Genomic DNA, 57049 nt, shown 5'->3' with positions numbered 1-57049 from the left:
GAAAGAGGAACATCATAGTGAAAATCATAATAGCTGAGATAGATTGTTGTAGCGTCAGAAACGAGTTTCCCAACTAAGCGTTCCCACATTTGAATCTCCATATCATCTCTAAGATCCACAAAGGTAAAGCCATACTGCTGAAAATCGTCCAAATGATTGCAGCTTTCCACCTCCGAAACGCTGTTTTCCTGTGTTTTTGTATCGGGAGCAGTCTCAATAGGCAGCACATCGCTTGTCCCGTTTGTCTCTGAGTCAGAATAATCAGGGCTATTCTCGCTGCCGCAGGCAGTCAGGGACAGCATCAAGGCTGCAAGCATAAATAGTGACAGTAATCTTTTCATCAGTTATGTACCCTCCGTTCTGCTTTCCGGTGTGTTTCACCTCATAGACGCCCACTTTCAAAAACCGGTTTAATGATTTTCAGATTTTTTAAGAAGAAATTTTAGCCCCCATAAATCCTGCTGCTTGGAATGTTACATTTTCCATCCTCTGTTGTATTCCAGCTGGTTTCTCTATCCAGTTTACCTGCTTTTCCAATTAAAATCCGAGCGGGTGATTGAAAGAATATCCAGAATCATGCGGAATCGACTTGAAGATAGTCGATCCTTCATGGTAAAATATAGCTTAAGCAGGTACCCCCGACGGAGAATGTAACCTTCGTTCTCTTTCCGGTTGTGTTTCAACATCTACGGATAAGGGGGCTGTTTAAATTATGGCAGCAACAGAACCAATTCGGAATAAGGAACAATTACGGCAGCTTGCGGAGTATTTTCTGGGCCGCAAGCAATACCGAAACCATGCGATGCTGGTTGTTGGCACCTATACGGCGCTGCGCATCAGTGATTTGCTGCGCCTGACATGGCCGGAAGTCTACGATCCGGTGCGGGAGAAGTTTCATTCTCATGTCAATGTGACGGAGCATAAGACGGGAAAAGGCAAGATCATCGCGTTGAACCAACAGGCCATTGATGCGCTGCGCCTGTACTATCCATACCGGCGCGGGCGCTATATCTTTTGCAACAACCGGGACGGTAAGCCGATCAGCCGGATGCAGGCGTGGCGGATCATCCATGGGGCGGCGGAGGCCGTTGGGATTTCCGGGCGCATTGCCTGCCACAGTCTGCGAAAGACCTGGGGGTATCATGCGTGGACAAGCGGCGAGGTCTCTCCCGTAGTCATTATGGAAATCTATAACCACAGCAACTACAATGTGACACGGCGCTACCTCGGCGTCGCCCAGGACGATCTGGATCAGGCGTATCTGGAAGCGTCCCTGTTCTAATATCCACCTGACAGAGAAAGAGTATCGTTGTCTCGCACGAGGGCAATGGTACTCTTTTTATTCTTCGGAGGGCTGCTCTGCGAGATTAATGATTCGTTTTCCTTTTCCTTGTGCATACTGCATTGTCTGATAAGCTCCGCCTGAATTGTGCTCCACATAGAAAACCACCAGATCACTTCGATCCACCATCTGCCGGTTGCGGATTTGATAGGCTCTCTTAGGGTGGCTGTTCTGCGCGGCATCGCAGATCTCGATTTCGTCATAATAGGCAGAGAAACTTTCCTCATAGTTTCGCAGCTCCGCTGTGGGATATGGCAATATCCATACCAGAGAGCTGTTATCTGCTCTTATGCGGCGCTGGAACCGCTTTACAGCGGAGGATACGATCTGGTCAAAATCCCCGCCGCGCCCGACCAAGAATTCTACATAGGCGCATATACAATACAAGTGCAACAGTGTAAGAAAGAAGTGGACTCATAGGGGATAAGCCCTTACAATGGTGTTTGCGGACAACCAAATGAAGGGGGGCAACCCTATGAGTCACTACAAACATCTTAGCATAGAAGAGCGGGAAAAGCTATACCTGATGCACGGGCAGGGGAAAAGTTTCCGGGAAATTGCCCGGGCGCTGCACCGGTCGGCGTCTACCGTGACACGGGAATACAAACGGGTGCGCGACAAGAAGCATTCTTATTTGCCATCGAGAGCACAGCATCGGTATGAGAAGCGGCGGAAGAACTGCGGAAGGAAGCGAATCTTATCTAATCCGGTATACAGAGAGCAAATACGCCGCTATGTGGAAGATCTGCACTGGTCTCCGGAGCAAATCTCTAACCGCTTGAAGCTGGAGGGAAACCCGCTGCAAATCAGCTGGATCAGCATCTACCGTGGGATTTGGGCCGGGGTTTTGGATGCCTCACAGGCACGGTCTGGCTATCGGCGGAAAGGGGATCGTTTCGTCAGCAAGCTCCGCCGGAAAGGGAAACGGCGCAAAAAGGCTGGAGAAGAGAACAAGCAGGGGAAATACACCATTTTATCCACAGTAGAAGACCGACCGGAGGCGTGTCAGACGCGGGCAGAGTGCGGACATTATGAGGGAGACACGGTTGCTGGTAAAAAGGGCGGGGCCTTTATTGTCACTCTTGTAGACCGAAAATCCCGCATCTGTCTGCTGAAAAAGGTGGCCTCCAGCAACTCCGGCCTGACCGCTGACGCCATGAAGGACATGCTCCGCAGGATGCCGAAATCCCTGGTGAAAAGCGTTACACCGGACCGGGGGCATGAATTTGCCGCCTACCGGGATGTCATGGACGCAATCCCGGGCGTGACGTTCTATTTCCCTCCGCCGTATGCTCCATGGCAGCGCGGAACAAACGAAAATACCAACGGCCTGCTTCGTGAATTTATCCCAAAAGGTTCTGATATTGCTGCCCTCTCCCATGAACAAATACAGCTTTTTGAAGATGCTCTCAATCTTCGTCCCCGTAAATGCCTGGGCTGGCTCTCACCCTTTGAAGTCCATTTTCAGAAAGTGTTGCACTTGACTTGACAATGTGCCATATTCTTTTTGTAAAATTAGCTCGCGGATAAGTGCTTCCGCTTTTGCCTCTGCTCGATTAAAATCCTCAATGATGCGATGCCCAAAGAAGCTCACAGTGTATAGTCTCAACATTTTGCTCTCCGCCCGACAGGATAAACTCCGCAGTAAAGTAAATAACCCTTTTCTTATTATAGATGTTTATTGACTTAAAGTAAATGAATATCTAATCTGTTTCAATTATAATTTATCTGCTTTGTTGATAGCATAATACCCGGGAGGTGGTATTGTGCAAACGGAGTTTCCAGAGCGTTATATCACTTTGGGTCTCAAAATCGCGTATTACAGGAAAAAGGCCGGTCTGACGCAGGAAGTCCTCGCCGAGCGCATCGGTAAGAGTGTCAATTTTATCGGGCAGGTTGAGGGGACAGGGACGATCCGGGGCGTCTCCCTCGAAACCCTGTTTAAGATCGCCCAGGTGTTGAGGATTTCGCCATCCAAGTTATTGGAGGATGACTGATAATTTCATAAGAGGCTTAGAAAACGACAAAGCAGGAACATTTCCACAGATGAACCCAGTGGTGATGTTCCTGCTTTTGACTAGTTATCGTATTAATGTATCGTTCCCCGATAGATATGCGATACGCACTTCTCTATGCGAAAATCTATTAGAGAGGCACGTCTCCATCATCAATTGAAGTATCCCGTATACACCGTACGTAGTACCCGTAGTGCTTGTAGTCGTAGTGGGTACCCAAGCTACTACCATTGTAGCTCAGGCGGTACTGATCGTTGCTACTGCTCGCAGTAGAGGACCACCAGTAGCCGTTGCTAGTAGTGAAGAGCGAGCCATCGACGTAGAACCCGCCAGTAACAGGCGAAAAAGCGGATATGTAGCTAGTACCACTAATGCCATCAAATTCAGTCTTAGTTGGCAATCTCCAGCCTTTAGGGCAGATATCGTAGGATGCGTCTTGTTGGGTTCGTGAACATACAGTTCCTGCCGAAGCCGCACAGTAGTTATACCAGTAACCTGTGGTAGTATTGCCAGAGTTATGGATTCTACCGTCGGTATAGGAGTTGCCACTAGTTAAGTCAGTAGTAGGAATAGTATAGCTAGAAGATACGTTAGAGTAGGTGCTAGTAAGGGTAGTTCCACCAGCAAGCCTTAAGTTTTGTGTCATCCAGCAGCTACCGTTAATTTTGGCTATAGTATAACTATTGTTATCTCTTCTGTCTTTTAGGGTAGCTGTAGCGCCGTCATAACTGTCGGAACATTGAGTGGCAGTTAAGTCTTGCATATAAGTAACATCATCAAGGTAATTTTGCCCCCATTTCGCATAAACCGTGCCAGACTCCATAGAAGGATTAACCGTAAACTCATTACCTGCTGTACCGGCTGAGTCTGTATACCAGCCCATGAATACATAGCCTGGACGAGTAGGAGTAGATACTTCGCCACTTGGGGTAATTGCAAGTTCTTCTTGAACAATAGCGTAATAACCGTAGTAGTTAGAACTAGAGCTATCACTTCTAAAGTAAAACTGAGCTGTATCTCCAGGGATAATAAAGACTTGGTTTTCTACTTTAGTTGTACCACCTAATTTTCCGGTAATAGAATCTGCGTAGTTAGATTGTGATGGAGTAACTGAGCCATCATAAATAGCTAACCAGTCAAAGCTAGTGGATTCTGTCTGGTAAGTAACGGTTACTCTAAGTGATGAAGCTCCGGGGATGGTAACGGTTTGGGTATCCGAAACATTATCTCCATAGCCGCCACTTTGTGTACCATCATCAGAAATGTTAGAGGTTTTGGCAATCTTGGTTTCTGTACTGCCTTCTGCAATTTGGTAGGTAATTAATTCTGTAGTTTTGGAAGGGTCGTTATCGAAATAGCCACCGTTGGCATCGTAGGTGATCTGCACGCCTGTGCTATCCATCACACAGCGGACAGCGAGACCGCGGTACCTGTCTCGCTCGTTGGGGTCACCTGGGGTGACGTTGGAGCTGTTGAAGTACAGGCTCCTCGCGCTGGTGGAATTGTAGACAGTAGAAGACCAGTAGTAGCCGTAGGAACCTTGATTGACGAAGCTAGTGGACCAGTGGCCGGAGAAGACGCCGGACCAAGTACCTGCAAATAGCCAACCTGCTAGGTAGTTAGATGTAGATCCAGAAGTTAGAGAGCCTGCGTTCATAGAAGCGTTAAGGACAGCAAAGTCTGCAGCGGTGTAGCTAGTGCCATTACCCGTAGCGGTAGAGCCATCACTCATAGCACTTGGCAATCTCCAACCAGTGGGGCAGATAGAACCTGAGACATTGGTGCCATAGAAGTAAGTGTCATAGGTGCCAGTTCCGGCTGTAGCGGCATACCAGTTGTAGAGGTAGCCACATTTGGTGTAGGAGCTTTGGATTGAATCGCCGTAGCAGTAGGAGGCAGACATTGGGTTATTGTAGAAGGCTTTGTCGAAGTTTTCGGCGCTCTCAGTGCTTGTGCCGTCTACGGTGTTCCATCTGTTAGGCTCATTGTTGTAGACAAGACCATAGGTACCGTCTACGTTAGCAAGATCTGTATTAGCTTCACCAGCATATTTGAGGTTATCTACCATCCAACATTTGTTATCTTGCATTTTCTTTATTCTGTAAGTCTGACCATTTCTTTCGTCGGTTAGAGAGACAATGTCGCCAACGGATAGGCTACCACAATCTACACCAGTGAAACTGCTCATATTAGTATTGGTTATTTGGGTATTGGAAACAGAGGCAGTTTCAGTTCTGTTTGGGTTAAAGTATCTAATAGTGAAGTTATGGGTATCTAGTGAAGTATTGCTAGCAGTTACGGAGATACTGTAACCATTATCTGTGCCTGAAGTAGTATCTGTTTCTGCTTTGCTAGGCAAAGTGCAGGTGAGTTCGTCTGCGCTCTTTACATCTATGCTAGTGCAGTCTGTACCGCCAATAGTAACGCTTTGGACATTAACAAAGCCACCATTGCTGTATATGGTGATAGTGTCCCCTGCCCAGCCAGTAGTGGGGTAGACATCTAGGATGGGCTGAGGGACATAGTTAGTCACGGCAGAGATTACAATAGCATTGGTATATGAACCTGCTGGTAGAGTAGTGTCTACATTTACGCCAAAACTAATGGTGGTGGTTTCGCCAGAACCAGAAGTTGGGGAACTGGTTTTCTTAAGTTCATAAGGATCCGAGTTGCTCGGCAGAGCAGAAAAGAGATTTCCTGTATTGTTTGCTAAGGAATCTGGATACCAACCCCAGGTATTTACTGAGAGGGTCGCTGGGCTATTTATGTCGGCAATAGAGGACTGGATTTTACCTCCACTTGCAGGATCATTAAGAGAGGTTTCAGCTCCGGCAAGAGCGAGGGTAAGAGTATAGCCTGTAGTGTTATCTGTACTTACTTGGATAGCCAGCTCATCACTGGCAAGAGTGCCACCCGGTGTTGGCGTAACAGCTAGGTTCATGGCTTCTGGTGTGAGGGCAGCGGATAAGCTAGCATCATTAGCCAGCGTAGAAACATCCTCCGCGCTGGATTCACCGGGGATCATCAAGACAGAGCCGAGCAAGAAAGCAACTAAGAAGGAGCCAATGCCTACAAAAACATTAAAAGCGGCAAGCCTGACCCGTGGGTGGCTTCCCGCTACATAAATTCTCTGTGTTTTTAGCCTGACTGGGGAGAACAATCTTACCCAGAATGGTTGCTTTCTTTTCATCTTGCCCTTTCTCTCTATTACCAGCGCCACACCTATACAAAACGCACAAATGAGCGCATATACATTTATATTATAGCAACAAAAAAACAAAAGCAAGATAGATTTTTGGACAAATTCGAGCGCCTTTCAAAAACTAAATAGGATCAGAGAGGCAGATGTCCATGCGGTCGTCTGCCTCTCTTTTTTGCGCATAAATATGGCGCTGTATAGTTACTGGATTACGGTGGCCTGCATCGGATAGTTATTTACATTGATAGAGCGATTGATGTTCGTACCTTCATAGAACATGACTGTGACGCCGGAATCGTTGACCACATAGTTGGTCAGGTTCCCCTGCTGGTCATACTCATAGATCAGCCGCCTTTCTTCGCCGCCAGACATTCTGGTCGTCACTTCCGTTCCCACCCGGATGCCGTTGGCTGCGGTACCCTCATTGATAAGCACTGAACCCTCGTTGGGGTTATAAGACACATGGCGGAAGGGGCCGTTTTCACTGCCTTGCTCGCCGGCGAAATGACTGATTGAAATGCTGGCCTGGTTGTACCTGGCACTTTGGTATGTGCCATCTCCAAAGGTGCAAAAGCAAGATTCACTTCCTGATCCAGCCGAGGAGGACAGGGAATATAACAGCTGATCCTTGTCATAAATGCCGCCCCACATGCTGTTGTTGTTCTCCGGGAATACCTTCAAATATTTCTCCGTATAGAGGCCAAGGTATGTATCGCTGGACATCAGGGCCATAGCTTCCTCGTAGTCAAAAGCGTCTGTGGCTGCCGCCAGCGCCAAAAGCAGCTCCTGTTGCTCCGGCGAGAGTGCGTCCCACTGCAGCGCACCTGGTTCAGACACTACGGGTTCTCCAGCCTCATCGTCCGATGCGTCTTCACTGGGGTTGGTACTTTCCTCCATATAGGGAGCATCGCTGCTTACCGGAGGCGCATCAGAAGACTGGTGGGAGACCAGCCAAGCCCCGCCGCCGATCACGCTCGCCGCCAGGACTCCGGCCAGAATCTTTACGCCCAGAGAGAGCCCAGCCTTCGTTGTAGCCCCTGTTGCCGCGCTTGCCGCCGTCTCCGCTGCAGTTCCGGCTGCAGGCGATACGCTGTCGCCCCCGGTGGCTGCGGCGCTTTGTGCCGCGCTTGTCGCCTCCTGTGCGATGGTGGAGCTGATGCGCTCCAGGATGCTGCCAGCGGTAGAGGATGGCAGCGAGAAGGCCTCGGCCTGACGGGTAAAGATCTCGGAGAGTCCCAGCATGGGAATCCCTGCAATGCCGTAAAACTTCTGACCGCTCTTGCGCTCCTGTTCCTCAATCTCCGTGCGGATGGTCTTCCGGGCCAGAAACAGGCGGGATTTGACGGTTCCGGTGCTGCACTCCATGACCTGCGCGATCTCCTCCACGCTGAGCTGGTCGAAATAAAACAGCATAACTGTCTGGCGTTGCACATCGCTGAGGGAGTCAATGATCTTTCCCAGACGGCGGCTCAAATCCTCCTGCTCGGCATAGACCTCCGGAAGGAGCAGCTCCGTATCCTCAATGTCTACCGGGGTGTCATCCTTTTCCGCATCCAGCAGCAGCACAAAGTTTTTCTTGCGCAAGTGGCTGGTAGACAGATTCCGGGCAATAACCTGGATCCATGTGTTGAACGCGGCGGGATCGGAGAGCTGGTCAAGGTTTCGCCAAGCGTTCAGGAAGGTGAGCTGCAAAATGTCCTCCGCATCCGCGCTGTTTCTTACAATCGTGCGGATGAAGGCAAAGACCTTTTGGTAGTACAGGTTATACAGTTCGGCAAAACTTGCGCTGTCCCCTCCCTGGGCGGAGCGAACCAGTGTAATAATGTATTCTTTTTCGGCCATGGGTGTCTGACCTCCTGTTCTTTTGAGGTTTTTTAAGTGCCAGCTTCAACGGCAACATCGGCATAGGCCGTCTTGGTCACAAAACCGCCGTTCATCTGGATTATATTGCGCAGGATACGGTTATGCGGGGTATAAAGAGGTTCCACATCAGCAGAGAAATAAACCCACGCATTGGCCCCCGGCCCAAAGTGTCCGATGTTAATCCCTGAATTAGATAAAATATTATCACTCACCACAATTCCTTCCAGATGGTTTCCAGTATAAACTGTGGTGCTGCCCTCCAGATAGGTAAGGCCGGGCGGCAGGATATCCCGAAGTAGTACATTTTTCATTTCCATTTTCCCTGTGTTCTTGAACTGGATACGGAAATGCACTGTGTCGCCGGACTTTGCAAGAATAGCCCTCGCCCACTTCGCGTCTTCTCTGTTTCTCGCCTCGATCTCCACGATGCCCCAACTGCGTTTCATCAGATGTGCATGGTCTTCTTCCCGAATATTTGACTGAGCACAAACTGCAGATTTTACGATTTGATGCATGGAAAAATGAATAAACCCGTCAGATCTGCGGACATGGCGCATCAACCAGGTATGCAATGCCAGCTTTCGAAGTGCGAAAAGGCACTCTTCATCGTCCAGATGTGCGTCCTCGGAAAACCAGTCTATACAAGTTTCCGCATCCAATGGAACCGTGGAAAACATGGTAAACGCTTCGAGGATGCTCCGTTCAGAACGGCTCTTGACTTTACTCAAATTATACAGCTTATTTAGCTCCGTTTGCAGTTCCTCGTCTGAAATGCCGTATCCTCCGTCAGCACTTCTGCGAATACTAAAATTTCTCTTTTTCAGTTCCGTTGCCAGCTTGTCAACTGTCCAGCAATGCTCCCGCGTTATGGCTCCCAAGCGGCTGACTACCAGCGTGTTCCAGCCGCAGCGATTTTCGATGATATTCTTCAACTGCAACCGGTCGTCCTCGGACAGTAGCGGTCGCTCCTCCGCGTCAAAATCCAGATAGTGCTGATCTTGGAAGACCTGAATGCATTCGTCGGTGGAAAGCGGAGCAATTTTTCTGCTAATATAGCCTGGAATGGGAGCGCGGGACGCAAAGAGAATGGAGACATGCAATGTCTGGAGTTTGGAGAAAGACGAATCCATGTCTACCGGCATTTCATTCTCGGCCTGTTGGGGACGGATATCGTCAATCAAAAGCAGTACCTTATATTTTGAGGCGATCTGACGCAGATAGCTCCAGACATCAATAATATTTTCCATGATGGAGAGTGAGCACTGCTGCGTCATGTCCATATCAATGTCGCCGCTGTAATGAATTAAGCCAACTAGGTCGTAGCAATGTTCTTCTGGATGATCTAACAGCCACGCATAGAGCTTGTTCAGTACTTCTGTTTTCCCGATGCCGCCCATGCCAGTCAGCTGAATACGGCACTTCTGCTCCTGCATGGCCTGGACGACTTCTGTAAGCAGATTGTCTCTTCCGAGGATGAGCGAGTTGTCCCAGCAGAACGCTCCTGGCGTAAGGATAGAAACTGTACGCAGGTTCTCCATTACTGCTGGTACTAAACTCAGGTAATCGTCAATATCTTCTACGTAGCTGTCAATATCCGAGATGACGGAGAGCATATTAGACAGCTTCACAATCAGCCTGTCCTCCTCCTTACGGAGCCGATCATAGGCCGCTTTCAGTGCGGCTATTTTTGCGCCCAGATCGTCCTCAGCTGCCTGATAGGCAATCATTTCATCCTTCGTCAGCCGCTTATGTTCCAATACATAGCGCCGTCTGCGATCCCCGATATCTTTCATGGTGGCATCATCGTAGCCCCTCAGCAACCGAAAGGCCATCAACAAAAGCTCCCTGTCATCTTGATTGTGGATCGCGTGATGTATGGCTTTTATCAGCAAAGCCTCTACCTGCTCCGGGGATCGAAAGCCATCGTAGCCTAAGAGATAGAGCAAAGGAGGTGTGTTGCTAGGATCCTCCCGATACCCTTGCCGACGAATTTCAGTCAGCTTCTTCCCGATATTTTCCGCAGCTTCGTTCATATACCGCTTTTCAGCCATATCCACACACCCCTTTCCTGATACATTACTGCTGGTTGCCTATCTGCCGCTGGTCGTTTTGGCCAGCGGCTTATTTTTTTGCAAAAAGTGTTCCAATGGGTTCCGTTGCGTTCCAACGCCATTCAAGAGCCGATTGTCTTCCGATACAATGGTATTGACTCAAAGAGGATAGGTCGGACAAGAAAAAGCGTTGGAAAGGAGCTGTTTTATGCAAGACATTCGCAACAGTGACGGACGCAAGGTCTGTCAGGTGGACAAGCGTCGCGCCACGGTGGAGATCCGGCGCAAAGACTGCATTACCCAGATCCGGTTCCTGCCGGACGGAAAGGCGGTGATCAAAAACAGCAAAGTGATAGCCTGATCTGCCACACACACGCAATCACCCATGTACCAACCGAATACGGAATCCGCGAGATCGCCGGGACGACAGTGCGGTGCCTTACTGAAGGCATCCTGCTGCCGTCCCGCTTTTTTGCGGATTTTTGTTCCATGGACGGCTCTCGCGGTTTCCCCGAAACCAAAGGAGCCGGTCATGACAAATGATGCAGTACAAAAGCAATACTATCTGGACATTGAAGGAGAACAGGTCGCGGTGAGCAAAGAGGTCTACCTCGCCTATATGCAGCCTGTCTGGCGGGAGCAAAAGCGAGTAGAGCGGCAGAAACGCTGCATAGATGAAAACGGCAGGCGCTGTATGAAAGACTGCAGTCAATGCCCCAAGACCCCCTCTGGGGGAGTTTTGTCTCTGGAAAAGTTCATGACGGACGGGTTGGACTTTTCATCTTCAGACAATGTTGAAGAAGAATGCGTCCGGCGGGATCTGCGGCAGGCAATCCGTTTCGCCCTTGGAGCTTTATCCAACAGCGACAGAGAGATCTTCCTGCGGGCTGTCGCGGGCTATAAGGAGCGGGAAATTGCTAACTTTTTGCACATGTCCCAGACGAATGTAAATAAACGGAAGCGCTACGTTTTCGAATATCTGCGCAAACAGCTCGAGGCATACCGCTAAGGTCTATACGCTGTTTCTCTTTCTGCCTGATAGACGCCGGTTTTTGCGATCCGGTTTAATGCTTGCCCCGTGTTTTTCAATTATTCTCACTTTTATTATACGGGGCATTAGAGCAAGCCGCAAATTTTTTCTCGGAAATTTTCAAATTTTGGTTTTCAAACAGAAGAGAAATGTCCTGTGAGAAGTGAAGGGGCAATCAAGCTTGGAGCATCCGGAGCTTCAGGTAAGCGAAGTGACAATCAAATACAGCTTCGCTTTTTGATTCTGCCCCCGAGGCAAGGCTCCCAGATTACCCCTTCCAACATGAACGACAAGGAGGTGAAAATCAGATGAAGCGCAGACAGCATATGTGTCTGCCCGCCGGCCACTTTGATGGGGGCCGACAGGGCGAAGTCCCTCCCGGCACGTTCCACTGAGTTTTCATGCCCGGAAAGCCCGCATTTCAGTGCGGGCTTTCCTTCAAAATCTCATACAGGGAGGTGAACTGACATGCCCGAGCGCTGGTTAACTTACCGCAGCAGCGATGGTTCGCTGTATGTGGATTTCTACTTTGCGGAGTACGAGGACGGCAGTGGTTGGCGGATCTATATCATCAGCCCGATCAACTACCGTGGGCATCCGGATGGTCTGAGCATTACCCACCGGATCCAGGAGGACGGAGAGAGCTATCCCTATATCTGCTGGAGCCAGCGGATTGCCACCTATGAGAACGCGCTGGCTGTGGCCGCGCTCTGGGCAGATGTCACCGCGCTCTACGTACAAGGCAAAGGAACTTTTGATGAGATTGCACGCAAGCTGTGCAGATAGGAGGTACACATGCATCCAGAGCTTCATATGACCCGGCAGGTCTACGATCAGATCTGCAACACCATCGGCAGACGCCCGCCGGAAAGCGGCGGCATACTGGGCTCCAGCGACGGCGGCAAAACCATCGACCGCTTCTATTTTGACGCCACCGCTAAGGTCACCGGCGGCACCTATTCTCCGGACACCGAGGTGATTAACCGCGTCCTGGCCCATTGGGACGCACAGGACATTCTGCTGGTCGGCTTTGTCCATTCCCACCCACAAGGTTACGCCAAGCCCTCGGAGGGAGATTACCGCTATGTCAAAGCGATCATGTCGGCCCTTAACATCACCGACGATTTCTTTATGCCCATTGTGATCGTGAACGACCCTCCGGACGGAAAGATCAATCTCTACGCCTATACCTTTCGTACAGATATCTTGCTGGAGGCGCAGCCGCTGGGACTTTTGGAGGACTATGCGGCAGATCCGATCTTACCAAGCTTGCGGACGCATCCTAAATGCGGCGCGGACATCTTCGCCCGTGTGCAGAGCTGCTGCCCTCAAAGTGCACTCCGCAAGAAGACGGTGGTCGTGATCGGCTGCGGAGGCTCCAGGCAGTTTGTCGAGGAACTGGCCCGCTGCGGAGTCGGAAGATTCGTACTGGTCGACGGCGACGTGGTGACGCTTTCCAATCTCGCAACCCAGCAGGCATATCTTTGCGAAGTGGGATGCAGCAAGGTCGAGGTGCTGCGGGATCGGCTGCTGGATATCAGCCCGGTGGCGGAGGTCATAGCTGTGCCGCGCTTTTTGGACGACAGCTTCCGCGACGAACTGTTCGAGCGTGTGGTGGGGTCGGTCTTACAGGAACGTCCCACCGACGTTCTGATCTGCGGCTGCGCCGACAGCTTTTCTGCCCAGGCACGGGCGGCTGCGCTGGCCATGCAGTACGGCAGCTGTTATCTGGCCGCACAGCTCTATCAGCACGGCGCGGCAGCGGAGATCTATTTCAGCTATCCGGGCGTCACCCGTGGTGGATGCGCCCGCTGCGCCATGGAGAGCAGGTACCGCGCCTATGGGGAGGGCTATCAAAACGATGTAGGTTCGGAGGGGGCGGCCATCTTCGCCACCTCCCGCGTCAACGCCCTCAAAGGGCAGATCGCATTGATGCTGCTGCTCTACCGCGAAAGCGAGAGCAGTCCCTACCATGGCCTGCTGGATCAGGTGGCCGACCGGAACTTCGTCATGATCCGGATGCGTCCGGACGCGGGCAACACCTTACATCTTGGGATCTTTGACGAGGTCTTCTCAGGCAAGGAACTCTGCTTTTTTGATGAGACGGTCTGGATCCCCCAGACGCCCAACGAGGACTGCCCGCTGTGCGGCGGCGCGCCTGATTTAACCGCCTTGAAGGGAACGCTGCGGGATACCCGTGTGCATTGGAGGTGTCGGCATGGAACTGAGTAATTTTCCCCTGGCGTCTGACGCGGACTGCCAGTGGCTGAAGCAGGAGCTGTCTGGTCTGCCGTACCACTGCCCCTACATTTTTGACAACTGCCGCCTGCCAGATGGCTGCCAGCCCGATCAGGCTGGTGTGCTCCTGCGCCGGGAGGTCGGGCGCTACAGCATGGAACTGGACAGGCCAGTGCAGTACCGGGGACGCAACCGCGCCATGAAGGTGCTTGCCCGTGGCACGCCGGTTTTCTTTCAGGATTTTTCGGAGATGGTTCGCTTCTTCCGGGCGCTGCCGGAGAAGCGGTTGGGAACGGGACCTCCGGCAGGTGCTGAGGAGCCGGTGGTGGCAATGGAGGAACTGACGCTGCCGCAGTCGGAAGCGCCGCAGCTGCTTCGGGCATCGGAGCTGGAGCAGGAGCTGTCCCGGCGGGTCATGGGACAGGATCATGCCATTGCCGTTATGGCACAGCTTTCTGCAATGCATGTGAACAAGCAAAATCCACAAAAGCCGCTGAGTATTTTTGCTTATGGCCCATCCGGAACAGGAAAATCTGAGGCGGCAAAAGCACTGGCCGCCGCCCTTTCCACCCTTGGCCCTCACCAATACAGTGTGGCCTGGACGGACACGAATACCTTCAGTGAGCCACACAGTGTATCCCGTCTCTTGGGCTCTCCAGCAGGCTATGTCGGCTATGACGACAAACCTTTCTTTGATGCGGTCGTGCAGAATCCCTACACGGTGTTCATCTTTGACGAGATCGAGAAGGCGGCTCCCCAAGTGTTGAAGGTGCTGATGGCCGTTCTGGATGAAGGCCGCTGCGCTGCTGTACGGGAGCTGCCCGACCACAGCCGTGAATACAAATTCCATAAATCCATCTTCATATTCACGTCGAATATGCTGCTACACGATTCAGAAGAACGGAGGCAAAAGATCGGGTTTGCTGTGCCGAAGGCAGAGGAAATCCGGGAGCATGAGGATGGAATTGAGGTCATCTACAAATCGCCTGCGCCGGAGCGGCAGAAAGGCTCCCTGACAGGCCGCATCTATCACGACAATGAGGTGGCCCGCAAGTCCTTTATTGCTCAGGGTAATCTGGCGGAGATCGCCAGCCGCTTCCAGTGCTTCTTGGAGTTTCATGAGCTGGACGACGGGGCGAAGATTCGGATCCTGGTCAAGCAGGTGCTGGAGTCCGCAGCGGAGTACGGTATCAAAATCCATCATATCGACACCGGCATCATGCAGGAGCTGATCCATATCTGCAGCGCAGAGCAGTCCCTGACCGTGCGCTCCTTCCGGCCAGTGATTGAGAGCTGTCTGGCCCCCGCCTTTTCCGAAGCCTCCACCGATCCCCAGGGGGAGTCCGTGCGGCTCTCCGGGACACTGGACGAGCCCCAGCTCCTGTGGGCCTAGCTGCGGCCAGAGGCGCAGTTTGGCCAGCTCCGGAGCGCAGGGATGCCCCAAGCACTCCGACGGGCGCACACGGGGCCTGTGGCCGTCTGTGGCGGGGAGAAGAACCGCGCAGCATTTGCCGGATAAAAGGTATATCAGAACATATTGCAAGCCTTAAAACAACGATTACAACATCGTTTTATCGGTACCAATCATCGCCCTTCTACCTCTGTTATCGGTCGTTACTTCGCTTCAAAAGTTGAAATGAAATTGACTGTTTTTCAACTATCTTTTGTGTTTTAATGCGCGGCATAGGGTGCGAACATTAAAAATCCAACAGCCAGGTCACGGAGACGGCAAGCAGCCGATGCTGCTACTCACCTCGAAAAACTCACACAGCACATTACTAGAACTGTCAACGGTAAACGCAGAAAGGAGGATCCACCAACCACATGAACAAACAAGAACAAGACACCGTCCAGCTGCTTCAGGAGCTCGGGACATTTGAAAAGTATCGCTGTATCTACGCCGATCCGCCCTGGAGCAAGAACCAGAAGGGAAAGCTGGGCGCAATCAGCCACTATGACCTGATGACGCTGGAGCAAATCCAGCGCATGCCGATCCGGGCGCTCAGCCACGAGGATGCCATGGCATGGCTGTGGGTACCCCAGGGGCTGATCCCGGAGGGGCTGGAGGTGCTGAAAAGCTGGGGCTACCGCTACATCGACGAGATGATTTGGGACAAGTACTATCTTGGCTTGGGCAGATACCTGCGTCATACGCACGAGACAATGCTGCTTGGGATTCGCGGCAAACCGGAACTGAAATTCCGGGCGCAGCCGTCCCTGGTCCGTGCGCCCCGGCAGGATCATTCCCATAAGCCGGAGGAGTTTTTCCCCATCATTGAGCGGATCAGCCATCCGCCTTACCTGGAACTGTTTGCCCGCCGCAGGCCCACTTCTGCCTGCCCGGAGCAATGGGATGTCTGGGGCAACGAGATTGCTTCTGACCTGTACATCCCCGGATATCCTGTGCCGCAGTATTCTGCCAAGGCAGTATTGCCGGAGGAGGCGCGATGAACCATGGAGAATCAACCGAAACGCTGGCTGGAAAAGCTCCTGGAATCCGCCGTCATACTGGCGCTCTCGGCCTTCCTGATCAAGCTGGCCCTCTGTTGGCTGTATGCGGTTTGGCCAATCCTCGCAATCATTGCTACAGTAGTGGCAGTAGGAGTTGTGGCCTACCGGATCTGGAGGCGCAAACGCGACTCCGGCTGGTAAAAAAGGAGGGCACACATGGCTAAACGATCATTTTACCAACTGGTATGGAGGGAGCTGCATTGGCAGCGTCCCTACACGCAGGAGCAGGTCTGCAACATTCTCTCGCACCTTGCTTCCACCATTCCACGCGGTGCAATCATCTGGGAGGCCAGGGGCCACGGCGGATATGTCAAGCACATCATCGGTGCAGACGCCGCGTACATCCGCAGGATCGAAAGCGTGATGAAAGCACACGGAGACATCCGGTTCTATCCGCTCGAGGACTACCACCGCGCTCCTGTCAGCGCGGCGCGGCAGCTGGTAATTTCCCATACCGGCCTGTCTCTCAGCACCGACACAATCTCATCCACCATCCGTGCGGGGCTCGCGGCACTTGCGGCGGTTCGCGGTGAGGATGAATCCGTCATGCAGATTGTGCTGGGGAAATCCTTCCGGCCACAGCCCACGCCCAAACACATACCGGACCCCCATGTGTCATGGCTTAAGGCCATCATATTTGGAGTCGACGAGGCATCGGTGGAAACCAAGAAGTCGATCCGGGAGAAGAACGAGCAGCACTGCTTTGAAGTGCATATTCGCATTGGCGTATCCGGCGACCGAGCGCAGAGTCGGATCAACACGATCCTCAACGCGCTCCGCACACTGGAGTCGGTGGGAACGCGGATGCACACGCTGCCGGACAAGCCCCAGCACTTAATCAGCGCAAAGGTGCCGTGGCACTTTCCGCTGCGCCTGTCGGTGAAAGAGCTGACCAGCTTTATGCTGCTCCCCTTTGGCGAAGACGAGCTTCCCGGCACCAGCGGCCTGCATCCAAAACTTACCCTTCCCCCTGCATGGTATCAGGAGCCGACCAACTGGTTGTATGACCGCAGCTTTGCCAAGAGCATGGTGCCAAGCGGCAGCCAGTGCCTGTCTATTAGTCCTCAGGATAGCTTGCAGCACAGTATCCTGATAGGCCCCACTGGCTGCGGGAAGTCGACTGTGCTGGAACATCTCATTTTGGCAGATATCCGTGCCGGTCGCAGTACCCTTGTCATCGACCCCAAGGCTGATCTCGTAAACAGAATTTTGGAGCGGATCCCCGAAGATCGGCAGGACGATGTGGTGATCATTGACCCGTCAGACGCTTGCCCCGTGGGCTTCAATCCGCTGGCTCTTCCCGGCGATCCAACCTTGATTGCCGACGCGGTGCTGGCGGTGTTTCAGGAGATCTTTTCAGAGAACTGGGGCATCCGCAGCCAGGACGTTTTGAGTGCGGCACTGCTCACCCTGATGCACACGAAAGGTGCGTCGCTGTTGTGGCTTCCGGCGCTTTTGACCAACGAGAGTTTTCGCCATAGGATCACGGACAAGCTCCAGGATGAAGTGGTGTTGAAACCCTTTTGGAAAAGTTATGACGCCATGCGGGATACGGAGCGCAAGCAGGAGATTGCTCCCGTGCTCAATAAGATGCGGCAGTTTCTATACCGCCCAGGGCTGAGAAGCGTGCTGGGACAGAGCGAACCCAGATTCCATTTGACCGACCTGTTTTACCATCGCAGGGTGGTTTTGGTTCCGCTCAATAAAGGAAGCATCGGCTCGGAATCCGCGAAGCTGCTCGGATCTCTGATCGTCGGACTGACATGGACGCTGGCGCTCTCGCGGGCAAAACTGCCCCCGGAACGGCGGCACATCGTGTCCCTGTATATCGACGAGCTCCAGGACTATCTGCGGCTCCCAACCGACCTGTCGGACGCACTGGCGCAGGCCAGAGGCTTAGGCGTTGGCATCACCATGGCGCACCAATACCGGGCGCAGCTGTCACCAGAACTGCGTGCGGGCATTGACGCCAATGCGCGGAACAAGATTGTCTTTGGCCTGAATTCCTCGGACGCAAAGGAGATGGCGAGTATGGCTCCAGAGCTTGCGGCACTGGATTTTATGAACCTGCCGCGCTATGAGGTCTACACCAACTTTATATCGGACGGCAAAGCCACCGGCTGGATTCGGGGGACTACCTTTCCACCGGAACCTGCCATCTGCAGCTCCGTGGAGCTTTGCGCCCGCTGTCAGAGCAGATATGGCGTTCCGGCAGAGACTGTGGATCGGGACTTTATCCAGTTGCTGAAGGAATCGGAGGAGGAGATTCAGCCGGATCTGAACGACACTGCTTTGGGAAGGAGGAAGATATGAGCACCGACCGCTATACCAATCGAAGCGGTGAAACGCCCCCACAAATCCCCAAGCTACCGGCGGATGCGCGCTTTAAGGGAAAAGAGGATTACCGCCTTTTGGCGGATCCTCTCCCCACTCCCCAGGCGGAGGCCATCAGCAAGTTGAGTCAAGGACAGCTCCTTGGCCTGCTGGAGTGGCTCGTCCCCCGGGATCTGGAGATCCTGGACTCCCTCAGATCTGCCAAGTATCTGCTGACGGGACAGATCCAGCGTCTGCATGTTCCGGTCGTCAAATCGCAAAGCGGCGCCATACGCAACGCCGCCAACACCATGCGGAAGCTGAAGTCCTACGGATTGGTCAAGACCTTCCAGCGCCGGATCGGAGGAGCCCGGGCGGGATCTTCGTCCCTGATCTGGTGCCTGACCGAGGCCGGACAGCGGTTTTTAAACGCCAGGGATGGGCTGGAAAGCTCCCGGCGGTCCCATCGTTATCTGGAGCCGTCCTATGTCCATATCCGGCACACGCTGGCCATCGCGGAATGCTATGTACAGCTGGTGGAAATCAGCAGGGGCGGCAAAAAGCTCCAGCTGAAATCTGTGGAGTGGGAGCCGGACTGCTGGCGGCCTTATACCTGCGACCATCACCGCTTTCAGCTGAAACCGGATCTCGCCGCCGTGGTCTGTAACGGCGAGTACGAGGACAGATGGTTCATCGAAATCGATCTCAACACCGAGGCGCTTCCTGTGCTTTTGGACAAGTGCAAACGCTACTACCAGTACCTGGCTACCAACATCGAGCAGCGCCAAAACGGGGGCGTCTTTCCGATCCCTGTCTGGATTGTGCCGGAGGAGGATCGGAAGCAAAAGCTGATCGCGGCGCTGGATGAAAGCTTCCCCAATGCTCCCAACATGTTTGCCGTCATTACCGCCGAGGAATTTGGCGGTCTGATCCAAACGGGAGCCGACGGGATAGAGCTGCATTAGGCACCGGACTCCGGCTTGCACTGCTCAAGCCTTTGGCTAACCGCAACATATGATTGGCGCACACTTTCTCAAGTGATGCTGCTACCTTTTTCACATTTTTTAGACCAGAGGCTTGGGCTGTGCAAGTCGGAACCATGATAAGGAGGGACAGATATGGCATCTTCAGATCTGAAATCCATGGCGAAAGCGGCCCTGGAAAAGAACAAGGTTTTCTTCGATGAGGCAATGGAGAAGCTGGCGGATCTGCGCTTCTATGCCAGCCGCTTTGGGGGCAGCTGCGACGATCTGCTGATCAAGCAAATCGATCTGTACATCGCAGAACTCCAGCAGCTGCGCAGCAGCATTTCCGGTTCGGCAGACAGTGTGACCCGGCAATAAGTATCCGCGCCCTCCGGTATGCGGGTGCTTGGCACAGGCGGCAGGCTGCTGGCTGGCGGCTCCATAAGGGACATGGCGCTCTGCTCAGTTATCAAAGTTAATGATGAAAGAGATACCATGAGCAAATCACACAAAGCAACCAATCCGGCGAATCCGCTGGCACACAGAGGAGCCAGCCTATGAGCCATTATAGCGTAGCTGTTTTCCTGTACGATGGCAATTCTTTAACAGAAACCGTGAATCGGTTACTGGCCCCTTACGATGAGGCTCTGCCGGTGAAGAAGGAGCTTTCCAAGACCAAGGCTGAGATCATCCAGGACCAACGGGAAATCCTGCGAAGGGATTATAAAGAAGAATACAGTGCATGGAAGAAAAATCCGAAAGCTTATGAAGCAGAGCATCCGAATCCGCATCATCTTGGATACATAAAGTCTTTGCCGCAGCGTCTGAAATGGTCTGACGAGGAGCTCTATGAGAGCTACCTTGGCGACGATAAAAAAAGGCTTTTATCCGAGGGACTTCTGAATGAAGCAGGCGACTTGTATGAGACATTCAACCCAGACGCCAAATGGGACTGGTACCAAATCGGTGGCCGATGGCAAGGGAGTCTCATTCTAAAGCAAGGTAAGACCGGATTCAAAGGCACACCCAGTCTGCTTACAGAACCATCGGAACACTATGACGGTGCGTATGTCCGCGATATCGATTTTGAGCGAATGCGCGAATGGAAACGGAAAACCCTGACGCCATACAAAGAGATCCAAAAAGATCCCTTTTGGACGGAGGAGCGTATCGATGCAACTTATCGCAATGAGGATGAGTATATCCGGCGCTGCACGACCTTTCATACCTACGCAGTGGTGACACCCGATGGGGAATGGCATGCGGTCGGCGAGATGGGCTGGTTCGGCTTTTCTTCAGAAAGCCCGGCAGTTCGTCGCAAATGGGAACAGGAATACCACAAACGGTTTCTGGAGCCAGCACAGGAAAACCACTGGTACATGGTCATTGTGGACTGTCATATCTGAGGAACCCAACCGACGTCCAGATGAGCCTTGTGCCGCTGCTTAAAACAAACATCATCAAAAAACAAAGAGAAAGCACAGCAGAGAGCCCTGGCCTTGCACGGATGCCGCCTGACAGTTGCCCTGACGGGCTGTGCCAAGCCCCCGCATACCGGACGCGGGAAACAAAACATCATGCCCCGTTAAGGGGTACCACGAATACAAACTAAATGAAGGGAGGTTGACCGAAAATGGACACCCATGACCTGATTGGGCTCAGGGTCGCAAACGACGGTTCAGGGCTGCGGAACGCTCTGGAAGCACATTTTAAAGTCAAGAGCATCGCCCATGTCGGAAACTTTGTGTTCCGTGCAGACCGGGAGGATGCTGCGCCGCTGCGCATCACAACCGAGCCGGTGGATCTGGCGATGCGGACGATCCGTATTATCGACATCCAAGAAACAGACAGATAAAGGAGGACGTGAACATGAGCGAGATCTTACGCGAGAAGCAGAAGGCTGAGGCGTTGAAGCGGATGCGGCTGATGGGGCTGCGGGAAGATTTTATCCGCGACTTCGAGGAAGACGGCAAGGTACATATCTGCACCTTCCAGAAGACCTACCCCGAGCTCAGCGCGGAGGACACGGAGATGGTCCGGCAGTTTGAGCAGAAGCATCACGCGCTGGTCTACCTGATTCTGCGGGTCCACACGATCCTTGGCGATCTGGACTCCCTGCTCTATGTGGGGCAGTACACCGAGGAATGGCCGATGGATCTGGCCGATCTGAAGGAGGGCTATCCGCTCTCTTACACGGTCAATCGCGGCGACGGAGGACTGTCCGAGTTCGGCAGTATTCAGCTTACGAAAACAGACGAAGGCGGATTCATCCGCGTGGGCTAAGGAGGCGCACTGTGAGCAAGATCAGCAGGCACAGTATCTCTGCCGTTATCAATTTTGTCGTCACCGATCAGGATATCGACGACATCATGAGCGCGGTGCTGGACGGCGGCATCACCTACTGGTGCTGCCGGGCCGAAGTAGTCGGCGATTATCTGGGCGAGTATGCCAGTGAGCAGATTTCCCGAGGCGGCACCTTGCGGCTCCATGACAGCGAAGCGGATTCCGTCTATGAGCTGACGCTGGACAAATTCTTAAACGGCGTCCGTCTGTGGATTGAGAACGAGCGAGCTTTTACCCTTACAGACGCCGGACAGCTGGACACAGGTGACATAGACGCGCTGGCCGCCGACATGATCATCCAGTATGCGCTGTTTAGCGACGTGATCTACGGTTAAGCACCTTACACACCCCCGGCCCATTCTGGGCCGGGGACACCATGACGCCAGTCGGCTGCGCCGATGGAGGTTTGTGGTATGTAAGCGGGGGCTGCGAGTGAAGCTGAGGCCGGAGTGCATCTTCATCAACTTTTACGAAAGGAATCGCATGACAGAAGAAATACGAAAGCAAATTCTGGCGATCCGAGATACCGGGCGCAGCAACATGTTTGATGTGCCTGCGGTACAACGGATTGCCCATGAGATGGAGTTTTACGAGCTGGTGGTGTTCCTTGAGGAAAGCCCCAAAGAGTACATGCAATTCATTCTCACCGGCAAGGCGGAGCCTTAACACAAAAATGGATTAAAACCAACATCCCAGCTTCAGCGGGCTTCCATGTCTTTCCGCTTGCATACCCCAAGCCCCTGTCCCAAACAAAACGACTTGCCCCGTTAAGGGGTACCACGACAATATCAAATCTAACTGAGAAAGGAGGAACATCCATCCCTGCGGCAAGCGCCGCATCAGTCCGGGCCAGGCCCGGAAGCACCTTAGCAATCTGCGAGGATACTCACAAACAGCATGGCCGCGATGTACGGAGTTTTCTGCGTATATCGCAGAGCCTGTACATACGACCACCCCATCACACTGGAGGTGAAGGAGTAAATGGTAGAACGCGATCCTGTTTGCAAATGGCAGAACCGTTGGCCGGAAGCGCAAAGGGGGTGCCGATCTTGAAACATCAGGTCATTCCTTTTGCCAAGCAGATCAATCCCGGAATTGACCGGAATGATCCACAGGCGGCGGTGACCGCCATTGAGCTCCGGTTTCCCGGCACCTTTAGTCATAAAGCGTGGCGGGTGATCCGGTACATGGAGGGCGTAATGTTCCTCTATGCCTACAAGGGCAAGTTCATCGTAACCGATGAATCACTGGAGCTCACCGCATACGGCGACGGCACCTATGAAAAGCCCTTCGGCGCACCGCGCTGGACGGGCCAATCTCTGGAGGATCTGGAACGCTGGCTGGAGCAAATTGCGGACGAATACGACAAGCTGGCTGAGGTTCCCGGATGGGAGACAGAACAGCCTGCCGAGCGTATTTTACGCAAAGCGCCCTGGCATGAGCTTTCCCCCAACATACTGGTGAAGCTCGTCAGGAGCAATCAGTTTGTCGGGGTAAAGACCTACTGCCGAAAACACGGCAGCCACGGCAGATTCCTCATCAAGGAGGTTATCCTGCGGTGGTTGTTGGAGGCAGAGATTGGCGCAGTGAAGTTTGAGTCCGATTGCGGCGATTACGTCAAGATCGTGCGCGGAGTAGACAGCCTGCAATTTTCCTTTGCGTGGCTGAGCACCTGCGGAGACGACAGCGTAAAAGGCTTCCGGCAGGATATCACGATCCCGCTTCTTTCAGTCCAGCTGGTTCTGGATGACGGAGAGACGCAAAAGTATCTGTATATCCCACCTGAGCCCTGTGCCAGGATCATCACCTGTCATGCTGCCAGAACGATCCGAGAGATCGTCAAGGACAAGCAGAAGCGTCGGGCTCTGTCCAAAGGGCTGCGGGACTGCTTCCGCTGGGCGAATGAGACGGTGACTTTGTATCCGGATGGCAAAGATAGCTTTTTCTTTACCACGAAGAGCGGCTGCCCCAAAAACGGCGGCCTGATTCTGCATGAAGGAGTCAGGAATGGCTACCCGTGCCTCTATTACTGTGTACACACTTGAAGGAGGAATTTACTATGACAGAGAAAATCAGGGAGCAGATTCTGGCGATTCGCGACAGCGGCGAGACCAATATGATCGATACCCGTATGGTGCAGTACATTGCCAACCGCGAAGGCTACTATGAGCTGGTCATTTATCTGGAGGAGCACAGCAAAGAATATTGGCACTTCATTATGACCGGCTCCGAGGAGTGAGGCGGCGATGGCAGATCATAAAATCACGGTTCACACCGAGGACGGCATTTGGCTGCTGGGTGCAGTAGACGATTATCCCTTTGAAGCAAAGGTCTGTGACGAAAATTCCGGCTTCGGGATCGACTGCGGCAGGGTGATCAAGCTGCACATTCGCGGCAAACAGGCTTCCGGTGAGATCGCGGCCTATGAGCGCGGCTGGGACAGGTTCCCGAAGGGCGCGCACAAAGGGCTGGCTCGGGCGGTCATTCGCTTCTGCGAATCCCTGCCGGAGCAGGAGATCTGGAGAGGCACGTTTCTGACCGAGCGTCACTTCCTTGTGACGGATGACGATGTGCTGGAGTACGAATGATTTACACAAAAGAAATGGAGGTTAATAATGAACATCAATTTTCGTGTTACAGGAAAAGAACGCAAGGCGCTGGTAGAGGCGCTCTCCGAGATCACCTTCTCCGAAGCGGCCTATGCCGGAGCGCCGACCTTTGCCTATCGTGTGGGCGATTACACCGTGGATAAAAACGGCGTGATCTTTTACCCGCCTGCATTGGCGCAGGAGGCGGTTGCCCTGGTGGTTGAGAAGCTGAAAGAACGGGGCTTTATCCCGGAGGGTGAGGCGCAGGCGGATCTTCCCAAAGAGGACGCCCCCGCCGAAATCCCGGCAGAAACGCCCGACGTCGCGCCGGAGGCCGCAGCCTCCGCCCAACCCGAGGCGGAGGCTATGGAGGCCACAGAGGGCGCGGAAAGGCCCGATACGGCGGAAGAGGGCGAAGCGGATCCCGCCCAACCCGATGAGGCCGATGATGCCCCGGAGGTATCCGAAAATCTTCCCAATGATGAGAATGACACTGAAAAGGAACCCGAGGTTTCTGCCGTCCGCAGCGATGACGCTCCGGATGGCACAGCGGAGGATGTTCCCGTTGCTGAGGCGGAGGGCAACAAGCTCACCGTCAGCATTCCGCGCAAAACCCTTACGGACGATGCGCTGGAACGATTGAAGCTGATCGTCTCCAACAAGGAGATGCTGTTCAGGCGCGCCGTGATTGCCGACGCTCTGCCTATTGAAGTCACGGAGGAAGAGGTTGCTTTCCCGTGGTTCACCCTCACGGGTGTAGATGGCGAGGCGGCTGCTTACGCGCAGTTCATCACGGCCCTCTGCCAGATGGCCAGTGAGCAGACCCGCATTCTGGACAAGCCCTACGACGGCGACAACGACCGCTTCGCCATGCGTATCTTCATGGTGCGCCTGGGGATGAAAGGCGCTGCGTTTGCGCTGGCGAGAAAGCTGATGATGAAGCATCTCACCGGCAACAGCGGCTGGCGTTACGGCGCACCGCCGAAAGGCAAAGCTGAAACTGCGGAGAAGGAGGAAGCCAATGTTTGCGATTAAGCAAAAGTTCATGAGGCTCTTCTGCCACGAGGTCATCCCGATCTTTTGGGATGACCTGACACCACAGAAACAGGCGGAACTGCGTCAGGCACTTGGAGGAAACGGCAATTATGACGTTTTCCCGATTGCAGAGGTTCCGGTTCCGGATGAAGAGGAGGAGTTTGAATGATTGGTTTGCCAAGCAGAGATATCGTGGAGCAGTTGCGGAAAAGTTACCCCCAAGGCACACGGGTGGAGCTGATCAACATGAACGATCCCTACACGAAGCTGAAGCCCGGTGACCGTGGAACGGTTTCCATGGTGGACGACACCGGCACCATATTCGTCAACTGGGATTGTGGCTCCGGCCTTGGCGTTGTCTATGGCGAGGATCATATCCGCAAAATCTGAGTGGGCGTACATTACGAATCCCCGGCTCATTACGGGCCGGGGATTTTCTAAGGAGGCGCAGCATGCGTAACGACTACCTGAATCAGAAAAGTTTACGAGTTGCGGTCTATTGCAGGGTGGCAACAGACACGCAGGTCACCGATCAAGCGAAAGATATTGTCGGGGAAAGGAGAGAAACAATGACGGGACAACAATTAGAACAGATTGCCGCTCTGCGGCGGAAAAATTATCCGTACAGCTTTATTGGCCGGGAGCTTGGATTGTCTCCCAATACCGTAAAGTCTGTTTGTAGACGCAAAGGGTTCGGAGCGACCGGCTTGCGGAAAACAAAGGCGGAGAAGCTGAATGCGCCGATCTGCCGGTATTGTCACAAGATCATTGACGGTCGGAAGGGTCAGAATTTCTGTTCGGAATTCTGCCGCATCGAGTGGTGGAAAGCGCGGAGGAAGGTTATTGCAAAATAGACTGGATTGTTTTCGAGATCTGAGTGATGAATAGCGTCAGGAGGTACAAACTGTGAAAATAACAAAGATACCGGCAAAGCCGAAAGAACAAAAAAGAATTCGTGTGGCGGCCTATGCCCGCGTGTCATCTGATAAAGATGCCGCTTTCCACTCATTGGAGGCGCAGATCGAGTATTACCGCGATTATGTAGCGGTACACCCAGATTGGGACTTGATCTCAATTTATTCTGACAACGGAATTTCCGGGACAACAGATAACCGACCAGAGTTCCAGCGAATGCTGCGGGACTGCCGGGATGGAAAAATTGATCTTGTTGTTACAAAATCTATTACACGCTTTGCCCGAAACATTGTAGTACTTTTACAGACAATCCGCGAATTGAAACTGCTGGGTATCGACTGCTATTTCGAGAAAGAAGACATGCATTCCATCAGCCCAGATGGCGAGTTAATGATTTCTCTGCTGGCTATCTATGCAGAGGAGGAAGCACGCTCTGCCAGCGAAAATCAAAGATGGCGTATTCAGAAAAGATTTCAGAACGGCGAACCTTGGGGAGGGAAAATGTTAGGTTATCGATTCATTGACGGAGATTTGGTGGTCATTCCGGAGGAAGCGGCCATTGTGCGCCAAATTTTTGCCGACTATCTTTCGGGTATGGGACAGCATGCAATCGCAAAAAAGCTGATTCTGCAAGGCGTCCAACCGGATAACGGGAACACATGGTCAAGAACTTCGATTAGGAAAATACTCACTAATGAAAAGTACACCGGAAATATGGTGTTACAAAAAACCTTTTGTCCAGATTTTCGAGCCAAAAGAAGCCAAATGAATCGTGGAGAAAGACCAGTTTATTATGTCAGCAACAGTCATGAAGCGATTATTGACCAGGAAACCTTTGACTCCGTTCAGGCTGAGCTGCAGGCAAGAGCAATCCCAGGCAACAGGAAAGGCACAGAAATAATTAGACCGTACCACCTGTTTCATGGCCTAATCCGCTGTGGCTGTTGTGGGCGGTTATATGGATATCACCGCACAAACCTAAAACAATACGACAAAGCGGTTTGGGTGTGTCCTAGCTTTTACAGCTTTGGGAAAGCCGTGTGTCCCTCACAAAAGATTCCAGAGGACATCCTGATCAGTAAAACAAAGGAGGTCTTGGAGGTCGATAAAGTAGACCGGGGGCTTCTGGAGGAGAGGATTAAGGAGATTTTTGTGCCGGAGCACAATCATCTGACCTTCATCCTCAGAGACGAATCAGAGGTAGATGTGTTCTGGGAGCATCCATCACGGAGCCTGAGCTGGACACCGGAAATGAAACAGAGAGCCCGGGAACGGACTCTCCAGCGATATCACAAGGAGGAACAATGAAGAAAGAACGAACGATCACGGTTGTACCTGCGCTAAAATCAAAAATACAGAAAGCGGAGGAAGCTGTTGGCCAACGCCTGCGTGTTGCCGCATACGCTCGTGTTTCTACAGAGCAGGATGAACAGGAATCCAGTTATGAGGCACAGGTGGATTTTTACACCCGCCATATCCAGAGCAATCCTAACTGGGAGTTCGTTGGAGTGTTCGCAGACCGAGGTATTACCGGCACGAACACGAAAAACCGAGAGAGCTTTAATCGGATGATCAGCCTTGCCTTAGAGGGTGGTATTGATCTAATCCTGACCAAGTCCATTTCCCGCTTTGCCCGAAATACGGTTGATACACTTCAAACCGTACGGGAGCTCAAGGGTGTAGGTGTAGAGGTAGTCTTTGAAAAAGAGAATTTACATACGCTCGACCCCAAATGTGAAGTGATGCTTGCCATTATGAGCTCTTTGGCGCAGGAGGAAAGCCGATCTATCAGCGAGAATGTCCGCTGGGGGCAACAGAAAAGCATGAGAGATGGAAAAGTATTTCTGCCCTACAAGCACTTTCTCGGCTACAAAAAAGGAGCAGATGGCTATCCGGAAATCGTTGAGGAGGAAGCTGCGATCGTCCGACAGATCTATGATATGTTTCTGTCTGGAAAATCAATCCGTCACATTGCCGATTACCTGACCGAGCAAGGAGTTCCAACGCCAACAGGCAAGTCGCGATGGCCAGTATCTACAGTTGAAAATATCCTCAGAAACGAGAAGTATAAGGGAGAAGCTCTGCTGCAAAAGAGCTACACAGTGGACTATCTCAGCAAGAAAACGAGGAAAAATGACGGCGAATTGCCACAATACCACATTGAGAATTCGCACGAACCAATTATTTCTCCAGAGATTTTCGACCTTGTTCAGAAGAGGTTGGAGCACCGGCGAGGATACAAGGCACGGTTTCGGGATAATAGCCCGCTTAGCAATAAGTTGATTTGTGCAGACTGCGGCGGCTTTTATGGGCACAAAGTCTGGCACAACCGCGAAAACACGAAGCGTTACGATATCTGGTACTGCAACCGCCGCTATGCCGGTGCCGAAAAGTGCAAGACACCAATCTTGCGCGAAATTGAAATCGAGATGGCGTTTGAGCGCATCTGTCAGGAACTTGGCATCAGGGGTGGCCAATCTCATGAAAACCTTTGGAATGAGATGGTGGAAGTCGTTATGGTTTATCCAGATAGACGGCTGATTTTTCACATGATTGATGGTAGAGAAGCAGAAGTCATAATCTGATCGTACACTACCATAGCACATTACAAATAAAAGCGTCGCAGGCAATCTGAATTATAATTTCCGACTGCTGCGGCGCTTTTTCCTGTCTGTACGTATCCTTGTGAATGGGAAAAATAAAAGTGGTGCATCTGTGAGGTTGCACCACTTTTTGAAAGCATAGGTTTTCGCGTGAGAAAAGTAACATCCACCTAAAATCAGAAAATGTAGCTACTATTTGTCTCCTCAAAATATTGGTGCAATTTCAATCGTTCACGGTGCTTTTCTAACTAGCATATTAGAGAAAAAACGAGGAACACCCCTGATAAATCAGGGGTGTTCCTCAGACCACCTTGTTCTCCAAGGTGACCACAAAGTATGGTCCCCCGAGAGATGATAAATCCGAACGTTCAATCTGTTCAAAGGTGATCCGCTCCGCACCCTCCTTGTAGTTGAAGGTTACGAGAATATAGTCATCATAGACCACCACACTGTTAACAAAGCCATCAATCAGCCGTCTGCGACCTTCCAAGGTATTGGTGTCCACTTTACGGTACTGGAGGATGTAGAACTGAATCTGCTCTCTGGTGAACTGAGGCTTTTTCATTTCTTCCTTGATGATACTCAGCTCCAGCTTTTCTTTGGTGGCTTCCAGCTCGTCCAAACGGCGCTTGGTGGAGGCATTGAAAATTCCTGCCTGGATAGCGTTGAGCATATTGTCGATTGCTTTCTCCGTATCTGCCAGTTGCCGACGCAGGGAGGGCAGCTCATTACTTTCTTGCCCTTGCAAGGCCAGTGCCTGATCTACAAAATACTCAACAAAGGCATCATCCATGATATTCCGCATGACGGAACTGACCACGGCCTGCTCCAGAGGTTCTTTCCGAACACTTTTGTGCTTGGCGGTGCAGATTTTTCTCTTTTTGCTGTTGACACAGCGGTAATAGTGGTATTTTCTCCCTTGGGTGCCGCTTGTACCGCTTTCGCCCACCATCATGGCCTTGCAGGTACCACAGAATAGCTTGGTTGTCAGCAGGTAGTCGTCCTCAGCCTTATGCCGGGCTGGGGCTTTTTTATTTTTCTTCATCTGATCCTGCACACGCTCAAACAGGTCTGCCGGAACCAGGGCAGGGATACCGTTGGGCACCACAATGTCCCGGTACTTGTACTCTCCAAGATACTTTCGGTTATGTAGAATCCCGGAGATAAAGTTCAGGTCAGCCGGTCGGCCACGCACCGTAGTCACACCCAGATCGTTCAGGTAGTCTACAATCTGCTTCATGGTGGAGCCGGTGTCATACATTTTGAAAATGTCCAGCACAACGGGGGCGGTGATCGGGTCCGGCTGGTAGTGCTTGTCTGCGTCGATGGCAAAGCCAAATGTGGGCGTGCCGCCATTGTACTTGCACTTGAGCGCATTTTCTGTGTGGCCACGGATGACCTTTACGGAAAGCTCAGCGGAATAGTACTCTGCCATCCCTTCCAGCATGGATTCCAAGATAATGCCCTCAGGCCCATCGGCAATATTCTCTTTGGCCGAAATTACCCGTACTCCGTTCTTTTTCAGGGCTGCCTTATAATGGGCGCTGTCGTAACGGTTGCGGGCAAAACGGTCCAGCTTCCAGACCACAACCACATCAAACAGCCCCTTGGCGCTGTCCTTGATCATCCGCTGGAAGTCGGGGCGGTTATCTGTTTTGGCAGAAAGGGCGCGGTCAATGTACTCCTTCACTACAGTCATACCGTTCTGCTTGCAATATTCCATGCACTCTCGGATCTGACCGTCAATGCTCTCATCTCGCTGTCCCTCGCTGGAATAACGGGCATAAATCACGGCGTTCACGCTGACACCCCCTTAATCATCGGTATTTTCCAAAAACATTCTCAAAACGGATTCTTTCATGCGGTTGTAGTAAGGCGATTTAGGATCAAAGCACATTTCCACAAACTGTTCCATCTCAGCTGCGTTTTTCCATACTTTCGGCTGATAGTGATACAACTTCCCTTGCGGTTCGTCACAGCGTGCAAAGATGTAATCCATAGAAACATCGAAGAAGTCCGCATACTTGCGAAACAGCTCAACCGTCGGGGTGGACTGTCCGTTTTCGTAGCGGTTAAGGCTGGACTGGGTGATGCCCAAAAGCTCCGCCAGCTTTGCTTGGGACAGAGATAGACTGTGGCGCAAAGTGCGCAGTTGGTTGCCGACTTGTTTCATGCTAATCACATCCTTTTACAGCTATTATAGCATATATCGAATTGTATTTAAAGCAATTATTGAGTTCTAAAGAAATTTGCTGCCTAAAATGATTCTTCCGCAACAAACCAGCATTTCTTCTAGACTGTAGAAGAAAAAACTTTATATATTGCAAAAAATAGTGTAATATATTTTCTAATAATACCGTTAATAAAATGTCTGAGTAACGCATTGATGAGAGAAAGCGGTTGATATAATGGGCATAAAAGAGGAAAATCTGTGGGATATACTGGTTCAAAAGGCAAAAGAAGAGGATGAAAAATTACAGCCGGACCAGAGAAATTCCAACCAATACCTGAGTGGAATTGAACTAATATGCGATTTTGGAATCGAGCGGGCAAAGACTATTCGAGATACCTTCCCCATGTACACCTTACATGATGAAACCCATATCTGCAATGTTTTACGCATCATGGATCAGCTCCTGGGGGATTGTGCAGATAACCTTACGAAAGATGAAGTCGCCATGCTGATTTTGGCGGCCTGCTGTCACGATGTGGGCATGAGCTACAGTGACCAGGAAAAACAGGAACTTTTTCAAGATAGAGATCGTCTTGATCAGTATTTGGAACAGCATCACGGCGAGTATGTCAAAGCTTATTCTGAAAACCCAGATGTACCAAAACTGACCGATGAAATACAACGAAACTATCTGCGTAGTATTCACCATGAACGCATATTAGAGTTGCTGAATTCCATAGATTGGCCAGATTGTTTATGGGGCAAAGTGGACCGAGATGACCTTGTCCAGGTATGTCAGAGCCATGGTGAGAATCCTTCTGATTTGAATTATTTAGAATGCACCCCTACAATAGACCTGCGATTTTGTGCAGTCTTGCTCCGCTTGGCAGATATCCTGGATTTTGATACCACTCGCGCCCCCAAAACCTTATACCGGTATTGTGCTTTTGATAATGCGGAGGGACGGGAGGCCAAAATCAGCCGAGAGGAATGGCATAAGCATATCGCTTCCCAAGGATTTGAGTTTGACCATGTGGCAGATCGCAGCGTTCCCTATGAGTTGCCCTGCCACATTACCAGTGACTCGATGCAAATTGAACAGGCAGTACACAACTACCTGGATTGGGTAGATGACGAACTAAACCAATGCGGCAATCTGCTCCGTCGATATGTAGGGAGATGGCAAGATTTTGTGCTGCCCAGTAAAGTCAAACGCACCGTTAAGGCCAATGGATATGTATCGGGGCAGTACCATCTCACCATGGACCAGGACAAGGTTATGGAACTGCTGGTGGGAGAAGAGCTGTACAGTGATCCATCGGCATTCGTGCGGGAACTGCTCCAAAATGCCATTGACGCTGTCCGCACCAGAGAGCAGTTGGACAAGCGGAGACCCAAAAACTGGAAGCCGCAAATCAATATCCGCAGTTGGATGGACGAGGATGGGTATCACTGGTTCCGCATTGAGGATAACGGTACTGGCATGACAAAGGAAATTGTCGAGTCGTACTTTTTGAAGATTGGCAGGTCTTACTACACCTCAGACACCTTTCAGAAAGACAAAATCCGCTGTGGGGCAGACCCGGATTACACGCCCATCAGTCGATTTGGCATTGGAATTCTCTCCTGCTTTATGGGCGGGAAAGACTCCAATCAGGTGGAGGTCAGCACCAAGCGTTTTGCGGCAGACAGAGATCGTCCCTCCGCCCTGAGATTGCGCATGCACGGCATGAACGGCTATTACTATCTGGCCAGCCAAAGAGAGGGGCATGATCCCGGACCCATGAAAGGCGTGACAGAGCAGGAGAAGCGCTCTTATTTGCAGCAACCGGGTACAGTAATTGCGGTGCGCACCAATCTCTACCAGACCGGAAAATATGCAGGCTTTAAGGAAATTGTAGACCGATATGTGGTGTATCCTCCTGTTCCTATCCACTACGATGGACCGGAAGGCTCTTTTGACTATGTCACAAAAGAGAAGTTTATGGAAGTAGTTCATAGCATCCATCCATCAGATGACCTGACCCAACAAGGGGTGCTGGAGTTTCCGATGACCGAGGAGCAGCTGCAAGAACTGCATAAGGAATTCCCGATGCTCCATTTTGATGAGCCGCCAAAGCTCCTCTTAAAATGTGTCCCACTGGATCAATATACAAAATCTTCGTGTATTTCCGGTATAATAATGTGTACTAAGATTGTTTGGAAGCATGACAAACTTTTTTTACAAATTGGAGGAGAGACTGTAAATGCTACGATTAACCTTATGATAGATTTGGGCGAAAAAGAAAAAAGCTTAAGTATTAACACTTTTGTGCATGCAAGAGATTCTAGTGGGAAAAAAGTAGATATGCCACATACATGGCTAGATGATGGATATCGTACAACTGTATGTTATCTTAAAGCCTTGCCATGGTATCAAAGATATTTTCTTGATATTTATAATAAAATTGGAAGGAATACCGTAGCGGCACACAATGGGATTTTCTGCGGTGATAGTGGACGCCTTTTTTCGATGGTTTTGAATGAGGACTACTTAGGCAACATTGTGCTGCTTTCGGACCAGTACCGCCCAGACATAGATATTTCACGCTCTGAGATCCGGGAACTTTCATTGGAAATGGCATGTGATATTATGTTAATACAAAGCAAGCTAGCGGAAGAAGGTTATCTAATAAATAGTGACTCGAACAATTTGGTGAAGAATGATCCATGGATGATTCCCATCTCTGTATACCACTCCCTGCTACAAAAACGGCCAGATTTCAAAGAACGACTTATAGGCAACCCTGTAAAAGATGCGTATGGATGGAGAAAAGCAGAAGAACGAATCAAGCAGCAAAAAATGCCACTTCTGAGGTGGGACTATACTCGGAACAATAAGAGGTATTTAGCTGCTCAGAATCCAATGGGCCTAAATGAAGAGTTACTTCTTGCGTGCTTAAAACGCGACTATGACTTGCGTATGAGTATGAATAAAGACTCGGATGAAATTTATATTCGAGAAAGGACAGAGGAACGACCAGAGTTGCATGATGACATTTTCCCCCCTTCGCTATTTCTATATCCAGAGGTGGAATGCAGATACTTAGCAAGGGAATGGAGCGGGCATCGTCATTTCTGTAATGCAGACCATAGATTATCCAAATTCATGTTGGAAAATGCCGAGTTGTTGCAACAAAGAGTTCCTGGTATTTTGAAAGAGATGATCCGAATCTTGCAGGAAGCGAACGGTGAGAAGCTCATATCAGGAATAAACGATTTGCTGAACCGTCTGCGCAGCTTGCCCGGTCAACCTATTCAGGTTCCGCCGGACCTTTGCCTTACTACGGAGGATTTGTGCTACATAAAAAGCGCGGATGAAGTATAATAATGTAGAATTGATTCCTGATACAGAAAACGGAGGACGGCATGATTACAGGCGCCATTAAAAATAAAGTCGATAAAATCTGGACGGACATCTGGGCGGGCGGCATCACCAACCCCCTCACCGTCATTGAACAGCTGACCTATCTCATGTTCATCCGCTCTCTGGACGAAAAAGAGCTGGAGACGGAAGAATTCGAGCATATGACCGGCGAGAAGATGAACAAGATTTTCCCCCAGTCCGCCGTGGGACAGTCCATGCGCTGGAGCAAATTCAAAAACAACGATCCCCGGGACATTTACGATGTAATTTCCCAGCGGGTCTTTCCTGCTATCAAAAACATGAAGCATGGCCGCCTGCCGGACTTCACCGCGCAGGGGGAACTGGTGGAACTTGCCGACGACTCCGGCAGCGACGTGCAGAACGAGACGGCCTTTGCCCGGTACATGAGCGACGCCATGTTTCTGATCCCCACGCCCCAAGTGCTGCAAAAGATCATCACCGGGCTGGATGACCTGTATGAGCATGACATTTCCGACCTGGACATGCAGGGCGATCTCTATGAGTACATGCTGGGCAAGCTGGCCACCGCCGGACAGAACGGCCAGTTCCGCACCCCCAAGCACATCCGGGAAATGATGGTGGAGCTGCTCCAGCCCACCCCGGATGACACCATCTGTGACCCGGCCTGTGGCACGGCGGGCTTTCTGGTCTCCGCTTCGGAGTATATCCGCAGCCATTACGAGGATACCATGACCTCCGAGCAGTGGGAGCACTTTGCCGGGGGCGCTTTCACCGGCTTTGACATCGACCGCACCATGCTGCGCATCTCCGCCATGAACCTGATGCTCCACTCCATCAGCCACCCGGAAATCGACTACAAGGACAGCGTGTCCAAGCAAAACCAGATCCGCGATAAATTTACCATGTGCCTGGCAAATCCCCCCTTCAAGGGCACGGTAGACGCGGAAAGCATCCACGACAATCTGAAAGCCGTCACCAACACCAAAAAGACCGAGCTGCTGTTTCTGGCCCTCTTTCTGCGGATGCTGAAAAAGGGCGGTCAGTGCGCCTGCATCGTGCCGGACGGCGTGTTGTTCGGCTCCTCCAAGGCCCACAAGGCCATCCGTAAGGAACTGGTGGAGAACCATCAGCTGCGGGCGGTCATCTCCATGCCCTCAGGCGTGTTCAAGCCTTACGCGGGCGTGTCCACGGCGGTGCTGGTGTTCACCAAGACCGGCGCGGGCGGTACGGAAAACGTGTGGTTTTATGACATGAAGGCCGACGGCTTTTCCCTGGACGACAAACGCAGCGAGATTGCGGACAACGACATCCCCGACATCATCGAGCGGTTCCACCATCTGGATCAGGAAGCCGACCGCCAACGCACCGAACAGAGCTTTTTTGTGCCCAGGCAGGAGATTGCGGACAACGACTATGACCTGTCCATCAACAAGTACAAAAAGATGGAGTATGTGCCGGTGGAGTACCCCTCGACCACGGAGCTGATGGCAGACCTACATGAGCTGGAACTGGAGATCACCGCAGGACTGGCGGAATTGGAGGAGATGCTGTGATGGCGAGGTTAGGGGATGTTATTGAGCAAATCCGAGGTGTCTCATATAAGCCATCGGATTTGCATGATAATCTAAGTGATAATAGTGTCATTTTATTGCGTGCAAACAACATTCAAAATGGGGAAATTGTGCTTGATGATGTGATATATGTTTCAAAAAGTAAGGTAAGCGAGTCTCAGTATTTGAGGCGGGGAGATATACTTGTATGCACATCTAGCGGAAGTAAGGAACTAGTCGGAAAGGCTGCATTTGTAGATGAAGATTTACCTATGGTATTTGGAGCATTTTGCAAAGTTGTACGCCCAAAGATAGAATGTTGCAAATATATGGGACACTTTTTTCAGTCACCTTATTACCGCAATCATATTTCAGCAGCATCAGCAGGTGCTAACATAAATAATTTGAGAAATGAGCATATAGCTGATCTGAGCATTCCACTCCCGTCTCTTGACGAACAGCGCAAAATTGCGGCGGTGCTGGATAAGGTCAGCGACTTGATTGCCAAACGCCGCCAGCAGCTGGATAAGCTGGATTTACTTATTAAGTCCCGCTTTGTGGAGATATTTGGGGACCCGATCTCTAATACGTTGGGATGGGAACAGGTGATGCTCCGTGAGGCAACTAGTAAAATTGGTTCTGGAGCTACCCCAAGAGGCGGAAAAGAAAGTTACCAGACAGAAGGAATTACCCTAATCCGTAGCATGAATGTTCATGATGGCCGATTTGAGTATAAAGATTTGGCACATATAACAGATATACAAGCTGCACAGCTAGATAATGTTATAGTAGAAGAAAATGATGTTTTTATAAATATAACAGGCGCTTCTGTTGCTCGGTCTTGTATCGTACCATGCGAAGTGCTCCCCGCTAGAGTAAATCAACATGTAGCTATCATAAGATGTATTCCTAATCTGTTACAACCTGTTTTTGCTAACTGTATGTTTTTAAATGACAGATTCAAAAGAAAACTTCTTGATATCGGTGAATCTGGTGGTGCAACTCGGCAAGCCATCACGAAACAACAACTCGAAGCGCTAACAGTTATTTTACCACCATTAGGATTGCAACAACAATTTGCTGCATTTGTCGAGCGAACAGAAAAAACAAAAACCACCATCAGCCGCAGCCTTGAAAAGCTGGAAACGCTGAAAAAGGCGCTGATGCAGGAGTATTTTCAATAAATAAAGGAGTCTTGATATGAATACGGAAATTATTGTAGCAATTATTAGCGCAGCTGCGATTATTATCGCTGCATTGATAGCTGGTATTTTTTCTCTGATTAGCAAAGGGAAAAACAAGGAATCTAACAATATTAGATTAGAGCAAAAACAATCTGGAAAGAACAACACCCAGGTAGGGATACAGAATAATTATGGAGGGTCTCAGGATGAGCGATAATAACATTCTTGTTGAACAAAAAGCAGCCATGGGATCTCATACTACACAAATTGCTACTCAAAATAACTATCATGGACTTACCCCAAAAGAAGCGTGTGATTTGGCAATGCAAATGTTCCATGACAACTTTCCTAAATTGCAGGAAGCAGCCAGAGAGATCGCAGAGGAACGTGTAAGTGAACTGATGTCTAAAATTGCCGACAAAATGGGGGAAAAGCAACTGACAGACATGACCCCATTTGGTGACCCTGATGTCCAATATGTTATGTATGAGGCTCAAAAGAATTACGCCCGATTTGGAACACAAGATATGCTTTCAAATCTATCGGAACTAATTGTTAATCGAGTTCAATACAATCATGAAAAAATTTGCCTTAAAGTAGCGATTGATAAAGCAATTGAAATTGTTCCCATGTTAACAGCAGAGCAGTTAGATACATTGTCATTACTTTTTCTTTTTTCCAGAACTAAGAATACTAAAATCCACAATCTTGATGAACTAAAAAGATTCTTAGATGAAATAAGTGTAGTGTTTAAAAAAGCAGATCTTTCTTCTTTCTCTTATTTGAATATGCTTGGTTGTCTTGAATTATATCTATATGACCCAGTTGAAAAATGCGCAGAGAGCTATAATTTCAAAGAAAAAGATGTGAAAAAAATATGTCCTGAAATTATTAAACAAACTGCCGGAGATTATAGTACATCTTATATAGGTACCATTCTGGCAATTGTCAATGCAGAGTTGAAATTAAATAAGAAGTTTGACCCATCATTTTGGATATATTAAAATCGTATGGAGGGATAGTATGACCAATTTTTCCTTCCTCAAAAGCAAACCGGAGTATGCCCTCTTTTCCGCCTCCTGTATAGAGACCGAGAAAATATATGCATCCGCCCCGGCCATGTGCGCGGTGGGCTGCCGCAAGGCGCTGGAGCTGGCGGTGAAGTGGGTGTATGCGGCGGACAAGACCATGAAGATGCCCTATAAGGACAATCTGCAATCCCTGGTCCACGAGCCCTCCTTCCGCTTTGCCGTGGACTATAACACCTGGGGCAAGTTTCAGTTTATCATCAAACTGGGCAATCTGGCGGTACATACGGAGCGCAGCGTGCAGCCCAGCGACGCCCTTGTTTCTCTGCGGGGCCTGTTTGAGTTTGTCCAGTGGATCGACTACTGCTATGGCGCGGACTATGTGGAGCGCACCTTTGACGAGCGCCTGATCCCCACCGAAAAGGTGGCGGTGGATACCCGGAAAATCAAGGAGCAGGAGAGTCTGCTGGAGGAAAAAGAGGCAGAGATCGAGGCCCTCCGTAAACAGATCGAGCAGATGTCCGCCCGATACACCGCGGAGAAGGAGCAGCACCAGAAGGACCGCACCTTCCAGCCGGAGGACCTCTCGGAATTTGAGACCCGAAAGCGGTTTATTGATGTGGATTTGAAGCAAATGGGCTGGAAGTTTACCGGCCCCGACGCCGACGTGCAGGAGGAGTACCCGGTGGAGGGCATGGCCGGCGTACCGGGTCAGCCGGGCTACTGTGATTATGTGCTCTTTGGGAAGGACGGCCTGCCGCTGGCGGTGGTGGAGGCCAAGCGCACCAGTAAGGACCCCAATATTGGGCGGAAGCAGGCGGTTTTGTACGCTGATTGTTTGGAGCAAACATTCGGCCGCCGCCCCATGATGTTCACCACCAACGGCTTTGAGACCTACTTCTGGGACGACCAGAGCGGCCCCCAGCGCAAGGTCAGCGGCGTATTCAGCAAGGACGATCTGCAAAAGCTGATGAACCGCCGCGCGGAGCGGCTGGACCTGATGGGGGTTTCCATTGACGACAAAATCACCGACCGGTATTATCAGAAGGAAGCCATAAGGGCGGTGTGCGGGCAGCTTGCCCAGGGATTCCGCAAGCATCTGTTGGTGATGGCCACCGGCACCGGTAAGACCAGAACTGCCGCCAGTCTGACCGATGTACTCAGCCGGGGCAAATGGGTGACAAATATTCTGTTTCTGGCCGACCGCAGAGAGCTGGTTCGGCAGGCCAAGGATAATTTCAAAAGCTATCTGCCCGATATGTCCCTGTGCAATCTCTGCTCCAATAAGGATGACCGGAATGCCCGTATTGTGTTCTCCACCTACCCGACCATCCTCAACGCCATTGATGATACCAAGTCCAAGGACGGACGGCAGCTATTTACTCCGGCACATTTTGACCTCATTATCATTGACGAGAGCCACCGGAGCATTTTCAAGAAGTACCGGGCCATTTTTGAGTATTTCGACGCCGTGATGGTGGGTCTGACCGCTACACCCAAAACCGATGTTGACCGCAACACCTACGACTTCTTCGAGATGGAACACGGTGTCCCCACCTATGCCTACGATTACGAAACAGCAGTTCATCAGGACCATGTATTGGTGCCGTATTATAACTATGAGGTCACAACCGAATTTCTGGAAAAAGGCATCACCTACGATGACTTGTCTGACGAGGACAAGGAGCGGTATGAGGATGATTTCATTGAGGACGGCATGATGCCGGAGTTTATTCCCTCTTCGGACCTCAACAAGTTTGTGTTTAACGAGACAACCGTGGACACCGTGCTTCAGGACCTGATGGACCGAGGAATCAAAGTGGCGGGCGGCGACCGCCTGGGGAAAACCATCATCTTTGCCCAGAATAAGCGCCACGCGGAATTCATTCTGGAGCGGTTCAACAAGCTGTACCCGCAGTATCACGGCACCTTTGCTCAGCGGGTCATTTGCGACGATGCCTATGCCCAGACCATTATTGACGATTTCAAGCAGCCGGAAAAAGAGCCGCACATTGCGGTATCGGTGGACATGATGGACACCGGCATTGATGTGCCGGAGTGCGTCAATCTGGTGTTTTTCAAAAAAGTGCGCTCCAAGGCGAAATTTTGGCAGATGATTGGCCGGGGTACCCGGCTGTGCAAGGGGCTGGCCTGCGTGGACCAGGTGGATGGAGTCTATACAGACAAGCGCCGCTTTCTGATTTTTGACTACTGCGGCAATTTTAAATATTTCCAGGAGCATAAAGAAGGCTACGAAACCAGGGAAACCAAAACACTGTCAGAAAACATCTTCGGCAAACAGATTAAAATTGCAATGGCATTGCAGGAGAGCGCCTTTGCTGGCGAGGACTATCAGGAGTGGCGCGGCGAGATTGTGGATACCTGTCACAAGCAGGTGGTGGCGCTCAATTCCGACCTGATTGCCGTAAAGTTGCGGATGCGGTATGTGGAGAAATATAAAAAGGCGGAAGCCCTCATGTCCATCAGCGAAGGTGACAAGGGCGAACTGCTGACACAGATTGCGCCCCTAGTGCGCTCAGACGAGGCCGACGAGTTTGCAAAGCGGTTTGATAATTTCATGTATGGCCTAATTCTGGCATACATCGAGCAGATGCCCGCGTTCCAGTATGCCAAAAAGCAGCTGTGCGACACCGCCTCTCTGCTGGAGCGCAAGTCCAGTATTCCGCAGATCAAGGCAAAGCTGCCGGTGCTTCAGGAAATCCATACCGATGGTTTTTGGGACGCGAATGATATTTTACTGTTTGAGCGGGTTCGGAAGGAGTTGCGGGAGCTGATTCGCTTTTTGGATGAAGGAGGCGGAACACAGAGGCAGATTGTCACCAAGCTGACGGACCCGATTATTGACAGTCAGGAGGGCGTCCAGCTGGAAGCTGCGTATGACTTTGAGGATTACCGCGCCAAGGTCAACCGCTATGTGAACGAGCATGGGGATACGCTGGCCATTTACAAGCTGACCCATAATATTCCGCTGGCTATGGGCGATTATCAGGAGCTGGAGCGGGTGCTGACCAGCGAATTGGGCAGCAAAGAGGATTATGCCCGCGAGTTTGGCGACACCCCCTTTGGCTTGCTCATTCGTAAGATCGCTAAGCTAGATCACGAAGCGACTATGCAGGCGTTTTCCGCCTTTATCAATGACCAATCTCTGAATCAAAAGCAGATTGCCTTTGTCAATAAAATCATCAATCATATTGAGCTGAACGGATATATGGAAAATGTCTCGGAGCTGACCAGACCGCCGTTTGACAAGCCAATCAGTTTTATCAAATTGTTTGATGCAAAAACCAGAACGGCTTTGATGGAGACTATCAATCAGATCCGAGAAAATGCGGTCCAGATCACCGCATCATAAAAATGACAACAGGCACAGAAATCTGCCCACTATTCGGGTAAATCTCTGTGCCTGTTTTACCTGTTCGGGTAGAAGCGTATCCAGCGCGCGGGAGCAAGATGGATAGCCACTGGACGGACAGGCGGGGTGTCCAGAGGGGCGCAGCCCCTTTGGCGCTGGGTCATCCAATAGGGGCGAGCAGCACCCTGTTGGCATGGGGAGTCCAGAGGGGAACAGCGGTCCCTCTGGCGGGAGGTTTCCAAAGGAGGGCAGAGCCTTCCTTGGCACACGACTTTCCCTCGGAAAGTCTAGTGTGTTATACCTTTGCTTCCGGCTGACGCCGGGAAGGGGCTGACTGCGGCATCTGCGACTTGGGCAGATGGACAGCGGGCAGACACTTTTCGGCGGCAGTAGGACAGGCGGATTTTGTACGGCCACGGACGAAATTAGGATTTGCACAGAGGGCAAAATCCGCCTGACCGGAAAAGGAAGCAGAGGTATATAAGCTCCCGTCCCGCCGCAGCGAAACGCACTAAAACCACCAGGGCAGCTCCAGCCATAGATTGTCCAGTGCTTGTTCCTCAGTGCGCTTTGCCCGGCTCTCACTGAGGTGAAAATGCAGCGCCGTCCCAAGTAGGGGGTGGGCCATATCATCTGTAAACCCAAACCGGTACAGAAGATAGGTTTGCTCTCTGGCAGACAGCATCCCAAGAGCTTGATACAGCTCGGAAAGTTCCTCCTGCTTGATGTAAATTTCCTCTGGAGAACGTGCCAGCGGATGGGAGATGGCCTCAATACGTTGGGCCTGTTCTTCCTCGCTCCGCACATCTTCCAGACGGATAAGCTGAATGCCCAGTTCGTTTTCACCATGCACCACTTTTGGCTCAAACTGGGCAAATGCTGCCCGGATGAAATCGGTCATGGCGTTGCGGATGGCAGGGGCCGCATAGGTCAGAAACTTTATACCACGTGCAGCATCAAACCCCGCAGCGGCGCTCAACAGGCCGATGCTGCCCTCCTGGATCAAATCTTCGCAGTCCACACAGAAATCACTTTGGGCAAGGTTCATGCTTCGGTACAGTTCTCCGGCGGTCTTGCGGAGAAACCCAACGTTTTGCTCCACCAGCAGACTGCGGGCCCCGGCGTCCCCCTTTTGAGCCAGGGAACACAGCTGCTCATTGGTCCGGTTCTTCATCTGTATGTGACGCTGGCGGTGCTAAGGTGCTTTCCAAGAATGTCTGGATGGCCTGTCCAAACTGATTCAGGGCCTCCAGATTGACGCCATCCATACCAGACACGCTGCTTGTAACCGCCTGTGCAATCTGCTCCGGTGTGACGGATGGGCTTTGCATATCCTGGCCCTTGGTCAGCTCTGTAAACATCTTCTGGGTGACGGCTTTGGAGAGGCTTTTGGCGGCATCCAGATCGTTTCCCACCTCTTGCTTGACTTCCCGCACCGCCGCCATAAACTGGTTTTGAATGGTGGTCAAGTCGGCCTGATAGGGCGGCACTTTCAGTCGGTTTACCTCTCTAGCCGCTTGTACGGTGGCGTCGGTCCGCACAGCTCCCATCAGCATGGAGCGGAGGGTGGTCATCATCTGGTTTTGAAGTGCATATCCCTCTGCCAGCGTATCGTCCAGATATTGGCCGATCAGATAGGTCACCTCCGCAAAGCGGGGGCTTTCCAAAAGTCGATTGACCACGTCCGACTGCACCTTGCCCAGATATAGATTTTTAGCCGCCTCCACGGACAATCCCAGTTCGGAAATCTCATAGTTTTTGCGGTCTGGGATCTCTGTCAGCCCGAGCAAAAAGTCGGTGGATACCTGGAAGGTCCGGGCCAGGCGGAGGACCTGCTCATGGCCCAGCTTTTCCACCTTTCCAGTCAGAAAACGGTTTAAGGTACTCTCGGTTACGCCTATTTTCACGGCCAGATCCGCCTGAGAAATCTTGTGGTATTTCATCAAATCCACGATCCGGGTCCGCAGGTCTCCCGGCAGAAAAACTGGTTCCATAAACGCTCCTCCTTTCTCAATCAGCTTGTCTCCACTGCATCGGAGAACACTGGAAAGATCAAACAATTTTCTATGCTGCACCGCCCTGTGGCCTTGCATTTCTGCAAGATGGCAGGGCGGATTTTTTTATTTCTTGCACTTTCGCCTGTTTTTTAGGTCTATAGCCTTTTTCTCCGTATATTCAGGCAGACAGGCGGAGACCTACCACACTTTAAGGAGGGATAGACCCATGAAAAATAAACAGAAGCCTGAGGGGATGCCTATCTGGTTCGATGGAAAAAACATCAACGAGGCCCTGTTTTGTGAGGAGTTCTTGCAGACACACAAGATCATCTTCACAAACGGGGCTTTTTTCACGCCGGAAGGCCGTATCACCGATGAACTGCCCCTACGAGGCGAGATTTTTGAAGAACTGAAATGCTGTGCGGTCAGCAACATCCCCCGCAAAATCAGCAACATTGTAGAGTTGATGAAGCTGGCGGCACTGGTGGAGGATTTTCCACCGGAGCCGGATCGGATTCATCTGGCAAACGGCACCTTATTCCTGGACGGTACCTTTGAGGAAAGCAAACCTAATATTGTCCGCAACCGTTTCCCTGTGGCCTACCATCCTAACGCTCCGAAGCCCGTCCTTTGGCTGCAATTTCTGGATGGTCTGCTTTACCCGGAGGACATTCCCGCCTTGCAGGAGTACATCGGCTACTGCCTGATTCCCAGCAATAAGGGGCAACGGATGATGGTGATTAAGGGTAACGGCGGTGAGGGTAAGAGCCAGATAGGAGCCGTGCTGGGGCATTTATTCGGTGTGAATATGAAGGACGGCAGCATCGGGAAAATATCGGAGAACCGATTTGCCCGTGCAGATCTGGAGCATATTCTCCTGTGCGTGGATGACGATATGCGAATGGAAGCCCTACGACAGACCAACTATGTAAAGTCCATTGTGACTGCCCAAGGCAAGATGGATTTGGAGCGCAAGGGCAAGCAGAGCTATCAGGGCTGGATGTGCGCCCGACTACTGGCCTTCTCCAACGGAGATTTGCAGGCGCTGTTTGACCGGAGCGACGGATTTTACCGCCGCCAGCTGGTACTAACCACAAAGGACAAGCCTGCTGACCGTGTGGACGACCCCGATCTGGCCGAAAAGATGAAGGTTGAGGTGGAGGGCATTCTGCTGTGGGCCTTTGAAGGATTGCAGCGGCTGGTGGCCAACAACTTCAAGTTTACCGAAAGTGAGCGCACCAGAGAAAACCGAGAGGCCGTTAAGAGGGACAACAACAATGTGTTCGATTTTCTGGATTCGGACGGATATATCCGTCTGAAAGCCGATGCTTCCGCCAGCTCTAAGGAGCTGTACGAGGCATATCAGATTTTCTGCACCGAAAACAGCCTGCTTTCTCTGAAACCCCGCAGCTTCAGCGATGCTCTTATCGCTAACCAGAGCCGCTACCATCTGGAATACTGCAACAATGTGACCAATGCCGCCGGTCGGCGTGTGCGTGGATTTCTGGGCATTGAGGTATTGGTGAGAAGTAATATGTCGGTGTTTTCCGGTGATTCGCTGCGTACGTGCGTACCGGAAGATGTGCCGGAGGAGTGGCAGCGTTAATACTGGGGTCCCCAGCGGAACCCTGTAAAGTGGTTTCGTTGGGGAGAGGACGAGCAGCGGAACGAGCGAGCTTTCGGCTTTAGCCGGAAGCGAAAGGTGTGGAACTTGCGAGGCCGCTGTACGCACGTACGCAGTGATTGACGGCTGTTCACTCTTTATACAGCAATTTGCCTATCAAACAGGAGGGGTCAAACATGGATCAGGCACAATATGGGATCATGCGGTTTGCCAAGTACAAGGGGCCGGAAATTGGGAACATTGAGGCCCACAATGAGCGCACCAAGGAAAAATACGCCAGCAACCCCGATGTGGACGTCAGCAGAAGCAAGTACAATTTTCATCTGGTGGAGCCGGTGCAGAGATACCGTGCAGAGGCAGAAAAACAAATTGCCGCCGCTGGCTGTCGCACCCGAAAAGACAGTGTGCTGGTTGTGGAGGTGCTGTTCACGGCCAGCCCGGAGTTTTTCAAAGGTAAAAAACGGGCAGAGGTTCGAGCCTACTTTGAGGAGGCCCTGCGATTCTTTGAGCAATATCAGAATAAGGCCAATATCATATCCGCCGTGGTGCATATGGACGAGAAAACGCCCCATATGCACCTTTCTTTTGTCCCGCTGACTGCGGACGGCAGGCTTAGTGCCAAGGAGATCGTAGGAAATAAGAAAAAGTTGACCCAGTGGCAGGACAACTTCTGGTCCCACATGGTCCGAACATACCCGGAGCTGGAGCGTGGCGAGAGTGCCAGCCAGACTGGGCGTGACCACATTCCGCCCAGGGTGTTTAAGGAGATAACCAGATTGGCCAAGCAGGAAGCCAAGCTGGAGGAACTGCTGGCCGGTATTGGAGCATTTAACGCCAAAAGCAGAGCTGCTGAGATTGCGGCACTGCTGGACAAGTATATTCCGGCGGTGGAGCAGATGCACACCACGATGAAGAAGTATCAGGTGGCGTTCACAACCACTACCGCCGAGAACAAAAAGCTGAAACAGGAAAACGCACAGCTGGAGCAGTCTCTGGACAAGGCTACCAAAGAAAGTACATTGAAGCAGCTGGCCGACGCCAAACTGCGGCGAGACTATGCGGATGCCGTCGCTGTGCTGGATCATATCCCCAAGGAAGTGTTAGATGTGTATGCCCGTGGCGACCACGGGAGAGAGGAGCGGCCTATTGAAGAACGGTAAGAAGAAAAAGCCGAGCGATTATGGTACCGGCATCCCGCAGCATGAGATGGAGGCGCTGGCCCGTGTGCTGCTGCCGGAAATCGAAAAGTTTTACGCCAGCGAAGAAGGGCAGCGCCGATTTGCTCAGTGGCAGGTCGAGCAGGCTAAGAGTCAAAAAGCGAAGTGATGGCCTGTAAGCTGTGATCTACATCAAAAACGAAAAGACAAGGAGGTCTGCAAAAGAACTGCTATGGTTCCTATCATACACCGGAATTCGACAAAAATAAATCGAAAAAGGGCGAACTTTCCTCAGCTAGAAGGAAGGTTCGCCCTTTTTTGTTTATCGGGTCAAATTTAAGTTTTCAGTAAAAAGAAGAAATCCGAACGCATCCCCCACAGGGAAGATGCAGTTCGGATTATCCTCTTTTGGTCCGAGTGACAGGATTCGAACCTGCGGCATCCTGCTCCCAAAGCAGGCGCGCTACCAACTGCGCTACACCCGGATGGAAAGCCCAGCGCCTTACTATTATAGATGAATACCCACAAAATAGCAAGCAAAAAATAGGGGAGAAGAGGAAGGTCCGGAGCGCTCTTGCAAAGAGACGCTCCGGACCAAGGTTTTGGGAGAAACCTTACGCCTTCCAGCCGTTCAGATAGTCCACCTGTTCCGGAGTCAGGGTGTCGATGGACAGCCCCATGGCGGCCAGCTTGACCCGCCCGATCTCGTCGTCAATGGAAGCAGGCACATGGTATACTTTCTTTTCCAGATGGTCCCGGTTGTGTACCAACCACTCCAGCGCCAGCGCCTGGACGGCAAAGGACATGTCCATGATCTCCGCCGGATGACCGTTGCCGGCAGCCAGATTGACCAGCCGCCCTTCTCCGATGACGTTGAGCACCCGACCGTCGGGCAGGATGTAGCCCACGATATTGTCCCGCCGCAGTTCCTGAGACACGGCCATTTCAGCGAGGGAGGCCACATCCACCTCGCAGTCGAAGTGACCGGCATTGGTGAGGAGGGCGTTGTGCTTCATGACCGCAAAATGCCTGGGCGTAATGACGTCCTTGCAGCCGGTAACGGTGACGAATACGTCGCCATATCTGGCCGCCTCGTCCATGGGCATGACCTGAAAACCGTTCATCGTGGCGTCCAGGGCCTTGAAGGGGTCCACCTCGGTGACGATCACATGGGCGCCCATCCCGTGGGCGCGCATGGCCACGCCCTTGCCGCACCAGCCGTAGCCGGCCACCACCACCGTTTTCCCGGCCACCACCAAATTGGTGGTGTGCATGATGGCGTCCCAGACCGACTGGCCGGTGCCGTATTTGTTGTCATAATAGTGCTTTGCTTTGGCGTCGTTGACCGCCATCATGGCGCAGGGCAGGATCCCCTCCCGCTCCCGGGCGCGGAGGCGGAGAATGCCGGTGGTGGTCTCCTCACAGCCGCCGATCAGGTTTTCCGCCAGATCGGCGCATTTGCCGCCCAGCAGATGGATCAGATCGCCGCCGTCGTCCACCACCAGATGGGGCTTGAACTTCAGCGTCTCGATGAGATGGCTTTCGTACTCCTGGGCGGAGGCGCCGTGGATGCCGAAGGTTTCTACCCCCAGGCTGGCCAGTCCCGCCGCCACGTCGTCCTGGGTGGAGAGAGGGTTGGAGCCGGTGAGCCGCACCTGTGCGCCGCCCTTTTGCAGGACGAAGCCCAGATTGGCGGTTTTGGCCTCCAGGTGGACCGAAACCGCGATACGCAGGCCGGCAAAGGGCTGTTCCTTCTCAAAACGTGCCTCTATTCCGCCCAGAGCGGGCATAAAATCCCGCACCCATTGAATCTTGCGGCGTCCGGCTTCAGCCAGCGCGGGATCTTTTACGATACTCATAACCATAACCTCCGGTGTTTTCAAAAAATTCAGCGGTCCCATTATATCAGATGACATGCGGAATTGTACAGGGGGCTTGGGTATTTTGCCGGGGAAACCTTGCAAAGAGGCGGGGCAGGATGGTATAATGTGTCATAAGAGCATCGTGTACCACACAAAGAGAGGAAGGGACGGCATGAGCAATTATTCCGTAAAACTGGGCAAGATCATTGACGATTTCCACCTGGAGGTCCTGCGGGAATCGGAGCATTACCGGGACCGCCTGATCCACACCGAGGACGTGAGCCGTCCCGGCCTCCAACTGACCGGATTTTTCGACTACTTCGACCCGGAGCGTATCCAGGTCATCGGCTTGGTTGAGGAAACCTATCTCAACGGGCTCACCTCCCAGCAGAGAGAGGCCGCCTTTGAGGCGCTTTTTAAGTACGATATCCCCGCCTTTATCATCTGCCGCGGCATGGAGCCCTTTCCTGAGTGCATGGCCATGGCGGATAAGTATGACCGCATCATCCTGCGCAGCAACGACGTGACCTCGTCCTTTGTCAGCGCCGCCGTCTCCGCCCTGCGCAACGAGATGGCCCCCCGCATCACCCGCCACGGCGTGCTGGTGGAGGTCTACGGCGAAGGCGTATTCCTGATGGGCGAGTCGGGAGTAGGCAAGAGTGAGACCGCCATTGAGCTGGTCAAGCGCGGCCACCGTCTGATCGCGGACGACGCCGTGGAGATTCGCCGGATGAACAATAACCGCCTGCTGGGCAGCGCCCCCGAGCTGATCCGCCACTATATCGAGCTGCGGGGCATCGGCGTGGTGGACGTACGCCGTATTTTCGGTATGAGCGCCGTCAAGGACGAGGCGGAGATCGACCTGATTGTCAGCCTGGAGCCCTGGCGGGAGGACGCGGTCTATGACCGGCTGGGTCTGGATGAGCTCTACACCGACGTGCTGGATGTAAAGATCCCCACCCTCACGGTACCGGTGAAGCCGGGCCGTAACCTGGCCGTCATCGTGGAGGTAGCCGCCGTCAATAACCGCCACAAGAAGATGGGGTATAACGCCGCGCTGGAGTTTACCAAGCAGATCAACGCCCATTTTGACCAGGCCCTCAACGGGCAGGGCGGCTGATCGTCCCCTTTTGAGACCAAACGAGGCCAGACGAAAGCGCTGGCCTCGTTTCTTTCTGAACACGCAAAGGAGAAGCGATATGGCATATCTTGTAACCGTGACCGACCCTTCCGCCCCGGAGCTGGACCTGTTCGCCCGGCTCACCGAGGCCCAGCTCCGCAACCGTCTGGAGCCGGAAAAGGGCATTTTTATCGCCGAGAGCCCCAAGGTCATCCGCCTGGCGCTGGACAGAGGCTATACGCCGGTGGCCCTGCTGATGGAGGAACGGCACATCCGCGGGCAGGGGAGGGAGCTCATCGAGCGGTGCGGCGAGATCCCGGTCTATACCGCCGGCCGGGAGGTTTTGGCCACTCTCACCGGCTACGCGCTGACCCGTGGAATTTTGTGCGCCATGCGCCGGCCGGTCCTGCCGGGTGTGGAGGAGCTGTGCGCGCCGCTCCACCGGATCGCGGTACTGGAGGGCGTTGTGGACGCCACCAATGTGGGGGCCATTTTCCGTTCCGCCGCCGCCCTCCACATGGACGCCGTGCTGGTGACGCCCACCTGCTGCGACCCCCTCAACCGGCGGGCGGTACGGGTGAGCATGGGCACGGTGTTCCAGATTCCCTGGACCCGCATCGGGGAGACGCCGGCGGATTGGCCCCAGGCGGGCCTGGCCCGGCTGAGGGCGCTGGGCTTCCGCACGGCGGCCATGGCCCTGCGGGCGGACGCCCTGTCGGTAGACGATCCCATGCTGATGGCGGCGGACAGGCTGGCCGTGGTGTTGGGCGCCGAGGGGGACGGCCTGGCGGGGGAGACCATCGCCCGCTGTGACCATACCGTCTGCATTCCCATGTCTCACGGGGTGGACTCGCTGAACGTGGCCGCCGCCAGCGCGGTGGCGTTCTGGCAGCTGGGGAGGAGATAATATGGACGGGCTGGACACTGTTTTGGAGCAGGCCCGGAAAGAACTGGCGCGGCTGCGCACCTGGTACCGGCGGGGCCTTTTGCTACGGGAAGAGGTGCTGAGCCAGCGCGTAGCCTGTTACAAAGCGGGCGTGGAGGCGTTGAAGGCACAGGGCAGGGGAGAAGAAGCGGAGCGTTTGCGGGCGTTCTGGGGGATACCCGACCCGGCGCCCGACGCCCCGGCCGGCCTGGACGCTCCTGTCCCCGACGGGGTGTACTGCCTGCCGTTTGGGAACGGACCCCGTTTTCTGGCCGCGCCGCCGCCGCTGGATCAGGTTTTTTGCTGGGAGGTCACGGGACCGCGTGGGGAGAGAGAGGCGATTTCGCTCCGCCTGACCCAAGCCGGAACGGAGCGGGACGCCCGGGGGCGGCTGTCCCGCTGGTGGGAGGGAAAGGGACGGCTGGACGGCTATCAGTGGGCGGACGTCATCCTCGCCCTTCCCGTGGATGCGCCGGACCGGGGGGAGCTGTTCTATAAAGCCTATGCCGACCGGGAAGCGCCCCGGTGGCGGGCGTGGCAGGCGTGGCGGAAGCCCCATGAGGCGCAGCGGCGGGAGGCGGCGCTGGCCTGGTTTGAGCGGGAGATCCGCGGGATGTAATCATTTGCGGAATTTTTCAAACAGCATTTCTTCCCACTTGTCGCCGTAGCGGAGGCCGATTGCGAAGAGGAGGACGCCGGCAATACCGATGAGGATCATACCCCACAGCGGGATGGAGATGGCCGAGTCGCCGATGGCGCTGGCCACCAGGAGCCCCCACAGCCGGGTGGACACCACCAAAACGAAAAAGCGGTGGGCGGGGATATCGGTGAGGCCGGCCAGAGCGCAGATCAGGTCGTCCGGGAAGAAGGGGAAGAGAAAAACCAGGGCCAGGAAAATATCCCGCTTGCGCCGGATGACATCCAGGTATTTTTCCGAGATTTTTTTGCTGACGAACCGGTCCACGAAGGAGCGGCCCAGCCCTCTGGCCAGGGCAAAGACCAGCATGGAGCCGCTGACCACCGCCAGCGCGGTGAGGAAGAAGGAGAGCCAGGTGCCGAAGAGGACGCCGCCGGCCAGGGCGGTGATGTTGCTGGGAATGGGGGCGATGACCACCGAGGCCAGCTGCACCAAAAAGTAGACCAGGTGTGTGTATGGGGTAAAGCGTTCGATGTAGGACCGCATATCCTCCATGGAGCCGATGGCCTGGAAAAAGCCGGTCAGGTACAAAAAGAGGGCGCCGCCCACCAACAGCGCAATGGTCAGGGCCAGCGTCAGGCCCCAGGCATGTCGTTTCACACACATCGCTCCTGTCTGATCTGAAATAAAAAAAGGGGGGACGCCCGGCGGGCGTTCCCCCCTTTGGTGTACAAACGATAGTGTACGCCAAGATTTTCATAATTGCCAGAAGAATTGATTAAATTTTTGTAAAGCTTTTTACCGGATGCCGGTGACGGTATAGCCCGCGTCGGTGACCGCCTGGATGAGGACAGCGTCCTCCGCCTCGCCGGTGACGGTGGCGGAGTTGGAGGCCAGGTCAACGGTGGCGGTGACGCCGGGGATGTCGTTGAGGGCCTTGGAAACGTGGGCCACGCAGTGGGGGCACATCATGCCCTGGATGGAAAGGGTCTTGGTCATAGGGATCACTTCTCCTTTTTCTTGATGTTCCGCCGGGCGGGGGAGGGGGACCTCCCCGCCGGCTGGGAGCCGGGGCTTGAAGAGGCGCAGGCGCAGGGCGTTGCTCACCACGCACACCGAGCTCATGCTCATGGCGGCGGCGGCGAACATGGGATTGAGCATGATGTGGAGCAGGGGAAACCAAACGCCGGCGGCCAGTGGGATGCCGATGATATTATAGATGAAGGCCCAGAAGAGATTTTCCTTGATGTTGCGGATGGTGGCCTTGGAGAGCTGCACGGCGGTGACAGCGTCCAGCAGGTCGCTTTTCATGAGCACGATGTCGGCCGACTCCATGGCCACGTCGGTGCCCGCGCCGATGGCCAGGCCCACATCCGCCGTGGCCAGCGCGGGCGCGTCGTTGATGCCGTCTCCTACCATGGCGACCTTCCGGCCCTGGGCCTGGAGCTCGGCCACTTTTTGGGCCTTGTCCTGGGGCAGGACCTCGGAGCGGATCTCATCCACCCCCAGGGCCTTGCCCACGGCCTGGGCGGTGCGGGCGTTGTCGCCGGTGAGCATCACCACCCGGATGCCCATGGACCGGAAGGCGGCGACCGTCTGGGCGCTGGTGGCCTTGGGCTGGTCCGCCGCCGCCAGGATGCCCATGAGACCGGTCTCCCGGGCAAAAAAGAGGGGCGTTTTTCCGCCGGCGGCCAGGGCGTCGGCCTGCTGGAGCAGGGCCGGGTCCAGGGGGATGCCCTTTTCCTCCAGCAGGGCCCGGTTGCCCGCGAAGAAGGTCTCCCCCTGGATGTGGCCCTGGACGCCCCGGCCGTGAAGGGCCAGGAAATCGGTCACCGGGGCAAGGGGGATGTTGTCCTCCTGGGCGGCGGAGACGATGGCGGCGGCCAGGGGGTGTTCCGAGGGCTTTTCCAGGGAGGCGGCCACGCACAAAAGCTCCTCCCGGGTGGTGTCGCCCACAGGGAGCAGGTCGGTGAGGCGGGGCTTGCCTTCCGTAAGGGTACCGGTCTTATCCAGCACCACCGTGTCGATGGCGTGGAGGGCCTCCAGGGCCTCGGCGGATTTGATGAGGATGCCGTATTCGGCGCCCTTGCCGGTGCCCACCATGATGGCCACGGGAGTGGCCAGCCCCAGGGCGCAGGGGCAGGAGATGACCAGCACCGCCACGCCGGCGGTGAGGGCACGGGTCACGTCGCCGCCGGTGACCAGGAGCCATACCAGCGCGGTGACCAGAGCGATGCCGATGACCGCCGGCACAAAGACGCCGGCCACCTTGTCGGCCAGCTTGGCGATGGGGGCCTTGGAGGAGGAGGCCTCCTCCACCAGGCGGATCATCTGGGCCAGGGTGGTATCCTCGCCCACCCGGGTGGCGGAAAAGACGAAGGAGCCGGACTGGTTAATGGAGGCGGCGGCCACCTTGTCGCCCGGTCCCTTTTCCGCCGGGATAGACTCGCCGGTGAGGGCCGACTCATCCACCGACGACCAGCCCTCCTCCACCACGCCGTCCACCGGCACCCGTCCGCCGGGTTTCACGACGATCTTGTCGCCCACCGCCACTTCTTCCACCGGCACCTCGGTTTCCGTGCCGTCCCGCAGGACCGTGGCCGTTTTGGGGGCCAGGTCCATCAGGCGGGAGATGGCCTGACTGGTCTTGCCCTTGGAGCGGGTCTCCAGAAATTTTCCCAGGGTGATGAGAGTGAGGATCATGCCGGCGGACTCCAGGTAGAGGTCCATGGACCACTTGTCCACCAGGGCGGCGTCCCCGTGTCCCAGGCCCCAGGCGATCTGATAGAGGGCCACAAGGCCGTAGAGCAGGGAGGCGGAGGAGCCCAGGGCGATGAGGGCGTCCATATTGGGCGCGCCTTTGGCCAGGGTCTTGAAGCCCACCTTGTAGTATTTGTCGTTGACGTACAGGATGGGCAGCAGCAGCAAGAGCTGGGTAAAGGCAAAGATCATGGCGTTTTCCGTGCCGTGGAAGATGCCGGGGAGCGGCCAGCCCATCATATGCCCCATGGAGAGATAGAACAGGGGGAGGAGGAAGGCAAAGGAGACGATCAGCCGGAATTTCATATGGCGCAGTTCCTTTGCCGCCGCGTCATCGGCCTCCCGGCGGGCGTCAGCCGGCCGGGTCTTGGCGTTCCCCGCGGCGGCGGCGCCGTAACCGGCCTTTTCCACGGCCCGTATGATGTCCGGCAGTCCGGCGGCGTTCTCGTCAAAGTCCACCGTCATGGAGTTGGTCAGCAGATTGACGCTGACCTCCCGCACCCCCGGCACGCCGCGGACGGCCTTTTCCACGTGGGCGGAGCAGGCCGAGCAGGTCATGCCGGTGACGCTGCAAGCTTGTTTCATGCAAAACCCCTTTCCGTGGTCACTTGAGGATACGGCCCAAGGTGTCCACAAACTCGTCGATTTTCTGCTGGCGCTCCTGTCCGTCGGCGGCGTCCTTGACGCAGTGCTCCAGGTGAGCGGTGAGAATTTCCCGGTTCACCCGTTTGAGAAGCGCCTCGGCGGCCATGACCTGGGTGGAGATGTCGATGCAGTAGCGGTTTTCCTCCACCATGTCGATGATGCCGTCCAGTTGTCCCCGCGCGGTTTTGAGGAGCCGGAGGATCTGTTTCTGATCTGCCATCATGGTCGGTCCCTCCTTATGGTTTCCGAGGAGAATACCCCCCGGGGGGGTGGTGTTCTGAGGAGAGTATACCGCGGCTCTTTGCTCCTGTCAAGAGGAAAGGGCCCATTCGTTTACATAACATTCACAACTCCTTCAAATTCTGGTCAAAGACCGGAGGTATACTGTAAGCACAGTCAAGGAAAAAACCCCCGCTGACCGCAGTTCCTTTCTATTACTGCTCCGGACTGGGGGAGCAGACAAAAAGCAACACAAATACTTGTGTTTTGAATAGATTCCTCACTTTCCCCCTCTCTTTTCTTTCACACTGCAATCCGCCGCAGCCTGCAAACGGGCCGCGGCGGATTGTCTTGCCGGGAAAAGAGGGCGGAACGCTTGCGGCTTTTCTTTCCAGGCGGTATAATAGACGGGACAACAAAAAAGATGGGGGTGGAACCATATGCCGGACCGTTGGGAAGAACTGGACGTGGAATGCTTTGACGCGGCCGTGGAATTTTTCAGCCAGTTTACCGAGGACCCGGAGGACGAGCTGTCCAGATGGGTCAAGATGCGTCTCAAGCCCACGCAGGCGTTTTGCGATGCCGCGGAAGAGATGGAGGGGCTGGACTTTGATACCGCCTGGGATTCCTATAAAGCCTTTTTTGCCTTTGTCGAAGCAATCCCCTTTACGGAGGAGGATTTGAAATCCTTCCTGGCCCATTTCACGTTGGACGGCGAGGAAGAATGGGAGGCGCTGGCGGGATTTTTGGAGGAAAGCTTCGGATGGTCTGTGTACGGGCTCCCGGAAGAAGAGGCGGCTTCGTACCGGACGGAAGCACTGGAAAGCGGCGAAGCGTTTGAGGCGTGGTATGACGCGCTCTGCGATTCGTGCGGCGAAGAATACGAAGAAGAGGAAGAGGAATAAACATGGATCAGAAACCTGTACTCGTGGTCATGGCCGCCGGCATGGGCAGCCGTTACGGCGGATTGAAGCAAGTAGACCCGGTGGGCCCCAACGGTGCGCTTATCATTGACTATTCCATCTATGACGCCCGCCGGGCGGGCTTTGAGACGGTGGTTTTCGTCATCAAGAAGGAGCTGGAGGATACCTTCCGGGCTTCCATCGGCGACCGGCTCTCCAAGGTGATGACCGTCCGCTATGTCTATCAGGAGCTTACCGACCTGCCCGAGGGCTACGCCGTCCCCGAGGGCCGGGTGAAGCCCTGGGGCACCTGCCATGCGGTGCTGGCGGCGCGCAAGGTGGTGGACGGCCCCTTTGCCGTCATCAACTCCGACGACTACTACGGCCCCGAGGCCTTCCGGGAGGTTTACCGGTATCTGTGCGAACACCCGGACCAGGAGGGTTGCTACTCCTTTGCCATGGTGGGCTATCTGCTTGGAAACACCGTCACCGAGCACGGCCATGTGTCCCGCGGCGTGTGCGTGGAGGATGAGGACCACAATCTGTGCACCGTCACCGAGCGCACCCACATCGAAAAGGACGGGGACAACGCCCGCTACACCGAGGACGAGGGCAAGACCTGGCATCCCCTGCCTGGGGACGCCATCGTGTCCATGAATCTGTGGGGCTTTTCCCGCAGCTTCCTCACCGAGGCCCAGGCCCGGTTCCCCGCCTTTCTGGACAAGACCCTGGCGGAAAACCCGGAAAAGGGAGAATACTATCTGCCCAGCGTGGTGAGCGCCCTCATCGGGGAGGGCAAGGCCAAGGTGAAGGTGCTGCGCAGCCACGACCGGTGGTACGGCGTCACCTACCGGGAGGACAAGCCCACCGTGGTGGCCGCCATTGCCCGCATGACCGAGGAAGGGCTTTATCCCGCCGATCTCTGGTCCTGAGACCTTCAGCCGCGCCGGAAGGAGGGGAGCTTTTGTGGAGCTGTCGGAACATTACGCCGCTGATATCCTGGTTTTCTTTGAAGGAAAGCCGGTGGAGTTGTCCCTCTATGAGGGATTCTTTGACCGGATGTGTCAGCTGTTCCCCGACGCGGCGGTGAAGGTGCAGAAGAGCCAGATCAGCTTTTATGAGCGCCATCTCTTTGCCGCCGCCTCGGTGCCCATCCGCCGGAAAAAGACCTGGCCGGAGCACTGTCTGCTGGTGACCTTTGGCCTGTCCCACCGCCTGGAGAGCCCGCGGGTGGCGGTGGCGGTGGAGCCCTACCCCAACCGCTGGACCCACCACGTGCTCATTTCCCGACCGGATCAGATCGACGGCGAGCTGATGGACTGGGTCCGGGAGGCTTGGTCCTTTTCCCAATCCAAACGCTGAAAAAAGCGAGGAACAGCACAGAGTGAAGTGAACCCCAAAAGTTAGACAATATTAGGAAGCAAAAATTGTTTAAGCAGCCGAAAGGGCTTGCTGTCTGTGTATTGCAGGCGGCAAGCCCTTTAGCTTTGCCTT

General features: G+C 53.3%; 55 protein-coding genes and 1 tRNA gene (1 of these 56 cut by a window edge). 42 read left to right on the top strand and 14 right to left on the bottom strand.

Annotated features, from left to right (window positions below; genetic code table 11):
- A protein-coding gene (locus H7U37_RS02365; RefSeq protein ID WP_204873295.1) for an LptM family lipoprotein crosses the window boundary here: on the bottom strand, positions 1-341 show its 5' portion. The gene continues 550 nt to the left of window position 1, outside the view; only the first 341 of its 891 coding nucleotides appear in the window; its start codon is at positions 339-341; the stop codon falls past the left edge of the window.
- A gap of 371 nt (positions 342-712) precedes the next feature.
- Between H7U37_RS02365 and H7U37_RS02360 the strand changes: the two genes are divergently transcribed.
- Positions 713-1282 carry a tyrosine-type recombinase/integrase gene (locus H7U37_RS02360; protein WP_204873294.1) on the top strand — a complete coding sequence of 190 codons (570 nt, stop codon included), beginning with the start codon at positions 713-715 and terminating at the stop codon, positions 1280-1282.
- A 57-nt stretch (positions 1283-1339) separates the two neighbouring features.
- Here H7U37_RS02360 and H7U37_RS02355 read toward each other — a convergent pair whose 3' ends face one another.
- Positions 1340-1699 (bottom strand): hypothetical protein, encoded by a 360-nt coding sequence (locus H7U37_RS02355; protein ID WP_243414201.1) that lies wholly within the window; start codon positions 1697-1699, stop codon positions 1340-1342.
- A 118-nt stretch (positions 1700-1817) separates the two neighbouring features.
- Here H7U37_RS02355 and H7U37_RS02350 point away from each other — a divergent pair, with 118 nt between their 5' ends.
- Together H7U37_RS02350 and H7U37_RS02345 are read left to right on the top strand one after the other, a co-directional pair.
- A complete protein-coding gene (locus tag H7U37_RS02350) occupies positions 1818-2831 on the top strand; it encodes an IS30 family transposase (protein WP_204873293.1) in 1014 nt (337 codons plus the stop codon).
- A 277-nt stretch (positions 2832-3108) separates the two neighbouring features.
- Positions 3109-3339 carry a helix-turn-helix domain-containing protein gene (locus H7U37_RS02345; RefSeq protein WP_204873292.1) on the top strand — a complete coding sequence of 77 codons (231 nt, stop codon included), beginning with the start codon at positions 3109-3111 and terminating at the stop codon, positions 3337-3339.
- A gap of 148 nt (positions 3340-3487) precedes the next feature.
- Here H7U37_RS02345 and H7U37_RS02340 read toward each other — a convergent pair whose 3' ends face one another.
- From H7U37_RS02340 to H7U37_RS02330, 3 genes are all read right to left on the bottom strand, one after another.
- Positions 3488-6547, bottom strand: coding sequence for an FISUMP domain-containing protein (locus tag H7U37_RS02340; protein ID WP_204873290.1), 3060 nt, complete (start codon positions 6545-6547; stop codon positions 3488-3490).
- Between the two features lie 210 nt (positions 6548-6757).
- Entirely contained in the window at positions 6758-8398 is a 1641-nt protein-coding gene (locus tag H7U37_RS02335) for an RNA polymerase sigma factor (RefSeq protein WP_204873288.1), read from the bottom strand.
- Positions 8399-8430: 32 nt separating this feature from the next.
- On the bottom strand, positions 8431-10470 hold the full coding sequence (locus H7U37_RS02330; RefSeq protein ID WP_204873286.1) for a DUF11 domain-containing protein: 2040 nt from the start codon (positions 10468-10470) through the stop codon (positions 8431-8433).
- A gap of 208 nt (positions 10471-10678) precedes the next feature.
- Here H7U37_RS02330 and H7U37_RS02325 point away from each other — a divergent pair, with 208 nt between their 5' ends.
- The 24 genes from H7U37_RS02325 (at position 10679) to H7U37_RS02210 (ending at position 28993) form a co-directional block, all read left to right on the top strand.
- Positions 10679-10831 carry a hypothetical protein gene (locus tag H7U37_RS02325; protein WP_204873284.1) on the top strand — a complete coding sequence of 51 codons (153 nt, stop codon included), beginning with the start codon at positions 10679-10681 and terminating at the stop codon, positions 10829-10831.
- 171 nt (positions 10832-11002) lie between these two features.
- The gene (locus H7U37_RS02320; protein ID WP_204873282.1) at positions 11003-11479 is read left to right on the top strand and encodes an RNA polymerase sigma factor; all 477 of its coding nucleotides are present in this window, start codon (positions 11003-11005) and stop codon (positions 11477-11479) included.
- Between the two features lie 489 nt (positions 11480-11968).
- Positions 11969-12286: a hypothetical protein gene (locus H7U37_RS02315; RefSeq protein WP_204873280.1), complete on the top strand. Its 318-nt coding sequence runs from the start codon at positions 11969-11971 to the stop codon at positions 12284-12286.
- A gap of 9 nt (positions 12287-12295) precedes the next feature.
- Positions 12296-13732 (top strand): ThiF family adenylyltransferase, encoded by a 1437-nt coding sequence (locus H7U37_RS02310; protein ID WP_204873278.1) that lies wholly within the window; start codon positions 12296-12298, stop codon positions 13730-13732.
- A complete protein-coding gene (locus H7U37_RS02305) occupies positions 13719-15131 on the top strand; it encodes an AAA family ATPase (protein ID WP_204873276.1) in 1413 nt (470 codons plus the stop codon). The genes H7U37_RS02310 and H7U37_RS02305 overlap by 14 nt, the downstream gene beginning before the upstream one ends.
- 431 nt (positions 15132-15562) lie before the next feature.
- The gene (locus H7U37_RS02300; protein ID WP_204873274.1) at positions 15563-16189 is read left to right on the top strand and encodes an MT-A70 family methyltransferase; all 627 of its coding nucleotides are present in this window, start codon (positions 15563-15565) and stop codon (positions 16187-16189) included.
- 3 nt (positions 16190-16192) lie between these two features.
- Positions 16193-16390 (top strand): hypothetical protein, encoded by a 198-nt coding sequence (locus H7U37_RS02295; RefSeq protein WP_204873272.1) that lies wholly within the window; start codon positions 16193-16195, stop codon positions 16388-16390.
- A 15-nt stretch (positions 16391-16405) separates the two neighbouring features.
- Entirely contained in the window at positions 16406-18562 is a 2157-nt protein-coding gene (locus H7U37_RS02290) for a type IV secretion system DNA-binding domain-containing protein (protein ID WP_204873270.1), read from the top strand.
- Complete coding sequence (locus tag H7U37_RS02285; protein ID WP_204873268.1) at positions 18559-19527, top strand: replication-relaxation family protein; 969 nt, start codon at positions 18559-18561, stop codon at positions 19525-19527. The genes H7U37_RS02290 and H7U37_RS02285 overlap by 4 nt, the downstream gene beginning before the upstream one ends.
- Before the next feature lie 153 nt (positions 19528-19680).
- Positions 19681-19905: a hypothetical protein gene (locus tag H7U37_RS02280; RefSeq protein WP_204873266.1), complete on the top strand. Its 225-nt coding sequence runs from the start codon at positions 19681-19683 to the stop codon at positions 19903-19905.
- A gap of 179 nt (positions 19906-20084) precedes the next feature.
- A complete protein-coding gene (locus H7U37_RS02275) occupies positions 20085-20933 on the top strand; it encodes a hypothetical protein (RefSeq protein ID WP_204873264.1) in 849 nt (282 codons plus the stop codon).
- A gap of 227 nt (positions 20934-21160) precedes the next feature.
- Positions 21161-21382: a hypothetical protein gene (locus H7U37_RS02270; RefSeq protein ID WP_204873263.1), complete on the top strand. Its 222-nt coding sequence runs from the start codon at positions 21161-21163 to the stop codon at positions 21380-21382.
- 14 nt (positions 21383-21396) lie between these two features.
- Entirely contained in the window at positions 21397-21810 is a 414-nt protein-coding gene (locus tag H7U37_RS02265) for a hypothetical protein (RefSeq protein ID WP_204873262.1), read from the top strand.
- A gap of 11 nt (positions 21811-21821) precedes the next feature.
- Positions 21822-22205 carry a hypothetical protein gene (locus tag H7U37_RS02260; RefSeq protein ID WP_204873261.1) on the top strand — a complete coding sequence of 128 codons (384 nt, stop codon included), beginning with the start codon at positions 21822-21824 and terminating at the stop codon, positions 22203-22205.
- A 148-nt stretch (positions 22206-22353) separates the two neighbouring features.
- A complete protein-coding gene (locus H7U37_RS02255) occupies positions 22354-22536 on the top strand; it encodes a DUF5049 domain-containing protein (protein WP_204873260.1) in 183 nt (60 codons plus the stop codon).
- A 383-nt stretch (positions 22537-22919) separates the two neighbouring features.
- Positions 22920-23915 (top strand): hypothetical protein, encoded by a 996-nt coding sequence (locus H7U37_RS02250; protein WP_204873259.1) that lies wholly within the window; start codon positions 22920-22922, stop codon positions 23913-23915.
- Between the two features lie 14 nt (positions 23916-23929).
- Positions 23930-24109 carry a DUF5049 domain-containing protein gene (locus H7U37_RS02245; protein WP_204873258.1) on the top strand — a complete coding sequence of 60 codons (180 nt, stop codon included), beginning with the start codon at positions 23930-23932 and terminating at the stop codon, positions 24107-24109.
- A 7-nt stretch (positions 24110-24116) separates the two neighbouring features.
- Positions 24117-24458 (top strand): DUF7678 domain-containing protein, encoded by a 342-nt coding sequence (locus tag H7U37_RS02240; RefSeq protein WP_204873257.1) that lies wholly within the window; start codon positions 24117-24119, stop codon positions 24456-24458.
- A gap of 27 nt (positions 24459-24485) precedes the next feature.
- Complete coding sequence (locus H7U37_RS02235) at positions 24486-25493, top strand: hypothetical protein (protein ID WP_204873256.1); 1008 nt, start codon at positions 24486-24488, stop codon at positions 25491-25493.
- Positions 25480-25662 carry a hypothetical protein gene (locus H7U37_RS02230; protein ID WP_204873255.1) on the top strand — a complete coding sequence of 61 codons (183 nt, stop codon included), beginning with the start codon at positions 25480-25482 and terminating at the stop codon, positions 25660-25662. The genes H7U37_RS02235 and H7U37_RS02230 overlap by 14 nt, the downstream gene beginning before the upstream one ends.
- A complete protein-coding gene (locus H7U37_RS02225; RefSeq protein WP_087396994.1) occupies positions 25659-25883 on the top strand; it encodes a DUF4314 domain-containing protein in 225 nt (74 codons plus the stop codon). Before H7U37_RS02230 ends, H7U37_RS02225 begins: the two co-directional genes overlap by 4 nt.
- Before the next feature lie 62 nt (positions 25884-25945).
- On the top strand, positions 25946-26347 hold the full coding sequence (locus H7U37_RS02220; RefSeq protein ID WP_204873253.1) for a hypothetical protein: 402 nt from the start codon (positions 25946-25948) through the stop codon (positions 26345-26347).
- 52 nt (positions 26348-26399) lie between these two features.
- The gene (locus tag H7U37_RS16160; protein WP_204873251.1) at positions 26400-27716 is read left to right on the top strand and encodes a recombinase family protein; all 1317 of its coding nucleotides are present in this window, start codon (positions 26400-26402) and stop codon (positions 27714-27716) included.
- Positions 27713-28993: a recombinase family protein gene (locus tag H7U37_RS02210; RefSeq protein WP_204873249.1), complete on the top strand. Its 1281-nt coding sequence runs from the start codon at positions 27713-27715 to the stop codon at positions 28991-28993. Before H7U37_RS16160 ends, H7U37_RS02210 begins: the two co-directional genes overlap by 4 nt.
- Before the next feature lie 319 nt (positions 28994-29312).
- Here the strand turns inward: H7U37_RS02210 and H7U37_RS16155 are convergent, their stop codons facing one another.
- A complete protein-coding gene (locus H7U37_RS16155) occupies positions 29313-30812 on the bottom strand; it encodes a recombinase family protein (protein ID WP_204873248.1) in 1500 nt (499 codons plus the stop codon).
- Between the two features lie 12 nt (positions 30813-30824).
- A complete protein-coding gene (locus tag H7U37_RS02200; protein ID WP_204873246.1) occupies positions 30825-31184 on the bottom strand; it encodes a helix-turn-helix domain-containing protein in 360 nt (119 codons plus the stop codon).
- A 235-nt stretch (positions 31185-31419) separates the two neighbouring features.
- Between H7U37_RS02200 and H7U37_RS02195 the strand changes: the two genes are divergently transcribed.
- Genes H7U37_RS02195 through H7U37_RS02170 form a run of 6 tightly spaced genes read left to right on the top strand, consistent with a single transcriptional unit; the run spans position 31420 to position 41707 of the window.
- The gene (locus H7U37_RS02195) at positions 31420-34551 is read left to right on the top strand and encodes an HD domain-containing protein (protein WP_204873245.1); all 3132 of its coding nucleotides are present in this window, start codon (positions 31420-31422) and stop codon (positions 34549-34551) included.
- Between the two features lie 41 nt (positions 34552-34592).
- Positions 34593-36125, top strand: a complete 1533-nt coding sequence (locus H7U37_RS02190; protein ID WP_204873243.1) for a class I SAM-dependent DNA methyltransferase — start codon at positions 34593-34595, stop codon at positions 36123-36125.
- Complete coding sequence (locus H7U37_RS02185) at positions 36125-37306, top strand: restriction endonuclease subunit S (protein ID WP_243414204.1); 1182 nt, start codon at positions 36125-36127, stop codon at positions 37304-37306. The genes H7U37_RS02190 and H7U37_RS02185 overlap by 1 nt, the downstream gene beginning before the upstream one ends.
- A 16-nt stretch (positions 37307-37322) precedes the next feature.
- Complete coding sequence (locus tag H7U37_RS02180; protein WP_204873239.1) at positions 37323-37523, top strand: hypothetical protein; 201 nt, start codon at positions 37323-37325, stop codon at positions 37521-37523.
- Entirely contained in the window at positions 37513-38310 is a 798-nt protein-coding gene (locus tag H7U37_RS02175) for an LPO_1073/Vpar_1526 family protein (RefSeq protein WP_204873237.1), read from the top strand. The genes H7U37_RS02180 and H7U37_RS02175 overlap by 11 nt, the downstream gene beginning before the upstream one ends.
- Before the next feature lie 19 nt (positions 38311-38329).
- Complete coding sequence (locus tag H7U37_RS02170; protein ID WP_204873234.1) at positions 38330-41707, top strand: DEAD/DEAH box helicase family protein; 3378 nt, start codon at positions 38330-38332, stop codon at positions 41705-41707.
- Positions 41708-42218: 511 nt separating this feature from the next.
- Here the strand turns inward: H7U37_RS02170 and H7U37_RS02165 are convergent.
- A complete protein-coding gene (locus H7U37_RS02165) occupies positions 42219-42881 on the bottom strand; it encodes a sigma-70 family RNA polymerase sigma factor (protein ID WP_204873232.1) in 663 nt (220 codons plus the stop codon).
- Positions 42862-43701 carry a helix-turn-helix transcriptional regulator gene (locus H7U37_RS02160; RefSeq protein ID WP_204873230.1) on the bottom strand — a complete coding sequence of 280 codons (840 nt, stop codon included), beginning with the start codon at positions 43699-43701 and terminating at the stop codon, positions 42862-42864. Before H7U37_RS02160 ends, H7U37_RS02165 begins: the two co-directional genes overlap by 20 nt.
- 229 nt (positions 43702-43930) lie before the next feature.
- Between H7U37_RS02160 and H7U37_RS02155 the strand changes: the two genes are divergently transcribed.
- From H7U37_RS02155 to H7U37_RS02145, 3 genes are all read left to right on the top strand, one after another.
- Complete coding sequence (locus tag H7U37_RS02155; protein ID WP_204873228.1) at positions 43931-45310, top strand: DNA primase family protein; 1380 nt, start codon at positions 43931-43933, stop codon at positions 45308-45310.
- Between the two features lie 194 nt (positions 45311-45504).
- Complete coding sequence (mobV, locus tag H7U37_RS02150; protein ID WP_204873226.1) at positions 45505-46488, top strand: MobV family relaxase; 984 nt, start codon at positions 45505-45507, stop codon at positions 46486-46488.
- The gene (locus H7U37_RS02145) at positions 46475-46654 is read left to right on the top strand and encodes a hypothetical protein (RefSeq protein ID WP_204873309.1); all 180 of its coding nucleotides are present in this window, start codon (positions 46475-46477) and stop codon (positions 46652-46654) included. Before mobV ends, H7U37_RS02145 begins: the two co-directional genes overlap by 14 nt.
- Before the next feature lie 240 nt (positions 46655-46894).
- Here the strand turns inward: H7U37_RS02145 and H7U37_RS02140 are convergent.
- Positions 46895-46970: transfer RNA gene (locus H7U37_RS02140), tRNA-Pro, on the bottom strand.
- Between the two features lie 129 nt (positions 46971-47099).
- On the bottom strand, positions 47100-48344 hold the full coding sequence (locus tag H7U37_RS02135; protein WP_204873224.1) for an adenosylhomocysteinase: 1245 nt from the start codon (positions 48342-48344) through the stop codon (positions 47100-47102).
- 175 nt (positions 48345-48519) lie between these two features.
- Here H7U37_RS02135 and hprK point away from each other — a divergent pair, with 175 nt between their 5' ends.
- The 3 genes from hprK to H7U37_RS02120 all read left to right on the top strand — a co-directional run bounded on the left by hprK (position 48520) and on the right by H7U37_RS02120 (position 51011).
- On the top strand, positions 48520-49467 hold the full coding sequence (hprK, locus tag H7U37_RS02130; protein WP_204873222.1) for an HPr(Ser) kinase/phosphatase: 948 nt from the start codon (positions 48520-48522) through the stop codon (positions 49465-49467).
- 79 nt (positions 49468-49546) lie between these two features.
- Entirely contained in the window at positions 49547-50374 is an 828-nt protein-coding gene (locus H7U37_RS02125) for a TrmH family RNA methyltransferase (protein ID WP_204873220.1), read from the top strand.
- A gap of 1 nt (position 50375) precedes the next feature.
- Complete coding sequence (locus tag H7U37_RS02120; protein ID WP_204873218.1) at positions 50376-51011, top strand: hypothetical protein; 636 nt, start codon at positions 50376-50378, stop codon at positions 51009-51011.
- Here the strand turns inward: H7U37_RS02120 and H7U37_RS02115 are convergent, their stop codons facing one another.
- The 3 genes from H7U37_RS02115 to H7U37_RS02105 form a co-directional block, all read right to left on the bottom strand.
- Positions 51012-51695, bottom strand: coding sequence for a TVP38/TMEM64 family protein (locus tag H7U37_RS02115; RefSeq protein WP_207751925.1), 684 nt, complete (start codon positions 51693-51695; stop codon positions 51012-51014). It abuts the gene before it with no gap.
- Between the two features lie 132 nt (positions 51696-51827).
- Positions 51828-54374 (bottom strand): heavy metal translocating P-type ATPase, encoded by a 2547-nt coding sequence (locus tag H7U37_RS02110; protein WP_204873216.1) that lies wholly within the window; start codon positions 54372-54374, stop codon positions 51828-51830.
- Between the two features lie 19 nt (positions 54375-54393).
- A complete protein-coding gene (locus H7U37_RS02105) occupies positions 54394-54657 on the bottom strand; it encodes a metal-sensing transcriptional repressor (RefSeq protein ID WP_204873215.1) in 264 nt (87 codons plus the stop codon).
- A gap of 436 nt (positions 54658-55093) precedes the next feature.
- Between H7U37_RS02105 and H7U37_RS02100 the strand changes: the two genes are divergently transcribed.
- From H7U37_RS02100 to H7U37_RS02090, 3 genes are read left to right on the top strand one after another with little or no spacing between them, the layout of a single operon-like run.
- Positions 55094-55558: a hypothetical protein gene (locus tag H7U37_RS02100; RefSeq protein ID WP_204873212.1), complete on the top strand. Its 465-nt coding sequence runs from the start codon at positions 55094-55096 to the stop codon at positions 55556-55558.
- Between the two features lie 2 nt (positions 55559-55560).
- Entirely contained in the window at positions 55561-56487 is a 927-nt protein-coding gene (locus H7U37_RS02095; RefSeq protein WP_204873210.1) for a sugar phosphate nucleotidyltransferase, read from the top strand.
- A gap of 34 nt (positions 56488-56521) precedes the next feature.
- A complete protein-coding gene (locus H7U37_RS02090) occupies positions 56522-56917 on the top strand; it encodes a DUF5655 domain-containing protein (RefSeq protein ID WP_204873208.1) in 396 nt (131 codons plus the stop codon).
- The last annotated feature ends 132 nt before the right edge of the window (positions 56918-57049 follow it).

The organism is Pseudoflavonifractor phocaeensis, from assembly GCF_016901735.1.
In the GTDB taxonomy this organism is placed as follows: domain Bacteria; phylum Bacillota; class Clostridia; order Oscillospirales; family Oscillospiraceae; genus Pseudoflavonifractor_A.
This window is presented reverse-complemented; position numbering and strand designations above follow the sequence as displayed.

Excerpts from the sequence above, each read along its gene's own strand:
- H7U37_RS02360 (WP_204873294.1), top strand. The coding sequence starts at position 713 with ATGGCAGCAACAGAACCAATTCGGAATAAGGAACAATTACGGCAGCTT.
- H7U37_RS02350 (WP_204873293.1), top strand. The coding sequence starts at position 1,818 with ATGAGTCACTACAAACATCTTAGCATAGAAGAGCGGGAAAAGCTATAC.
- H7U37_RS02340 (WP_204873290.1), bottom strand. The coding sequence starts at position 6,547 with ATGAAAAGAAAGCAACCATTCTGGGTAAGATTGTTCTCCCCAGTCAGG.
- H7U37_RS02335 (WP_204873288.1), bottom strand. The coding sequence starts at position 8,398 with ATGGCCGAAAAAGAATACATTATTACACTGGTTCGCTCCGCCCAGGGA.
- H7U37_RS02330 (WP_204873286.1), bottom strand. The coding sequence starts at position 10,470 with ATGGCTGAAAAGCGGTATATGAACGAAGCTGCGGAAAATATCGGGAAG.
- H7U37_RS02325 (WP_204873284.1), top strand. The coding sequence starts at position 10,679 with ATGCAAGACATTCGCAACAGTGACGGACGCAAGGTCTGTCAGGTGGAC.
- H7U37_RS02320 (WP_204873282.1), top strand. The coding sequence starts at position 11,003 with ATGACAAATGATGCAGTACAAAAGCAATACTATCTGGACATTGAAGGA.
- H7U37_RS02315 (WP_204873280.1), top strand. The coding sequence starts at position 11,969 with ATGCCCGAGCGCTGGTTAACTTACCGCAGCAGCGATGGTTCGCTGTAT.
- H7U37_RS02310 (WP_204873278.1), top strand. The coding sequence starts at position 12,296 with ATGCATCCAGAGCTTCATATGACCCGGCAGGTCTACGATCAGATCTGC.
- H7U37_RS02305 (WP_204873276.1), top strand. The coding sequence starts at position 13,719 with ATGGAACTGAGTAATTTTCCCCTGGCGTCTGACGCGGACTGCCAGTGG.
- H7U37_RS02300 (WP_204873274.1), top strand. The coding sequence starts at position 15,563 with ATGAACAAACAAGAACAAGACACCGTCCAGCTGCTTCAGGAGCTCGGG.
- H7U37_RS02295 (WP_204873272.1), top strand. The coding sequence starts at position 16,193 with ATGGAGAATCAACCGAAACGCTGGCTGGAAAAGCTCCTGGAATCCGCC.
- H7U37_RS02290 (WP_204873270.1), top strand. The coding sequence starts at position 16,406 with ATGGCTAAACGATCATTTTACCAACTGGTATGGAGGGAGCTGCATTGG.
- H7U37_RS02285 (WP_204873268.1), top strand. The coding sequence starts at position 18,559 with ATGAGCACCGACCGCTATACCAATCGAAGCGGTGAAACGCCCCCACAA.
- H7U37_RS02280 (WP_204873266.1), top strand. The coding sequence starts at position 19,681 with ATGGCATCTTCAGATCTGAAATCCATGGCGAAAGCGGCCCTGGAAAAG.
- H7U37_RS02275 (WP_204873264.1), top strand. The coding sequence starts at position 20,085 with ATGAGCCATTATAGCGTAGCTGTTTTCCTGTACGATGGCAATTCTTTA.
- H7U37_RS02270 (WP_204873263.1), top strand. The coding sequence starts at position 21,161 with ATGGACACCCATGACCTGATTGGGCTCAGGGTCGCAAACGACGGTTCA.
- H7U37_RS02265 (WP_204873262.1), top strand. The coding sequence starts at position 21,397 with ATGAGCGAGATCTTACGCGAGAAGCAGAAGGCTGAGGCGTTGAAGCGG.
- H7U37_RS02255 (WP_204873260.1), top strand. The coding sequence starts at position 22,354 with ATGACAGAAGAAATACGAAAGCAAATTCTGGCGATCCGAGATACCGGG.
- H7U37_RS02245 (WP_204873258.1), top strand. The coding sequence starts at position 23,930 with ATGACAGAGAAAATCAGGGAGCAGATTCTGGCGATTCGCGACAGCGGC.
- H7U37_RS02240 (WP_204873257.1), top strand. The coding sequence starts at position 24,117 with ATGGCAGATCATAAAATCACGGTTCACACCGAGGACGGCATTTGGCTG.
- H7U37_RS02235 (WP_204873256.1), top strand. The coding sequence starts at position 24,486 with ATGAACATCAATTTTCGTGTTACAGGAAAAGAACGCAAGGCGCTGGTA.
- H7U37_RS02230 (WP_204873255.1), top strand. The coding sequence starts at position 25,480 with ATGTTTGCGATTAAGCAAAAGTTCATGAGGCTCTTCTGCCACGAGGTC.
- H7U37_RS02225 (WP_087396994.1), top strand. The coding sequence starts at position 25,659 with ATGATTGGTTTGCCAAGCAGAGATATCGTGGAGCAGTTGCGGAAAAGT.
- H7U37_RS02220 (WP_204873253.1), top strand. The coding sequence starts at position 25,946 with ATGCGTAACGACTACCTGAATCAGAAAAGTTTACGAGTTGCGGTCTAT.
- H7U37_RS02210 (WP_204873249.1), top strand. The coding sequence starts at position 27,713 with ATGAAGAAAGAACGAACGATCACGGTTGTACCTGCGCTAAAATCAAAA.
- H7U37_RS02200 (WP_204873246.1), bottom strand. The coding sequence starts at position 31,184 with ATGAAACAAGTCGGCAACCAACTGCGCACTTTGCGCCACAGTCTATCT.
- H7U37_RS02195 (WP_204873245.1), top strand. The coding sequence starts at position 31,420 with ATGGGCATAAAAGAGGAAAATCTGTGGGATATACTGGTTCAAAAGGCA.
- H7U37_RS02190 (WP_204873243.1), top strand. The coding sequence starts at position 34,593 with ATGATTACAGGCGCCATTAAAAATAAAGTCGATAAAATCTGGACGGAC.
- H7U37_RS02185 (WP_243414204.1), top strand. The coding sequence starts at position 36,125 with ATGGCGAGGTTAGGGGATGTTATTGAGCAAATCCGAGGTGTCTCATAT.
- H7U37_RS02180 (WP_204873239.1), top strand. The coding sequence starts at position 37,323 with ATGAATACGGAAATTATTGTAGCAATTATTAGCGCAGCTGCGATTATT.
- H7U37_RS02175 (WP_204873237.1), top strand. The coding sequence starts at position 37,513 with ATGAGCGATAATAACATTCTTGTTGAACAAAAAGCAGCCATGGGATCT.
- H7U37_RS02170 (WP_204873234.1), top strand. The coding sequence starts at position 38,330 with ATGACCAATTTTTCCTTCCTCAAAAGCAAACCGGAGTATGCCCTCTTT.
- H7U37_RS02165 (WP_204873232.1), bottom strand. The coding sequence starts at position 42,881 with ATGAAGAACCGGACCAATGAGCAGCTGTGTTCCCTGGCTCAAAAGGGG.
- H7U37_RS02160 (WP_204873230.1), bottom strand. The coding sequence starts at position 43,701 with ATGGAACCAGTTTTTCTGCCGGGAGACCTGCGGACCCGGATCGTGGAT.
- H7U37_RS02155 (WP_204873228.1), top strand. The coding sequence starts at position 43,931 with ATGAAAAATAAACAGAAGCCTGAGGGGATGCCTATCTGGTTCGATGGA.
- mobV (WP_204873226.1), top strand. The coding sequence starts at position 45,505 with ATGGATCAGGCACAATATGGGATCATGCGGTTTGCCAAGTACAAGGGG.
- H7U37_RS02135 (WP_204873224.1), bottom strand. The coding sequence starts at position 48,344 with ATGAGTATCGTAAAAGATCCCGCGCTGGCTGAAGCCGGACGCCGCAAG.
- hprK (WP_204873222.1), top strand. The coding sequence starts at position 48,520 with ATGAGCAATTATTCCGTAAAACTGGGCAAGATCATTGACGATTTCCAC.
- H7U37_RS02125 (WP_204873220.1), top strand. The coding sequence starts at position 49,547 with ATGGCATATCTTGTAACCGTGACCGACCCTTCCGCCCCGGAGCTGGAC.
- H7U37_RS02120 (WP_204873218.1), top strand. The coding sequence starts at position 50,376 with ATGGACGGGCTGGACACTGTTTTGGAGCAGGCCCGGAAAGAACTGGCG.
- H7U37_RS02115 (WP_207751925.1), bottom strand. The coding sequence starts at position 51,695 with ATGTGTGTGAAACGACATGCCTGGGGCCTGACGCTGGCCCTGACCATT.
- H7U37_RS02110 (WP_204873216.1), bottom strand. The coding sequence starts at position 54,374 with ATGAAACAAGCTTGCAGCGTCACCGGCATGACCTGCTCGGCCTGCTCC.
- H7U37_RS02105 (WP_204873215.1), bottom strand. The coding sequence starts at position 54,657 with ATGATGGCAGATCAGAAACAGATCCTCCGGCTCCTCAAAACCGCGCGG.
- H7U37_RS02100 (WP_204873212.1), top strand. The coding sequence starts at position 55,094 with ATGCCGGACCGTTGGGAAGAACTGGACGTGGAATGCTTTGACGCGGCC.
- H7U37_RS02095 (WP_204873210.1), top strand. The coding sequence starts at position 55,561 with ATGGATCAGAAACCTGTACTCGTGGTCATGGCCGCCGGCATGGGCAGC.